The following is a 56,487-nucleotide window of genomic DNA, read 5'->3' on the forward strand; positions in this document are numbered from 1 at the left end:
GACCCGCAGGAACGCGGTGCCGGGTGCCGGGTCCTCGGTGGCGAGGCTGGTCGGTTCGGCGTGTGGCGGCAGGTGGCGCTCCCAGAAGAGCCGGTCGCGCTCGACCGCGGGCGAGGCCAGGTACGCCGCCTCGCCGTCCAGCAGCACCCGTAGCGGGGGCAGCGGTGTACCCGGCGTTCCGCCCCCGTCGGCGGCCGGGTCACCGTAGACCTCGCTGAGCCTGCGGTAGACCGCGAGCCGGCTGTATCCGTCGGCGAGCAGGTGGTGCATGGCCAGGTGGAGCAGGTGGCGGTCGGCGGCGACGCGCACCAGCGTCAACCGGAACAGCAGGCCGCCGGTGAGCCGGAAGGGCCGGTGCAGGTCCTCGTCGAAGAGCCGCAGGGCCTCGGCGACCGGATCGGCGGTGCCGCTGAGGTCCAGCTGCCGCAGCGGCAGTTCCCCGAGCGGCCGCACGTGCTGGACGGGGACGCCGTCCGTCTCGGAGAACCGCGCCCTGGTGCACTCGGCCTCGTGCAGCACCGTCTCCAGCGCCCGGCGCAGCAGGGCCGCGTCGAGGGGGCCGCAGATGTCGAGGTAGTCGGCCATGTTGTAGGCCAGTCGCCCCTGCGAGAGCCGCTCGTCGAACCAGATGCCCAACTGGGCGCCCGTCAACGGCAGGGCGGTGTCGGCGGGTTGGGTCATGGTGTCTCCTGGACGCGTCACGGTGGAAGGGCGGGGCCGCTGCTACGGGGGCGCCTCGGCGAGGATGGGGGCGAAGGACGGCGGGCGGCTCAGCCGACCCGGGCGGGCACGTCGTCGTCCAGGGTCCGCGGGCCGTACAGGTCTTCGACCCACTGCTCCTGGTACACGGTGTCCAGATAGCGCTCGCCGAGGTCGGGGGCGATGGCGACGGCCCGGCCGCCGGGCGGCAGCGGATGCCGCGCGAGCCAGGTGAGGGCGCCGCTGACGACGGTGCCGGTGGACCCGCCGAAGAGGAAGCCGCGGCGGGCCAGCCGGCGGCAGCTGCGGATGGTGTCGGGCTCGGCGACCATGACGACGTCGTCGACCAGCGATTCGTCGAGCAGCGGGGGCCGCACCCCGGTGCCCAGGCCGGGGATCATGCGGGTCCGGGCGGGGCCGCCGAAGGTGACCGACCCCTCCGCGTCGACCGCGACCACCCGGGCCGACGGCTTGTGGTCGCGCAGGTAGCGGGCGCAGCCCATCAGGGTGCCGGTGGTCCCGGCCCCGACGAAGAGCACCGACAGGTCGGGGAAGGCCTTGAGGATCTCCGGGCCGGTGGTGTCGTAGTGGGCCTGCCCGTTGTCCGGGTTGGCGTACTGGTTGAGCCAGAGGAAGTCCTCGTTGCCGGCGCAGAGTTCGCGGACGTGTGCGAGGCGCGCGCCGAGCAGCCCGTCCACCGGGTCCGGGGTGGTGATGACGTGCACCTCGCTGCCCAGCGCCTGCATGAGCTGACGGGCGCCGAGGGTGCAGCGCGAGTCGGTCACGCAGACGAAGCGGTAGCCCCGGGCGGCGGCCAGCAGGCTCAGTGCCACGCCGAGGTTCCCCGAGGAGCTCTCCACCAGGGTGGAGCCGGGACGCAGGCGTCCGCGGCGTTCGGCGGCGTCCACCATCGCGCGGGCGGCCTTGAGCTTGATGGAACCGGCGAAATTGAATCCCTCGCATTTCAGCATCAACGGTTCACCGACGAGGGGTTCCAGATCGACGAAGAGGTCGTCGGCATTGAATTCGTGGGGAGCGGTGATGATGTGAATGGGACACCTGCCGCCTTGATGGGTATGGGCTTCTTCAGATGCGTGCGCGATCCTGCCAAATCGCACTGACTACCGGTTGACGGGCCGCTGACCGGAATTTGCCAACTTGCCGCTCTTACAAGGCCGTTGCTAGGTTCTGGGCGGCCCGGCCCGATGTCGTGGTCCGGGTGGTGGCCGAATGGGGGGGAAGGCAGCCATGCGCATCGTGCTCGCCGAGGACCAGTTCTTGTTGCGCGAGGGTCTGATCCGGCTGCTGGAAGCGCACGGTTTCGAGGTCGTCTCGGTCGTCGGCAGCGGCCCGGAGCTGGTCCGGGCCCTGGACGTGGAACGCCCCGACCTGGTCCTGGCGGACATCCGGATGCCGCCGACCCACACCGACGAGGGGCTGCGCGCGGTGCTGGAGGCGCGCCGCCGCCACATCGGCCAGCCGTCACTGCTGCTGTCGCAGTACGTCGACCAGCTCTACGCCCGGGAGTTGCTCGCGGACGGCGAGGGCGGCGTGGGGTATCTGCTGAAGGACCGGGTCTTCGACGCCACGCAGTTCGTCTCGGCGCTGCGCCAGGTGGCCGGCGGAGGCACGGTGATGGACCCGGACGTGGTCACCGCGATGATGTCCGGCAGCGGGCGGGACGAGAAGGTCACGCGCCTCACCGACCGGGAACGCGACGTCCTGCACGGCATGGCCGAGGGCCGGTCCAATGCCGGGATCGCCGCCTTGCTCGTCATCACGGAGAAGGCGGTCACCAAACACATCGGCAACATCATGCAGAAACTGGATCTGCCGCAGTCGAAGGACGACAACCGCCGGGTGCTGGCCGTCCTGACCTATCTCAACCATTCCTGACCGCGGCGGTCAGCCGGTGGCCCGCCCGGACAGCAGCGCCGGGAAGAGGTTGAGGTGCTGGATGTTGCGGGTGCCCTCCATGAACTCGACGCCCCGGGCGTCCCGCGCCAGCTTGTCCAGCAGCGGGTGGCCGGCCCGGGCGGCGGGTGCCAGCAGTTCGCAGGCGGCCAGCGTCACCTCCTCGGCCAGTGCGCACGCCCGCGCCTTGGCGGCCGAGGCGAGGTGCCCATCGCCGGTGGCGTCCACCTCCGCGGCGGCCCGGAGCACCAGGGACCGGGTGGCCTCGATCCGGCGGCCCAGTTCCTCGATGCGGTCCCGGGCGGCGCCCCGGGCGGCGGGCCGCTGCTCGACGACGTACGCATGGGCCGCCCCGGCGATGCCGAGGGCCAGCGCCGCCACCCCGGGACGCAGCCGGTGGAAGACCTGGATGCAGGCCCACATGCCGCGGCGGACGGGCGACAGGTGCCGGCCGAGCACCCGCTCGGGCTCGACGCGGAGGTCGTCGAAGGTGACGGCGCCCAGTTGCGCGCCGCGCAGTCCGAGGGTGTCCAGCGGCTCGGCCCGCCAGCCGGCGCACCCGGTGTCCACCAGGACGGCCGTCACGCCGAGCGGCCCGCTGCCGGTGCGGGCGAAGACCACGGCGAGCTGGGCGCGGGCGGCGTTGCCCACATAGCGTTTACGGCCGGTCAGCACGAGCCGGCCGTCGGCACCGGGGCGCAGCGTGGTCTCCATCGCCGAGGCGTCGGAGCCGTGGCCGGGCTCGGTCAACGCGAAGCAGGTCCAGGTCGGTTCGCGCACCAGCCGGGTGTAGTACTCCGCGCGCTGCGCCGGGTCGGCCAGCTTGTCCACCAGCACGCCCGACATCGACGGGCCGGGCGCGGCGAGGGTCAGTCCCGCGTCTCCGCGCGCCAGTTCCTCCAGCACCACGACGTGTTCCACGGCGCCGGTGCCTTCGAAGACGTACGGGCCGATCCGCAGCGGCCGGCCGCCGTACTCGCGCGGTGTGCCGTAGGTGCGAAGGTGGCGGACCCCCGGCAGGTCCAGGTGGCGGTGGACGGCGTCCGGGTCCCGGTCGAGCTCCAGTGCGGCGGCCCGGAACTGGTCGCCCCACTCGCGGGCCCGGGCGCGCAGCGCGGCCAGCCGTGCGTCACCGTTCACCGTTCCTCCTCCGCGTGCAGGTAGACGTCGGCCAGCAGTTCCGACACCTCGGCGACGCCACCGGGGCTCTCGCGCAGGAAGCCGTGGGCGCCCAGCAGCCGCAGCCATGCCCGGTCGGTGCGGGTGACCTGGGAGTGCAGCTGCCGCAGCTGCGCCGGCGTCGCACCGGCCGGGCCGAGCGAGGCGGCGTGGGCCGTGAGTTCCAGCTCACCGGCGTACGCCTCCGCGGCCTGGGCCTTGACCAGTTGGTGCATGAGGATGGTGCCGTCCCCGCTGGCGCGTCGGCCCAGCCGGGCCAGGGTCGCGGTGCGGAGTCCGGCGGTGAGTCCGAACCGGATCCAGAGCAGGGCCGGCAGGTCGGCGGGGGCGGCCGGCGGGGCGTCCGGTGCGCGCCGGACCAGGACCACGGGCCCGCCGGGCAGCGGGTACCGGCGCAGCACCCGGCCGGCCACCGGGCCCGCGGGCTCCGGCAGGACGGCGTGGCCGGCGGCGCCGCCGTCCAGGGCGTGCGGGCCGTGCCGGGTCAGCAGGTCCCGCAGGGCGGCCGCCGGGCCCTCGTCCCGGGCCGCGGCGTACAGCTGCCGGTGGTCGGGCGGGGCGCTCACCCCGGCCGCGGCGCTCATGCGGCCACCGGGCCGACGCGGCAGACCGACAGGTCACCGAGGGACCGGTCGTACTCGGCGAGCAGCACCGGCGCGTCGTCCGGTGCCGGGCGCAGTGCCGCCAGCGCTCCGAACAACGCGGTGCACGGCCACCCCTCCGGTGTGTGCCGGAGCGAAACGTGCGGGATCCGCGGCCGCCAGCGCTCCCCCACCCCGGCGCCGACCAGGACCGTGGAGGCGCCGTCCGCGGCGAGTTCGGCCGCGAGGGCGTCGAGGGTGCGCGGCACCTCCGCGGCGGGGACGCCCGCCCGCTGGCGCACCCGGAGCGCGTCCGGGGCGCCGTCCGCCGCCGGCTCGACGACCAGCGCCACCGCGGCGTCGCCCGCCACCCGCCGGTCCGGTGGCGGTGAAGCGTCGTACGGCAGGTCCGACTGGTCGAAGGCGAACGCCAGCACCCGCCGGAGGCGGTGGCGCAGCACGCTGGAGCGGGCCAGCGCCAGCATGGTGAAGGGTGCCGAGACGCCGGTGTCGGTGACGCCGAAGAGCCGGGGCCGGCCGGGCAGGCGGGCGGCCAGCGTGGGCCCGGTGAGCGTCAGCGGGTGCAGGTCGGGCGTCGCGTAGGCCAGCAACAGCAGGTCGACGGGGTGGTCCTGGGCGCCGAGCGGGTCCAGCAGGGCGAGGGCCATCTCCTCGAAGGTGGACCCGGTGACCGTCGGCCGGCCGGCTTCCCGCAGGGCCACGCCGGCGCCGGCGGCGACCCGGGCGTGGTACCGGTCGTCGTCGGCGGCGCCGGGGCGGGCGGTCCCGGCCGGGAAGCGGCGGTGTGCCATCGCGGACACCGTCAGGGCGACCGTCACCGCTGCGCTCTCAGCTCGCCCACGAGGTGGTCGGCCAGCGAGCCGACGGTGGCGAAGTGGCCCATCTCCAGGTTCTCCGTGTCGAACTCGCAGTCCAGCAGCTCCTCCAGGGCGAGCAGCAGGTCGAGCACGCCGGTGGAGTCGAGGCCGAGTTCGTCGAAGAGCCGGGTGCCGGGCGCAAGGCCGGTCAGGTCACGCTGGAGGACGTCGCCGAGGGCTTCGGTGACGGCGGCGGTGACCCGGTCCTGCTCGGTCGTGGGCTGCTGGATGGTCGCTTCGGTCATGTCCGTGTCCTTCGGTAGGAGCCGGCCCGGGTGCCGGGCCTAGGCGGTGGGGAGCGAGTCGAGCGGGGGGCGCACGGCGGACGACGCCGGGTCGTACAGGTGCTGACGGGCCAGCAGGTCCCTGGGGGTGTCGGCGTCCCGGACCAGGTGCGCCCGCCCGCGGTGGACCAGCACCTCGGCGGGGTGGCCGTGGGAGAGGAAGAACACGGGTGAGGCGCTCGGGCCGTACGCGCCGGACCGCCGTACACCGAGGAGGTCACCGGTCCGCAGCGGCGGCAGCGGCACCTTCTTGCCGATGGTGTCGTTGGGCGTGCACAGCGGGCCGGTGATGTTCCACGGTTCGGTGGCGCCGGTGCCGGGCCGGTTGAGCAGTTCGATGGGGAAGTTCCGCTTGACGAACGACCCGATGCCCACGGCGGCCATGTGGTGGTTGGTGCCGCCGTCGGCGACCGCGAAGTTCTCCCCGGCCGAGGTCTTGGTGTAGCCGACCCGGACCACGTACGTCCCGCTCTCGGCCACCAGGTAGCGCCCGAGTTCCATGATCAGCCGGGTGTCGGGGCGGGCTGTGGCGAAGGCGTCCAGGACCGGATTGACGCCGGCCGCCAGCCGCGCCAGGTCCAGGTCGCGCTCGCCGTCGAAGTAGGCGACGCCGAGACCGCCGCCGACGTCGACCATCTCCAGGGGAAAGCCGTGGTGCGCCGCGATGCGTTCGGCGAGGTCGAGGATGCGCTCGGTGTTGAGCACGACGGCCTCCTCGCTGAGGATGCGGGTGCCCATGTACACCTGCACGCCCATCAGCCGCACGTGCGTCAGCTGCTTGCCCAGCGGTTCCGAGCCCAGCAGCTGTTCCTCGTCGATGCCGAACTGGCGGGGTTTGCCGCCCATGGTGAGCCCCGAGCCCTTCACGGTGAAGCTCGGGTTGACGCGCAGCGCGACCGGAGCGCTCAGCCCCAGCTCCCCGGCCAGCTCCTCGATCGCCGCCAGTTCCTGGAAGGACTCGCAGATGACCGCGTACACGCCTTCCCGCAGGCAGGCGGCGAGTTCCTCGCGGCTCTTGCCGGGGCCGAGGAAGATGATGTCGCCGGCAGCCACCCCGGCCGTCCGTGCGGTGAGCAGCTCGGTCAGCGAGGAGACCTCGGCCCGGGCCCCGTGCGCGTGCAGCAGGGCGCAGACGGAGACGTTCGGATTGGCCTTGAGCGAGTAGAAGATCTCCAGCCGGGGGTGGAGCAGCTCGTTCAGGGCGTCCATGCGACCGGTCAGGCGGTCGCCGTCGTAGAGGTACAGGGGGGTGCCGAACTGCTCGGCGAGGGTGGTGATCCCCAGGTTCTGCACGGTGAACTCAGCGGGCATCGGCGGGCTCCTCCGTAAGGGTGGCCAGGTGCTTCGAGACGGCCTCGTCCAGCGCGGGGAGCCGTTCGGGGGCGCCGACCAGCAGTCCGTACAGCCGCCCCTGGTAGGGCCCGGAGCCTGCGCCGGCGTTGACGGTGGCGAAGTTGTTGACGACCAGCCCCTCCTCCCCCGGCGCCCGCAGCAGCAGGCCGTCCAGCAGCCGGCGCACGGCGGCGAACGGCAGCTCCCGGCGCAGCCGGAGGGGGTAGTGGCGGGCGAGGGCCGACTGTCCCGGGGCGAGCACGCGTTCCTGGAGCCGGACCTGGTAGGTGGACATGTTGTTGCGGGCGTTGATCTCGATCACCGGGAAGACCCCGCCGTCGGTGTCCACGATCGCGTCGATGCCGGCCACGCCGAAGAACCCGTCGGACGCCAGCTGCTTGCCGAGCAGGTGGGCGGCGTGCCGGATCTCTCCGAGCTGATGTGGCGTCAGGTCGGGTGGGAAGCGGTGGCCCTTGTGCACCCCGCCCTCGGTGAGGGCCTCCTTGACGAAGTCGAGCCGCACGGTGCCGTCCCGGCCCACGGTGATCTGGTAGTTGAGGTCCCGGTCCTTGGCCACCCGCTCCTCGATCACGAAGGCGGCGCGGTCGGAGCCGGCGGCGCGGGCGCTCCGGGTGATCATGGTGTGCAGCCGGTCGAGCCGGCGCCGGCCGTCGACGACCGCGATGCCCTTGCCGGAGACGCCGAACGCCTCCTTGACCATCAACCGGGCGCCGCGCTCGCACAGTTCGGTGGCGTGCGGCAGCACGGCGTCGAGTTCGCCGAGTGTCTCGCAGGCCCAGCCGCGCGGCTGCCGCAGCCCGGCCGCGTCCGCGGCGCGCCGGCTGTAGACCTTGCTGTTGACCGCCTTGCACAGCGGTGCCGGCGGGGCGGCCAGCGGGATCCCGGCGCGGGCGGCGAGCTCCTCCTCCAGGGCGGAGACGCCGTGCGGGGCCAGCAGCGCGCCCCGGTCGGCCAGTTCCCCGAGGGTGGCGATCAGCACGTCGTCCGCCAGCGCGTCCCGGGTGACCATGTGGTCCGGCCGCTGGTCGGCCACCACGTGCACGGTGGGCAGGGCCAGGCCCAGCCCGCGCAGGTGGTCCAGGTAGTCCTCGTCGGGCCGGGACTTGAGGACGACGTGGTCGTCGGCGTCGCCCAGCAGCAGCGCGAACTCCTCCATGCGGTTGACCACGGCGCTGTTACCGGCCGACGAGAGCCGGGGCAGTCCGGTCTCGCCGCGGGCCCACTCCTCCTCGACCTCGAAGTTGCCCAGGAACACCAGGGACGCACCCGGGTCACCGGCCACCGCGGTCTTCAGCCGCCGGCTGAAGTTCTCCTCCACCGCATCTCCGTCCTCCCCGTACACCCGGGGCGCTCAGTGCTCCACGACCATCGCGGCGAAGCACGCCCCGAGCCCGACGGCCACCATCAGGTAGTGGTCACCGGGGCGGAGCCTGCCCAGCTCGCAGGCCGTGACGTAGTTGACGAACGGGTCGGCCCCGAAGCAGTGCCCGGTGCGCGGGACGTTGTCCAGGAGCACCCGTTCGGTGCGGGTGCCCAGGCGGTCCGCGAGCTTCGTCCACGCGACCCGGTTCACGTTGTGCGGCAGTACCAGGGCGATCTCGCCCATGGTCAGCCCGGCGGCGCCGACCGCCTCGTCGATGACCTCGGTGAGGACGTCGGCGTACATCGCGCGGAAGGACCGGGCCGCCTCCGGCGTCATCACCATCTTGGGATGACCGGTGGACACGGTCCGGGTGGCGAAGCCGCGGACCCGGTCCCGGGTCCCGGACGCCGCCACCAGTACGGCGGCGGTCGCCTCGCCGGTGGGGCCCACCCCGGGCACGAACTGGGTCTCCCGGGTCGGCGCCTTCTCCCCGGTCAGGATCAGCGCGAGCGCCTCGGGGTCGCCCTCCTCCTCCAGCAGCGTCCCCGCGACCTCCACCGCCAGCAGGCCGGAGGCGCAGGCGTGCTCGGTCAGCGCGAAGGTGCGGGCGTGCCGCAGCCCGGCCTCGCGCCGTATCTCCTGGAGCACGCTGTGCGGATACGGCGACGGCGCGCGCAGGGTCCTGGCGCGTATCAGGAAACGCACCCGCTCTTCCGCGCCCCGCAGCGACGGCAGTTTCTCCAGGGCGGAGAGGAGCAGCTCCTTCTCCGAGACCTCCTCGTCCCAGCAGATCCGGGAAAGTCCGAACCCCCGGATGTAGCGGCGCAGTTCCGCGTCCGTGAGTCCCAGGTCGTGCTGACGCTCCGCGAGGGAAACCGGTGACGGCCAGTGCGTGGATACCTCGGCTATTGAGGTCACAGCCCGCCGACTCCTTTCGAGCCCGACTGTCCCCGAATTGGGTGCGGGGAACGGGCCCCAAAGTAATCGCGCCGATTGACGAGGCACTGACTGGGCACTGACCGCGCCGATCAACGGTCGGTGGTATTCCCGGGTGAGCGTCCGGCATCCAGGCCGTCCCCTGACCCATTTCGAGCCATCCCGCGTCTTTTCTCTCCGCGCGACGAGGAAAGGCCGTGGTCAAGGAGAATCCATCCTTCCGCAACCTCGCCGCCGTGCGGGGCGCCGGCGCCCTCGCCCGGGCCCGTACGGGTCTGCCGCCCCGTGCCTTCCCCGGGCCCGGCCGGACCGGTCCGGCCCGGCACCCCCGGCGGCGCCCGCCCCCGGGATTTTCCGTAAGGGGAAGGCAAAAGCACCTCTCGCGCGATATCACTGACCAGTACGGCGTGTGTTAGCTTGGCGTGGCCGAAAAGCATGGACCCACGCTCAGCACGTAGTACGCGCACGGTGATGGTCAGCAGCTCAGGCCCAGGGGGGACCAGCTCATGCAGCAATACCAGCTCATGCAGCAATGCCGGACCGTTGTCCAGTGGGGAATCTCCCGGAGGCTCGCTCGTTCGCGAGCCTGACCTCATCGCCCCTCGCACGGAATTCTCCCGTCCGTTTTTCCGGGGGAAGTAGTGGTTCTTGGTCGCATGCCCACGCATGCGCCGTTCTGCACCCGCAACGACCAGGCGGGATCACGTGTTTGCGCCCGTCCGGCGACGCCGAAGTGAGTACAGGGGAAGACGCCGAATGCCGAGTACAGGGAGTAGGCGCCGAACGCTGACCACCGGGAGAAGAAGAATGGAAGACAGATGGCTTTGCACATCCTGAACGGGGACAACATGGACACGGGCGAGGTGTCGGTCGGGTTACTGGGCCCCTTACAAGTCGCCCATCGGGGGAAGTCCTACGGCGTCGGGCCGAACCGCGCCCGGGCCCTGCTCGCCGTGCTCGCCCTCTCCGCCCAAGAGGTCGTCTCCATCGACTTCCTCATCGACGAACTCCTCACCGACCGGCCCTGGAAGAACCCGAAGAACGCGCTGCAGGCCGGGGTCCACCGCCTGCGCGACGCTCTGGAACGGATCACCGGGACGCCGGGCACCCTGATGGTGCGCACCTCGGCCAACGGCTACCTGCTGGACGTCCCGCCCTCCCGGGTCGACGCCCACCGGTTCGACACCCTCGCCGCGCAGGGGGCGGCCCTGCTCCCGCACGCGCCCGACGAGGCCGTCACCGTGCTGGAGAAGGCGCTCGCCCTGTGGCGCGGAGACGCACTGCTCGACGTGCTGGGCGGCCTGCGCTGCCAGAACCAGATGAGCCGGCTGGCCAGCCAGCGGCTGAGCACCCTGGAGGACCTCTACGAGGCCAAGCTGGTCGGCGGCGGCTACCGCGTGGTGAACGGGCTGGAGCAACTCGCCCTGGAACACCCCGAACGCGAGCGCCTGACCGAGCTGCTGATGGTCGCGCTCTACCGGTCCGGGCGGCAGCAGGAGGCCCTCGCCACCTTCCAGCGGGTCCGCTCCTGGCTGCAGGACGAACTCGGCGTGGAACCGGGCCGGAAACTGCGAAGCCTGCAGCGGGCGATCCTCACCCAGGACGTGGCCATCGACGCGCGGCTGCCCCAGACGTCGGCGTCATGACGTTCCGTCAAAGTCCTTGCGCCACAAGGGATATGACCGGCGACTGACGCGGGCCTCGTCAGGGAGGCGGCCGGCGTCGCCCGACCGCCTCTCGGCCGTCGTCAAGAGGGTGCTCCAGGAACCACTCCTCGACCCGCGCCGAGCCGCCGCGCACCGCCAGCGCCCCGGCGTACCCGGGGCCCGGATCCAGATCGAACAGGGCGAACGGCCCGGCGGCGTACGGTCCCCGCCACTCCACGAGCGCCGCCGAACGGCCCGGGCCGGAGACGGTGATGTCGCGCTTGGGCACGACGATGCCCAGCCCGACCGCCTTCAGCAGGGCTTCCTTCCGCGTCCAGTACACCGCGTAGGCCACGTTCCGCCGGTGGTCGGGGATCGCCTGGAACGCGCGGTACTCGTCCTCGGCCAGCACCCGCGGGGCCAGCCGCCGCACGGACCGGCCGGGGACCCGCTCGACGTCCACCCCGGGCTCCGGGCCCTCGGTGACGGCGAGTACCACCCGGCCACCGGCATGGGCGAGCGAGAAGCGCACCCCGGCACCGGGCACGAACGGCTTGCCGTGCGGACCGCCGCAGTGCCGGCACCGCCGGTGCAACGCCACCCGCCGCGGCGGCGTCCCGGTGAGCCGGCCGATCACCGTCCTGATCAGTGCCCGTCCGGTCGTCAGGCGGGCCCGGTCCGCCGCCTGGTGCAGCCGTTCGCGGCGGGCCCGCTCGTCCGCGTCGAGCAGGGCCCGGGCAGCCGGATCGTCGACGGCCGGGGACCACCACACCCGGCACACGGGGGCTTCGGCCACGGCCCGGGTCACCCCGGCCCGTCGACGGCCTGCCGGCCGGTCAGGCCGAGGAACACGTCGTCCAGCGAGGGACGCCGCCGCGCGAAGTCGACCACCTCGATCCCGGCCTGGTGGAGCGCCGACGCGGCGGCGGCGATCCCGGCGAGCCCGTCGTCGAGCTGCCACCCGAGTACGCCGCGCTGTGCGTCCTCCGTCAGTTCGCCGGTCACCACGGTGCGCAGGGTCCGGCGTGCCGTGGCCAGGCCCGCCGCGTCGGCGAGGGTGATCTCCAGCCGCTCCTGTCCGACCTTGCGCTTGAGCGCGTCGGCGGTGCCCTCGGCCACCACCACGCCGTCCGCGATCACCGAGATGTGGTCGGCCAGTTGGTCGGCCTCCTCCAGGTACTGCGTGGTCAGCAGGACGGTGACGCCCTGCGCCACGAGTTCCCTGACCACGTCCCACAGCGCGATCCGGCTGGCCGGGTCCAGGCCGGTGCTGGGTTCGTCGAGGAAGATGACCTCGGGCGAGCCCACCAGGGTGCTGGCCAGGTCCAGGCGCCGGCGCATCCCGCCGGAGTAGGTGCCGAGCGGCCGCCCGGCCGCCGCGCTCAGGCCGAAGCGTTCCAGCAGTTCCCCGGCCCGGGCCCGGGCGTCCCGGCGGCCCATCCCGAGCAGCCGCCCGAGCAGCGTCAGGTTCTCCCAGCCGGTCAACTGCTCGTCGACCGCGGCGTACTGGCCCGACAGGCCGATCCGGCGCCGCACCTGCCGGGCCTCGCCCGCCACGTCGTACCCGGCGACCCGGACGGTCCCGGCGTCGTGCCGCACGAGGGTGCTGAGCACGCGCACGGTGGTGGTCTTCCCCGCGCCGTTGGGACCGAGGAGTCCCAGTACGCTGCCGGCCGGCACCCGCAGGTCCACGCCGCGCAGCACCTCGACGCCCTTGTAGCTCTTGCGCAGTCCCTCGACCTCGATGGCCGCCGTCACGTCCGGCACGTCGTCAGGCTCCCCGGGAACCGAGACGGGCGGGGTCCAGGTCCGTCCAGTGCTCCTCGACGTAACCGGCGGCCTCCTGCCGGGTCACCGAGGAGAGCACCGGCCGCCAGCCCGCCGGGACCTCGGCGAACGCCGGCCAGAAGCTGTGCTGGTTCTCGTCGTTGACCAGCACGTGGAAGGTTCCTTCTGCGTCGTCGAACGGGTTACTCATGGGCCGCCCCTCGTCCTCTCGCCTGCCGGCGTGGTCCTGCTCACTATGCTCAAGCGCGCTGACGCGGGACTGACGAACGGCTGAGCACGGCCGTCGGTCCGCTCACCGGGTACTCGGGCCGCGTCCGCCCGGAGAGCAGCCGGTCGGGGCGCGGCGCGGCACGGCGGCCCGTGATCCGGCCGAGGAGGCCCGCCGGACCGCTGCCCGACTGGCCGCAGTCCCCGTACGTCCCGCGCCAGGCGCACCAGGCGGGCAGGGCGACCACGCCGACGAGCAGCTCGACGGCGACGGCGGAGACCGCGGCCACCACGGCCGCCGACCGCATCCCGGCCATCGGCCCGGCAGCCGGGAGCCAGCCGGCCGCCACCAGTACGGCGGCCGCCGCGGCGAGGGGGAACCCGGCGCGGCAGCAGCCGTCCTGGGCGGCGGCGCCGGCCGGCATGCCCAGGCGCCGGTTCTCCCGGATCCGTCCGGCCGCCCGGACGTACCGGGGCAGAGCGAGCGCCGACAGCACCAGCCAGGCGGCCACCGGTGCCCACCGGCCCACCGGCGCCGGCCCGCCGAGCACCGCCCATGTCACGGAGACCACCAGGGCCTGGGAAAGGACGACCAGCGGACCGAGCACCCAGGACCGCAGGGCGAGCGCGGCGCCGGCCGCGGTGAGGACCAGCAGTACCGCTCCCCCGGCCGACCACGGCCACGGCGCACCGGAGGCCGTGTGGGTCAATGCCCCGGCGAGGAGGGCGAGTACCCCGGCGGTGAGGACGAGAGCCGCCGGCGCACGGTCCGTCACCCGGCCGAGCAGCGCACGGTGCAGCCGGGAAGCCCGGGAGGACTCCGCCCGGCGGGTCGCGCGGCGCGGGGCGGTGCGGCCCCACCGGTCGCCGAGCACGAGCGCGGCGGGCACCGCGACGGTCGCCGTCAGCGTCGCCACCACGGCCACCACCGCCGTCCCGAGCGCGACCCCGGGCAGTGCCGGGGCCCCGGTCACCGCGAGCCCGGCCGCGGTCAGCAGCAGCAGGCCGGCGCTGTGCACCACGGCCCGCCCGGAGGTGGCGGCCACGATGGTGAGCGCCGCGGCGGGACGGTATCCGCGGAGGCTCTCCTCCCGGTAGCGGCGTACGTGGGCGGGGAGCAGGTCCAGGCCCAGCACCAGGCCCACCATGGCCACCACCGCGGCGGCCGGGGCTCCGCCCGGTGTCACCAGAGCGCCGAGCGCCGCCAGCCCCCCGCCCCAGCCGAGCGTGGCCAGGTGCCGCAGGCGCGCCCCGCCGGCCGTGGCGAGGGCACCGGTGACCAGGGCCAGGAGCGCCACCGGGGGCCCGAACCGGCCGGCCACGCCGAGCGGCCGGACCAGGGCGCCGAAGAAGACCACGAGACCGACGACGACCAGCCAGCCGCGGACCGCCCGTTCCGGATCGCCGACGGCCCACCGCGCCGTACGGACGACCCCCCACCGAGGTAACGCCATGTGCGTGCCACCCTTCTCCCTCGGGCCGGCGGGGAGCACCCCCCGCGGTACGCAGGGGCTGCTCCCCGTGGCTCGATGTGTCACCTCGTCGCCGCTCGGTCGTCGGTCGGGTCGGCGAGGTCGCAGGGGATCTCGAAGGCCACCGTGGTGGGGCCGCCGTCGGGGCTGGTGATCGCGAGGGGCCCGTCGAAGACCGCCAGCCGGCGTTCGACCCCCTTCAGACCGTTGCCCTTCTTCAGGTCGGCCCCTCCCCCGCCGTTGTCGTGCACCGCGACGCGCAGCGCACCGTCGGCGTGCCGGATGTCGACATGTGCCTCACGGGCCCCCGCGTGCTTGGTGACGTTGGCGAGGAGTTCGGCGATGGAGAAGTACGCGGCGGACTCGACCGGCTCCGGCAGCCGCCCCGGCAGGGAACCGGCGACCTGGATCTTCAGCGGGATGCCGAGGGCGAGGGTGCGGACCGCGTCGACCAGACCGCGGTCGGCGAGCACCGGCGGGTGGACGCCGTTGACCAGGTCCCTGATCTCGTTGAGCGTCTTGGTGGAGTCCTGCTTGGCCGCCAGGAGCAGGGCGCGCGCCGCCTGCGGGTTCTCCTCCAGCAGGGACTCGGCCGCCGAGAGCGTCATGCCGAGGGCGACCAGCCGCACCTGCGCTCCGTCGTGCAGGTCCCGCTCGATGCGGCGGATCTCCCCGGCCTGCATGCGCATCGCGTCCGACCGTGAGTGCGTCAGGTGGTCGACGCGTGCCGATAACACGGTCCGGGAGGTCCCCAGTACGGCACGCACCCAGCGGCCGTGCAGCGGCAGCATCAGCCGGGGCAGGTACCGCAGCGAGACCACGATCTCCACGACGCCCAGGCCGGCCGCCCCGATCGCCGCGGGCAGGCTGCTCACCGGCAGGAAGAGGAACCAGGTGTTGTCCCAACTCTCCACCACCGGCTGCCAGATGAACGGCAGGATCAGCCCGAACAGCCCGTGCACCAGGGCCACCGCGGGCAGCAGCGCCAGCGCCGGTCCGATGCAGGGGTTGACCAGCAGCCAGAGCAGATCACGCCAGGTCGCCGGATCGCCGATCATCCGGTGCACCCGGCGCAGGCCCGGCAGCCGGGCCTGACCGGGCGGTTCGGGCGCGTACGGCTCGGGCACCCGCACCCCCGTCCACCCCAGCGCGAGCCTGCGCTGGAGCCGCGCGTCGGCGCGCACGGTGTCCAGCGCCCCGGGCAGCAGCGGGACCCCGACGCCGACGCAGGCCAGGCAGACCACGAGGGTCACCCAGACCAGGAGCAGGGCCTCGGCCAGCGCAAGCCCGCTCAGCACCACGCCTCGCCATAACAGGGCGGCGGACCCGCCCCACCCGGGCCTGAGGTCCACCTCGGCACCATGCTCGTTCATCGTCGCCTCGTTTCTGTCAGCGGTAGGTGGATCAAGCATCCCCTGAGGCACACCGCGGACGCAGGGGAGCTAACTCCCCTCTTTCGGGCCCTGTTTCGCTGCCGGACCTCCGTGCGACGCCGGACGGCCCGGTACGGCCCGGGACGGCTACGGCGCCTGTCCGTCGTTCCGGTCGGCGGATCCGTCGTAGCCGCTGGTCCCCGCGTCGAGGAGCGGCATGCGGCGCTGACCGGCGGCCCGGGAGAGCCAGCGCAGACAGTGGTAGCCGGTCAGCACGATGAGCGTCCCGAGGGCGATGCCGCTGAGTTCGAAGTGCTCGGTGAACTTCAGCGAGACGCCTCCGATGGCGATGATGATGCCGGCCGCCGCGGGGATGAGGTTCAGCGGCACGGTGAAGTCCACCCCGTTCCGGATCCAGATCTGGGCACCCAGCAGGCCGATCATGCCGTAGAGGATGACCGTGATGCCGCCCAGCACACCGCCGGGGATCGCGGCCACCACCGCACCGAACTTCGGGCACAGGCCGAACAGCACCGCGAAGGCCGCCGCGGCGGAGTAGGCGGCGGTGGAGTAGACCCGGGTGGCCGCCATCACCCCGATGTTCTCGGCGTACGTCGTGGTGGCGGGGCCGCCGACCGCGGTGGACAGGACGGTGGCCGTGCCGTCGGCGACGATGGCCATTCCCATCTTGTCCTCCAGGGGGTCGCCGGTCATTTCCCCGACCGCCTTGACGTGACCGGCGTTCTCCGCGACCAGCGCCACCAGGACGGGCAGCGCCACGAGAATTGCGGAGGCCGAGAAGTTCGGGGCGTGGAAAGTCGGGAGGCCGATCCAGTGGGCCTTCTCCACACCGGAGAAGTCGAGGCGCCAGTGGTCGGTCACCTTCCCCGCGCCATTGGCGGAATGAATCATTCCCGCGGTGCGGTCGAGAATCCAGGACAGGGCGTATCCGAAAACCAGGCCCAGGAAAATGGCAATACGCGACCAGAACCCGCGCAGGACGACGAGCGCGAGACCAGTGAACAACATGGTCGCCAGGGCCGTCCATTGATCCTGCGGCCAATAGACGGACGCCGTCACCGGGGCGAGGTTGAAACCGATGAGCATCACGACCGCGCCGGTCACCACGGGCGGGAGAACCGCGTGGATCACCCGGGCGCCGAGGATGTGGATGACGAGCCCGCAGCCCGCCAGAGCGGCACCCACGACGAGCATCGCACCCGTCAGCGTGCCGGCATTTCCGCCCTGGCCGGCGATGACGGCGGACACCCCGACGAAGGAGAGCGACGATCCCAGGTAGCTCGGAATGCGTCCGCGGGTCATCACCAGGAAAAGCACCGTGGCCACGCCCGAGGCCATCAGGGCGAGGCTGGGGTCAAGTCCCATGAGCACGGGTGCGACGAAACACGCGCCGATCATCGAGACGACGTGCTGGGCGCCGAGCGCGACGGTGCGGCCCCACGTCAGGCGCTCGCCGGGCCGGACCACCTCCCCCGGATTCAGGTGCCGCCCGTCCCCATGAAGCTTCCACCCGAAGCCGGCCATGATCACTCTCCACTTCCGCGACGCCCTGCACGTCACAGAGCCGAGGTGATTCATAGTCGAACGACTGCGTCAGGACAAACCGCGCCGACGACCCGGCCGCCGCGGCCGTGCGCCGGCACGCCGCCGGAGGGGGACCTCGTCGTACGACCAGGACCGGGGGGAAGGACACCCCCCGGGAGCTGCGCTCCGCCGTACCACGAGGTCCCCGGGCACCCCGGGCCTCAGTGGCCGTATTTCTTGACCGCCTGGTAGTACGTCCAGGCCAGGGCCTTGCAGGAGGCTTTGCGGGCACCCGAGTAGCCGCCGCAGACCCGCTTCAGGTCCTCGTACAGCGCCTTGTCCAGCCGGGCCTTGTTCGCCTTGAAGGTGCCCAGCTGCTTGTAGTTGCGATAGCCGAAGTCATGGCGCGCACAGCGGAGGTGGAAGGGAAAGCCGAGGGGGTTGTCCGGCGACTTGGAGCAGTAGTCGGTGTTCCAGTTGAAGCGGTACGCGGCCCATTTCGACCGGTGGTCCCGGGCGGCGGCCCACTGCGTGTAGCTGGCCGCGCCGGTCTGGGTCCAGTTCGACAGCACCCGCGGCTTGTCGGCGGGCACGGCCTGGGCGGCCGGGGCGGGAGCGGCTGCGGTCAGCAGCGCCGCTATGGCCAGGAGCGGGGCGATGAGTACGGGGGTACGTCTTCGGGACATGCGCCAACCTCCGGAATTCTGCACCACGTTCACGCGGCGCTTCCTGGAACGCGAAAGGATATGGGTTTCTCAAAGGCCGTTGCCGCTCTTGTGGCGCTCCGGAGAGCCACAAGAGGGCGCGCCGATTATTACCCCGTTCCGGTCAACGCCGCCCGGGAAACGCGGATTTCCGCAAGGCTGCTGCCACGCTGGTCGGATGACGACTATTCAGGAAGCCGGCGAACCGGGTCGGATCGGCACCGCGTCGCCCCGCCAGGAGCCGCCCGGCGACGTGGCCGGGGTGCTGGCGCGGATGCGGACGCTGGACGCGGCGCTGCCCGCCGGGGACGGGGTGGCCGTCTTCAACGGCGTGTACCTGACCGTCACCGAGGCGGTGGCGCGGCGCCTCGGTGACGGCGCATTCCGGGACCCGGCGGCCGCCGGGGAGCTGGACGTCCGGTTCGCCCGGCGCTATTTCGCCGCGGTGGACGCCGCGGCCGCCGGGCTGCGGCCGCCGGCCTGCTGGCGCCCGCTGTTCCAGCTGCGCCGCCACCCCGGCGTGCGTCCGCTGCAGTTCGCCCTGGCCGGGATCAATGCGCACATCGGCCACGACCTCGCGCTCGCCGTGCTGGACACCTGCCGGGCGCTGGGTTGCGAACCGTCGGCGCTGGAGGGCGACTTCGACCGGGTGGGCGGGGTGCTGACGAGCCTGGAGGAGCGGATCCGCGAGCAGCTGATGCCCGGCCCCGATCTGCTCGACATCGCCGATCCGCTGACCCATCTGATCGGTTCCTGGAGCCTGGACAAGGCCCGGGACGGCGCCTGGGTGGCGGCCCGGGCCCTGTGGAGCGTGCGCCGGCTGCCGGAGGTGACGGAGGAGTTCACCGAACGGCTCGACGCCGGTGTCGGCCTGGTGGGCCGGATGCTGCTGACCCCGCTGCCCGGCTGAGCCCGCCCGCCGCCCCTAGTACCCGGCCCACGAACTCCCCTGCACGGTCGGTAAGTTGAAGAGTGCACGAACAAGGGAACGGCACCGACGCGACACCTGACACCCACGCCCACACCCACACCAAGGAGTGCGCCGCATGGCCATCCGACTCGGTCTGAGCCTTCCGCAGATGCGGCAGTACGACATCGGACGGGACGTTCCCGACGTGGCCCGGGCCGCGGAGGAGACCGGCTATCAGAGCCTGTGGGTCTTCGAGCGGATCCTGTTCCCGGAGCCCGCCACCCAGGGCCTGTACGGCATCCCGGGGCTGCCCTGGCCCGATCAGTACCGCTCGGTCGCCGACCCGCTGGTGACGCTGGCGCTGGCCGCGGGCGCCACCCGGCGGGCCCGGCTGGGCACGAGCGTGCTGGTCGCCCCGCTGCACGTGCCGTTCCAGCTGGCCCGCCAGCTGGCCACGCTGGACGCGGCGAGCGGCGGCCGGGTGGTCGCGGGCCTGGGTACCGGCTGGTCGCTGGACGAGTACGCGGCCGCCGCGGTCGCCCCGTTCGCCAGGCGCGGGAAGGTCCTCGACGAGCTGATCGACGTCTGCCGCGCGGTGTGGGGCCCGGACCCGGTGGCGTACGAAGGGGAGCTGACCACCATCGCCCCCTCCGAGGTCGGGCCCAAGCCGAAGGGTCCGCTGCCGATCCTGCTGCCCGCCAACAGCCCGCGGGCGCTGCGCCGGCTGGTGGACCGGGCGGACGGCTGGATGCCGGTCGGCACGGGTGCGGAGCAGCTCGCCGCACAGTGGAAGCGGCTGCAGGAGCTGGCCGCCGAACGGGGCCGCGAAGAGCCGGTGCAGAGCGTGCTGCGGGTGAACACCGAGCACACCGGCGCTCCGTACGAGGGCCCGGGACGCCGGCCGTTCCAGGGCAGCGTGGCGCAGATCGTCGAGGATCTCGCCGCCCACGCCGCGGTGGGCGTGGAGGAGATCCTGATCGACCTGCAGGGCCACGCCCGGGACGCCGAGGAGCTCAAGGACCTCGCGGCGGAGGTGTACACGGCGGCGCGGGCGGCCGGTGTGTGACCGGCCGCCCGCGCGGGCTCGTCAGGGGGGCGGAGGCCCCGGCGGAACCGGGTCAGTCCTCCGGCAGTTCGACCGGGGCGATCTCGTCGTACACGTCGCCCGGGCCCGGGTTGGTGGGGTCCGTCGTGCCGCCGAGGTGGTGCATCACGCCCCACACCGCGTTCAGCGCGGTCTGGATCGCGCCCTCGGCCCAGCCGGCGGTCCAGGAGATGTCGTCGCCGGCGAGGAAGATGCCGCGCTTGTCCTCGGGGAGGCGGTCCTGCATGAAGTGGGTGAACAGCCGCCGCTGGTAGCGGTAGTGGCCGGGCAGGTTGGCCTTGAACGCGCCCATGAAGTAGGGCTCGTTCTCCCAGGAGACGGTGACCGGGTTGCCGATGATGTGCTTGCGGATGTCGACCTTCGGGTAGATCTCGCCGAGCGACTTCAGCATGACCTCCATCCGCTCGTTGGCGTCCAGCGGCAGCCACTTGAGGCTGTCGTCGCACCAGGTGTACGAGAGGCAGATGACGGCCGGCTGGTCGGGGCCGTTGTCCAGCAGGTAGGTCCCGCGGGTCATCCGGTCGGTCAGCGTCATGGACATCACGTCACGGCCGGTCTCCTCGTCCTTGTCCAGCCAGAACGGCCGGTCGACGGGGACGAAGAGCTTGGACGACTCCATGTAGTGGGTGCGCTCGATCGCCGTCCAGTGGTCGATCGGGAACAGCTCGTCGTCACAGGCGATCTTGGACAGCAGCATCCACGACTGGGCGGTGAAGACGACCGCCTTGTAGGAGCGGATGTCGCCGGAGGCGTCGGTGACGGTGACGCGGTTGCCGGCGGTGCGGTGCAGCCGGGTCACGGCCGGGCGCGGCGTGCCGTCGTGCAGGGTGGACAGCGAGGTGCCCGGCGCCCAGTGCACGATCTTGGCCGGTTCGCGCTCCCACAGGCGCAGCGGCAGCTGCTGGGAGCCGCCGACAATGCCGCGGTGGTGGTCGTCGGCCTCGGTGTAGACGACGCGCAGGATCTCCAGGATGGAGTTCGGGAAGTCGGTGTCCCAGCCGCCGGTGCCGAAGCCGACCTGGCCGAAGATCTCGCGGTGGCGGAAGGACTTGAAGGCGTCGGAGTCGCAGAGGAAGCCGTAGAAGGTCTGGTTGTCGAGCTTCTCGACGAGCTTCGCCCAGATCTCGCGGATGCGCGGCACGTCGCGCTCGCGCATGGCCTGGTTCATGTCGGAGAAGTCGGCGCCCTCGTCCAGGCACTTGTTCCAGGCGTCGGCGACGTCCCGGTAGACCTGGGGCAGGTCGTCGACCGTCTCGGCGTAGTGCGACTCGCCCTTGAGGTCGACGACGGTCGACGGGGTCGACTCGGCGAGCGGGTTGGGGAACGGCTTGGTCTGAAGGCCGACCATGTCGATGTAGTGCTGCAGCGCCGTCGAGGACGGCGGGAAGCGCATCGCGCCCAGCTCGCAGTTGAGGCTCTCCTCGCAGCCGTCGAAGCCGACGGTGCGCAGCCGGCCGCCGATCTGGTCCGCCTCGTACACGACGGGCTTGAGGCCCATCTTCATCAGCTCGTAGGCGGTGACGATGCCGGAGAGGCCGCCGCCGATGATCGCGACCTCGGTGCCGTGCTCGGTCGCCGGTATCTGGCCGAGGCCCGCCGGGTGGGCGAGGAAGTCGTCGTACGCGTACGGGAAGTCCGGGCCGAACATGGTGATCGGCGGCTGCGCTTCGGTGTGCGGGACGGCGGGGGGCACCGTGGACGTCATGGGGTACGGACTCCTTGCGGGGAAAGCTGAAGGCGGGGCGGGGCGGGCGGTGGGGGGAGGGTCAGACGAGGGACCCGTAGAGCTCCGGGCGGCGGTCGCTCAGGTAGGGGTTGGTCGCGCGGGAGGCGGCGAGGAACGCCGGGTCGACGTCGGCACTGACCAGCTCCTCGCCGCGGCCGGCGCGGGCCCGGGCGATGCCGTCCGGGCCGGCGAGCGTGGAGAGCCCGACGAACTCGAACTCCCCTTCCGGACCGGTGCGGTTGACGTACGCGATGTACATCTGGTTCTCGAAGGCGCGGACCGGGACCAGCGATTCCGCGACGAACTGGAACGGGTGCATCTGCGCGGTGGGCACCAGCAGCAGGTCGGTGCCGGCCAGCGCGTGCGCCCGGACGTTCTCCGGGAACTCCACGTCGTAGCAGATCATCAGGCCGATGCGGAGGCCGTCGAGCTCGGCCTGGACGACCGGCCGGTCGCCCGGCGTGAACCACTCGCGCTCGAAGCAGCCGAAGAGGTGGGTCTTGCGGTACGTGGCGAGGCGCTCACCCCGGGCGTCGATCAGCTGGACCGCGTTGTAGACCGTGTCGCCGTCCCGCTCGGGGAAGCCGTAGGCGATCGCCAGGCCGTGGTCCGCGGCGATCCGGGCCACGGCGTCCGCGGACGGGCCGTCGGCGGGCTCGGCGAGCTTGGGCACGTCCGCGCCGATGGCGTAGCCGGTGAGGAACATCTCGGGCGCGGCGAGCAGCCCGGCGCCCTGCGCGGCGGCCGCGCGGGCCGCGTCTTCGAGAACCCGCAGATTGTGGGCGACATCGCCGGGCCGGCCCGAACTCTGGAGCAGGGCGGTGTGCAGCGATGTCATGGGACCCCTCGGCGAACGGTTCGGGCGGGACGCAATGACGGTACGGGGCGGTGACGATTCCGGACAAGGCGCCACCGTTGCGTGCGGCCGGACGATTCATTGCGCGTTCAAGCGCCTCGGCGGCGATTCATTGCGCGAGAGGTCATCGGGCCTCCGGCGGGGGTCCGGCGGCGATCGTTTCCCCGACCACCCGGCGGACGACTCCGCGCAGCCAGACGTGGCCGGCGTCCGCCTCCTGGCGGGGGTGCCAGGCCATCGCCATGCTCATCGAGGGCAGTTCGAGCGGGATGGGCAGGGTGCGCAGGCCCAGGGCGCGGACCGTCGAGGCGGCGATCACCTCGTTGGCGAAGCCGACCGCGTCGGTGTCGCGGACCATCATCAGTGAGGCGGCGAAGGTGGGGACGGTGGCGATCACCTTGCGGCGCAGTCCGAGGGCGGCCAGCGCGGTGTCGATGGGGCCGGTGAGCCGGCCGCGGCGGGTGAAGTTGAGGTGCGGCGCGGCGGCGTAGCGGCGGGGGGTGAGCCGGCCCTCGGTGAGCGGGTGGCCGTCGCGGACCACCGCGACCCCGCGGTCGGTGAACAGCTCCTCGGAACGGATCTCCGGTTCGGTGCTGTCGATCACCCCGAGTTCCAGGTCGGCGGCGCCGTCCCGGAGCAGCGGCAGGTCGACGTGGCTCTCGCCGAGGAAGCGCAGCACGACCTGCGGGGCCTCCTCGGCGACCCGGGCGACCAGGCGCGGGCCGACGGCGGTGACGAAGAGGTCGTTGGCGCTGATGGTGAAGGCCCGGGCGAACTGCGCCGGATCGGCGGGGGCGGCGGGGGCGAGCACGCCGTGGGCGGCGTCCACCAGCCGGCGCACCTCGGCCCTGATCTCCAGGGCGCGCGGGGTGGGGACCATGTGGCGGCCGGCGCGGACGAGGACGGGGTCGCCGACGGTGCGGCGGATCCGGCCGAGGGCGCGGCTCATGGCCGGCCCGGAGAGCCCGAGGCGGTCGGCGGCCGCGGTCACGCTCTCTTCTTCGAGCAGTGCGTCGAGGGCCGTCAGCAGGTTGAGGTCGATGTTTGCGTTTCGCGCAATCATGGAGTGCATACCTTGCATTTGAGGTTAATCCACGGTGACTCTAGCGTCCCGCCCATGACCTCGACACTGTCTCCGTCCCCTTTCTCGGACTCCCTTCGCAGACGCTCGCCCGGGCCCGGCCGGCGGCGTGCGGTGACGGCCGCGATGTGCGTCTGCGTGCTGGTCGCGCAGTCGCTGGTGGCCGCGATGAACCTCGCGGTCCCCCGGATAGCGGCGAGCGGACTGCATCCGTCCGCCGCCCAGCTGCTGTGGATCGTCGACACCTACGTCCTGGTCTTCGCGGGGCTGCTGATCCCCGCCGGTGCGCTGGGCGACCGCTACGGCCGCAAGGGCGTGCTGCTGACCGGGCTCGGCGTGTTCGCCACGGGTGCCCTGCTCAGCGCGGTGGCGGGCACCCTGCCGGTTCTGCTGGCCGGCCGGGCCGTCTCGGGCGCGGGCGCTGCGCTGCTGGTCCCGGCGACCATGTCCGTCCTGCTGCACGCGACGCCGCCGGACCGCCGGGCCGGGGCGGTCGCCGCCTGGAGCACGGCGCTGGGCATCGGCGGCATGGTGGGCAACGCGGGCGGCGCGCTGATCCTTCAGTACCTGCCCTGGCAGGGGCTGTTCTGGGCGTACGTGCCGCTGGGGCTGGGCCTGCTGGCCTGGGTCGCCGCGGTCGCGCCGCGGGTCCCCCGGCAGACCGCCGCGCTGGACCTGCCGGGCTCGGTGCTGCTGGTCCTCGGGGCGGGCGCGCTGCTCTTCGGCATCATCGAGGGCCCGGGGCGGGGCTGGGGTTCGGCCGCGGTGACGGGGGCGTTCGCCCTGGCGCTGGTGGTGTTCGCGGTGTTCGTCCGGCACGGTCTGCGGGCCGCGCATCCGGTGCTGGACCCGCGGCTGTTCCGGCTGCCACGGCTGCGGGCCGGTGCCCTCGGGATCGCCGTGACGTTCTTCGGGATGTTCGCGCTGTTCTACGTCAACGCCCAGTTCCTGCAGTACGTGAAGGGCTACTCGCCCCTGCGGACCGGCTTCGCGATCGTGCCGCTGGCCGTCGGGATGACGGCGGTGACGCGGTACGGCATGCGCTGGGCGCACCGGGCCGGTGAGGCCAGGGCGGTGGGTGCGGGGCTGGGGCTGATCGCGGTGGGCCTGCTGCTGATGTCCACCGCCGACGCCGGCACGCCGTATCCGCTGTACCTGGTGTTCCTGCTGGTGATGTCGGTGGGTGCGGGGCTGGCGATGCCGACGCTGTCGCATGCGATCGTGGCGTCGGTGCCGGCCCACCGGTCGGGCATGGGCTCCGGACTCCAGGGCGCCGCACGGGAGTTGGGGGCGGCGCTGGGGATCGCCGTGGTGGGGACCGTGCTGTCGGTGCGGTTCGCCGCGGGCACCGGGCACGGCGCGGCGGTGACCACCGCGTTCACCGAGGCCACCGCGCTGGGGTACCGGATCGCGGCGGGCGTGGTGCTGGTGGCGGGGATCGCCGCGGTGGCCGGTCTGCGGACCCGGGCGCGCTCCGGGCACCCCGGCGCTTGACCTCAAGTCCGCTTGAGGTAGCAGGCTCGGCGGCATGACCTCCACCGAAAGCTCCACCGAAGCGATGCGGTACCAGCTCCGGTACCTGACCGACCGGGCCGAGATCGGCGACCTGATGGACCGCTATGTGCGCTCCCTCGACGAGGGGCGGTTCGACGAGGAGTGGGCCCGGGCCTTCCACACCGAGGACGTCACCGCCGAGATGCCGATCGGCACGGTCCACGGCCGCGGCGCCCTGCTGGCCCGGGTACGGGCCGGGATGGCCCTGTTCGACCGGACCGTGCACCTGGGCACGCACCCCGTCATCGAGATCGACGGGGACCGGGCCACCGTGCGCGGCGCCCAGCTGAGCACCCACGTCCTCGCCGACGGCTCAAAGGAGGTGTTCGTCTCCGCAGGTCACACCGACAGCGCTCTGGTGCGGACCGCGGACGGCTGGCGGATCGCCGCCTCGTCGCTGCGGATCGTCTGGACCCGCGGCACCCCGCCACGGCTGCCGGCGGACCTGGGTGTCCAGGCGCCGGGGGCCTAACGGGGCGCGCCCGAGCCGTACCGGCGGAGCAGCGGGGAGAGCACCAGCACGGACTTGGTCCGTTCCACGAACGGCTCGCCCGCGATCCGCTCCAGCACCCGCTCGAAGTGCCGCATGTCGGACGCGAAGACCTGGACCAGGGCGTCCGCCTCACCGGTGACGGTGGAGGCGGACGCCACTTCCGGGTAGCGCGACAGGCCGCGGTGGATCGCCTCGGGCGAGGTGTTCCGGCGGCAGTAGATCTCGATGAACCCTTCGGTCTCCCAGCCGAGCGCGGCCGGGTCCACCCGTACGGTGAAGCCGGTGATCGCGCCGTCGGCCCGCAGCCGGTCCACCCGGCGCTTGACGGCCGGGGCGGACAGCCCGACCTCCTGGCCGATGTCGGCATAGCTGCGGCGGGCGTCCTCGGCGAGGGCGTGGACGATGCGTTCGTCGAGATCGTTCAGTCGCACTGCGGGTGGATCACTTCTCTGACGTGGCCAATCGGGAGCGGCGCAAGCCGTAACCGAAGTAGACCACAAGGCCCACGACCATCCAGACACCGAAGACCACCCAGGTCACCGCCTCCAGGCTGTACATCATCCAGAGGCACAGGAGGAAGCCGATCGCCGGGAACAGCGGGGACAGCGGCGTACGGAAGGTGCGCTTCATTTCCGGGCGGGTCCGGCGCAGCACGATCACCGCCACGTTGACCAGCGCGAAGGCGAACAGCGTGCCGATGCTGGTGGCGTCGGCCAGCTGGCCCAGCGGCACCGCGGCGGCCAGGACGCCGCAGAACAGCGAGACGATCACGGTGTTGACCCGCGGCACCCCGCTCTTGGCGTGCACCTTGGCGAACGACTTCGGCACCAGACCGTCGCGGGCCATCGCGAAGAGGATGCGGGTCTGGCCGTAGAGCACGGTCAGCACGACGCTGGCGATGGCGATGACCGCGCCGAACGCGAGCAGCACGGCCCACCAGCTCTGCCCGGTGACCGCCTTCATGATCCCGGCCAGCGCGGCCTCGGAGCCCTTGAACTTCTGCCAGGGCATGGCGCCCACGGCGATCGCCGCGACCAGGCAGTACAGCGCGGTGACGATCACCAGCGACAGCATGATCGCGCGGGGCAGGTCGCGCTGCGGGTTCTTGGCCTCCTCGCCGGCCGTGGAGGCGGCGTCGAAGCCGATGTACGAGAAGAACAGGGTGGCGCCCGCGGCGCTCACACCGGTCATGCCCATCGGCATGAAGTCGGCGTAGTTGCCGGACTTGATGCCCTGGAAGGCGACGCCGCAGAACAGCAGCAGCGCGACGATCTTGACCAGCACCATGATGGTGTTGGCCCGGGCGCTCTCCTTGGCCCCGCCCAGCAGGAACGCCATGGCCAGCAGCACCACCAGCAGCGCCGGCAGGTTGAAGTAGCCGCCGTCGCCGGGCGGCTGGGACAGCGCGTCGGGGAGGGTGAAGCCGAACGTGCCGGCGAGCAGCTCGTTGAGGTACTGCCCCCAGCCCACCGCGACGGCCGCGACCGAGACGCCGTACTCCAGGATCAGGCACCAGCCGCAGACCCAGGCGACCAGCTCACCGAGGGTGGCGTAGGCGTAGGAGTACGAGGAGCCGGAGACCGGGATGGTGCCGGCCAGCTCCGCGTACGACAGCGCCGAGAACAGCGCGGTGATGCCGGCGATCACGAACGAGATCACGACCGCGGGGCCGGCGGCCGGGACCGCGTTGCCGAGCACCACGAAGATGCCGGTGCCGAGGGTGGCACCGATGCTGATCATCGTCAGCTGCCAGACGCCCATCGAGCGGCGGAGCTCACCGCCCTGCCCCTGCCCGCCCTCGGCGACCAGCCGCTCGACCGGCTTGCGCCGCATCAGCCGGGTGCCGAGGCCGCCGGGGCCGCCGGGAGAGGGCGGCCGGGTGTCGCTGGCCCCTGCGGGCGGGGCTGCGCCGTGCTCCAACACTGGGGAGGCTCCTTCATCGCTGCCTGTCAGGTGACGGCGACCGACGGCGGTCAGGAAACGGGCATGCGAAAGCACCCCGTGCGGGAGACCGCCGAGCAGGCGGTCTCCGCCACTCCACGTACTGACGCAGACCTTACGGGGCGCCGCTGAGCTGCCGTAATGCAGGTTCCTTGCGCAACCACGGCTGATCGTTGCGCACCGGCGACCCGTACGGTGGATCGTTGCGCCGTTGCGCCAGGAAACCCCGTAAGACCCCGGAAACGCAAACCGGCCCCGCACCGGGTCGGTGCGGGGCCGGTCAGGCGCTTCCCAGGGCCGTGGGCGGCCGTTATGGGTCAGCTCCAGCTGTCGTGCAGCGGCTTGCCCTCTGCGTAGCCGGCGGCGCTCTGCACGCCGACCACGGCCTTCTCGGCGAACTCCTCCAGCGTGGCCGCGCCCGCGTACGTGCAGGAGCTGCGGACGCCCGCGATGATCGAGTCGATCAGGTCCTCGACGCCCGGCCGGGCCTGGTCGATGAACATCCGGGAGTGCGAGATGCCCTCCTCGAAGAGCGCCTTGCGGGCCCGGTCGTAGGACGACTCCTCGCTCGTCCGGCGCTGCACCGCACGGGCCGAGGCCATGCCGAAGCTCTCCTTGTACGGACGGCCGTCGGCGGTGTGCTGGAGGTCGCCGGGCGACTCCAGCGTGCCGGCGAACCAGGAGCCGATCATGACGTTGGACGCGCCGGCGGCCAGCGCCATGGCGACGTCGCGGGGGTGCCGCACGCCGCCGTCGGCCCAGACGTGCTTGCCGTACTTCTTCGCCTCGGCGGCGCACTCCAGCACCGCGGAGAACTGCGGCCGGCCGACACCGGTCATCATCCGGGTGGTGCACATCGCGCCGGGGCCGACCCCGACCTTGATGATGTCCGCGCCGGCTTCGATCAGATCGCGCACGCCCTCGGCGGCGACGATGTTGCCCGCCACGATCGGGACCTGCGGGTCCAGCGCCCGGACGGCCTTGATTGCGCTGATCATGCTCTCCTGGTGGCCGTGCGCGGTGTCCACGACGAGCGTGTCCACACCGGCCTCCAGCAGCGCCTTGGCCTTGCCGGCCACGTCGCCGTTGATACCGACCGCGGCCGCGATCCGCAGCTTGCCGTCGGCGTCGGTGGCGGGGGTGTACAGCGTGGCTCGCAGCGCGCCCTTGCGGGTCAGCACGCCGACCAGCATGCCGTCGGCGTCCACCGCGGGCGCGAGCTTGCGGTTGGCGGCGTCGAGGCGGTTGAAGGCCTCCCGCGGGTCGATGTCCGCGTCGAAGACCAGCAGGTCCTTGGTCATGACCTCGGCGACCTGGGTGAAGCGGTCCACCCCGGCCAGGTCGTGCTCGGTGACGATGCCGACCGGGCGGCCGCCCTCGACGACGACGCCCGCGCCGTGCGCCCGCTTGGGCAGCAGCGCCAGGGCGTCCGCGACGGTCGCCACCGGGGACAGCACGATCGGCGTGTCCAGTACCAGATGACGGCGCTTGACCCAGGTCACGACGTCGGTGACGACGTCGATCGGAATGTCCTGCGGGATGACGACCAGGCCACCACGGCGGGCGACTGTCTCGGCCATGCGGCGGCCGGCGATCGCCGTCATGTTGGCGACCACGAGGGGGATCGTGGTTCCCGTCCCGTCGGGCGTGGCCAGGTCGACGCCCTGGCGGGAGCCCACGGCGGAGCGGCCGGGCACCATGAACACATCGTCGTAGGTCAGGTCGTAGGGCACCGAAGAACTCTCTTCGAGCGCGCCGTTCTTCGGATTCAGGAATCGCATATAGCCCAGGATACGGGCCCTGACCAGGGCTCATACGAATGTCCTAGCCCCCGCCGGGCCATGTGTGCGATCCGCCAAGGGGCCCGCGGAGGGGCCGCCCGGCCGGCCTCAGGGCGCTTCGCGGCGGCCCCGGCCCCTGGCCAGGATCACCGCCAGCCCGGTGCCGGTGTCGCGCCAGTAGCCCACCGCGTCCGCGAGAACGGACTCCACCACCGCCCAGTCCTCGGGCACGGCGGCCGCGTAGCCGTGCCAGCCCGTGAGGGCCAGCAGCCGGCCGCGGTCGGCCGGGCACCAGGACAGGTCGGTCAGGCAGTCGGCGAGCGCGTCCCAGTTGCGGCCGAACCAGTCGGGCAGCCGCAGCGCGGCCGCGCACCGGTCCATGAAGGCCGCCTTGTCCGCGACGCCCGCCAGGTCCAGCGCGGCACCGGTCCAGCCGGCCTCCCGCGCGGCGGCCAGCGCCTCGGCCACCGGCCGGTCGGCGGGCCAGGGCAGCACCCCGGGCGGCGTCCGCCCGTCGAGCACCGCCGCGAGCGGCCGCGGCACGGCCTCCGGCTCCGTCATCGCAGCACCGCCTCGAAGGTCCGGGGAAAGGCCCGCGGATACGGGACCGGCCCGCCGGCGGCGGTGGAGTGTGGCGCGGCGGCCGAACTCCCCTTGCCGGCCCGGCCGGTGGTCCATCCGATGAGCACCGGCGGCAGCCCGGCGGGCAGCGCGCCGCGGACGGCGGCGGCACGGCGCGGAACGGGGCGGATCACCATGGGCCCGATGCTGTCACAGGCCCGCCCTGGCCGCCCGCCGATGACCGCCGGGCGGTACGGCCGGCCGGCGGCGGGGCTCACGTCCCGTCGGGATCCGCCCGGTCCAGCGCGGGGCGCGGCCCGGGGCCGGTCTCCAGCAGCAGGTGGTCGGCCGCCGCGGTGTCCGTGACCAGGCTCGTCACGAGCCCGGAGCGCAGCACCGCGCCGATCGCCGCGGCCTTGCGCCGGCCGCCCGCGATGGCCACGACCTCCGGGATGCGGCGCAGCCGGTCCGCCTCGACGGTGATGCACCGCTCGCCCAGGTCCCGGCCGATCCGCCGGCCCTCGGCGTCGAAGAGGTGCGCGGACATCTCGGCGGCCGCGCCCAGCGAGGCGTAGTGCTCGCGCTCCTCCTCGGACAGCATGTCGTAGACCGTGGAGACGCCCGGCTCCCAGGAGCCGATGGAGACGCAGGCGACGGTGACCTTGTCGAAGTAGTCGAAGGCGCGGGCGATGCCGGTCTGCCGGCGCAGCGCCTCGGCGGTCGCCGAGTCGGGCAGGAGCATCGGCGCGTAGATCGGGTGCGCCTCGCCCCCGGCGACGTCGGCCGCGCGGCGCACCGCCTCGACCGAGCCGCGGTCGGCGGTGCCCGCGTCGTAGACGCCGGTCAGCTGGACGACCGTGCACGGCGGCAGCCGGTGCAGCGCGGCCGCCATGTGGATGGTCGAACGGCCCCAGGCGAGCCCGAGCACATCGCCTTCGTTGACCAGCTCGCCGAGCAGGTCGGCGGCGACCTCACCGAGGTTCTCGGGGTCGGCGGCGTCGTCGGGCGGGGTCTGGCCGCCGAAGGCGGGGGGAGCGTCCGCGGGGGACTCGACGACCACGGCGTGCCGCAGGCCGTAGCGGGCCCGCAGCGCGTCGGAGCGCTCGGCGTCCAGCTCGGAGGGGACCCGGATCTCGATCCGTACGAGATCACGCTCCAGGGCGGTCTCCAGCACCCGGGCGACCTTGAACCGGCTGACGCCGAACTCCTCCGCGATCTGGATCTTCGACTTGCCCTCGAGATAGAAACGGCGGGCCATGGCCGCGGCCTGCACCAGCTCGGCAGGGCCCATTCCGGACTGTGGGCGGCTGGCTACCACGAAATTCTCCCCTTTTGCGCATCTGATCGAGTCTTTGCTCATCCTTTCAGAAACCCGGCGGCAACGGGGACCTTGACCGCCGCGACCGTTGTGAACGCTTGGTGGCGCCACGGACAATTGGCGGCTCGGTCACGCCACGGGACCCTTCCCGTGGCCGGCAACGGACGTGCCGCCCGCCCCCGTTGGCCGGAATTCAGTGTGCGCAGGCCCAGCCGGCCCCCGCGGTCGCCGCCTCGGCCTTCTCACGCAGATCCCGCACCGCCTTGGCGGGGTCGTCCGCGCCGTAGACCGCGGAACCGGCCACGAAGACGTCGGCCCCGGCCTCCGCGCACCGTTCGATGGTGGCGTCGGAGACACCGCCGTCCACCTGGAGCCACAGTTCGAGGCCGTGCCGGGAGATCAGCTCACGGGTGCGGCGGATCTTGGGCAGCATGATGTCCAGGAACGCCTGGCCGCCGAAGCCGGGCTCCACGGTCATGATCAGCAGCATGTCGAGCTCGGGGAGCAGGTCCTCGTACGGCTCGATGGGGGTGGCCGGCTTGAGCGCCATCGACGCCCGTGCACCCTTGGCCCGGATCTCCCGCGCCAGCCGCACCGGCGCGGCGGCCGCCTCGACGTGGAAGGTCACCGACCCGGCCCCGGCCTCGATGTACTGCGGCGCCCAGCGGTCCGGGTCCTCGATCATCAGGTGCAGATCGAGCGGGGTGTCCGTCGCTTGGCTCAGCGACTCGACGACCGGGACACCGAGCGTGAGGTTCGGCACGAAGTGGTTGTCCATCACGTCGACGTGCAGCCAGTCGGCGCCCTCGACGGCCTTCGCCTCCTCGGCGAGCCGGGCGAAGTCTGCGGACAGGATGCTGGGGTTGATCAAGGCCATGCCCCCAGTATGGCGCCCCGCTCCGGAGCGGACGGAGGCGGGACGGGCCGGGGCCGGTCGGCCGCGGCCCGTCCGCCGTCAGCCGGTGCGGCGCAGCAGTGCCAGATACATCGCGTCGGTGCCGTGCAGATGGGGCCAGAGCTGGACGTCCGGGCCGTCGCCGAGGGCGGGGACGCCGGGCATCAGCGGGCGGGCGTCGACCCATTCGACCGCCACCGCCGGGCCGCCGCGGCCCTTGATGACGTCCTCCACCACGGCCCGGGTCTCGGCCGGGTGCGGCGAGCAGGTCGCATAGCCGACCACACCGCCCACCCGCACCGCGGCGAGCGCCTGGCGCAGCAGCTCGCGCTGGAGCGGGGCGAAGCCGTCGAGGTCCTCGGGGCGGCGGCGCCAGCGGGCCTCCGGGCGGCGGCGGAGCGCGCCCAGGCCGGTGCACGGGACGTCCATCAGGACCCGGTCGAAGCTGCCGGGGCGCCAGGCCGGGCGGGTGCCGTCGGCGGTGATCACCGCGTACGGGCCGGGGTTGCCGTCCAGGGCCCGGGCGACCAGGCGGGCGCGGTGCGGCTGCTTCTCCGACGCGAGCAGGGCGGCACCGCGCTCGGCGGCCAGCGCGGCCAGCAGCGCGGCCTTGCCTCCGGGGCCGGCGCAGCCGTCCAGCCAGGCCCGGTCGGGGCCCTCGACGGGCGCGTTCGCCAGTGCCAGGGCGACCAGCTGGCTGCCTTCGTCCTGCACGCCGGCGCGGCCCTCGCGCACCGCGTCCAGCGCGCCGGGCTCACCGCCCTCGGCGAGCCGGACCGCGTACGGCGACCAGCGGCCCGGCAGCGCGCCCCGCTCGCCGGCCGCGGCCAGCAGCTCCTCGGCGGTGGCCCGGCCGGGCCGGGCCACCAGCGTCACCTCGGGGCGCTCGTTGTCCGCCTCCAGCAGGTCCTCGATGCCGGCCCGGCCGCCGCCGAGGGCGTCCCACAGCGCCGAGACGATCCAGCGCGGATGCGCGTGCACCAGGCCGAGGTGGTCCTCGGGGTCCTCGTCGTAGTCCGGGGCGATCCGCGCCAGCCAGCCGTCCAGGTCGTTGGCCGCGACCTTGCGCAGCACGGCGTTGACGAACTTGGCGCGCCCGTCACCCAGCACCACCCGCGCCAGCTCGACGCTCGCGCTGACCGCGGCGTGGGTGGGGATGCGGGTGCCGAGCAGCTGGTGGGCGCCGAGCGTGAGCACGTCCAGGACCGGCGGGTCGACCTCGCGCAACGGCCGGTCCACGCACTGGGCGATGATCGCGTCGTACGTCCCCTGCCGGCGCAGCGAGCCGTAGACCAGCTCGGTCGCCAGCGCCGCGTCCCGGGCGTCGAACTCCCCGCCCTCACGCGCCTTGCGCAGCAGCGGCGGCAGGACGAGGTTCGCGTAGGCGTCCCGTTCGTCGACGGCCCGCAGCGCCTCGAAGGCGAGGATCCTGACCGGGTCCTTCTTCGGACGGCGATGCGGCTTGCCGGGACGGTGGCGGGGCTGGGGCTGGCTCACAGAAAAGGTGCTCCGGATGTACGACATGCGGTCTGGGGGTCCCCGGATGAGGGATCCGTCCCAGCCTACGCGGCCCGGGCCGCCGCAGTACGCCTGCCTGCGCGGGCCCGGGACCGCGGCGGTACGCCTTCGCTGCGCGGGACGCCTTCCTACGCGGCCTGCCGCTCGTGGCCGACGAGCCGGACGCAGACGGCCAGGCCCTCGATCGCCTGCTCCAGCTCCGCGAGGCCGGGGTAGCTGGGCGCGATCCGGATGACCGCGTCGCGCGGGTCGTCGCCGTACGGGTGGGTGGCGCCGGCCGGGGTGAGGACGATGCCCGCCTCGGCGGCCCGGCGGACGACCTCCTTGGCGCAGCCGTCCGGCACCTCCAGGGTCACGAAGTACCCGCCCTTGGGCGTGGTCCAGGTCGCCAGCCCGGTCCCGCCGAGCTCCTTCGCAAGGATCCGGCCCACCGCCTCGAACTTGGGCCGGAGCAGGGCGCGCTGGCGCTCCATGTGGGCGCGCACCCCGTCGGCGTCGCGCAGGAACATCACATGCCGCAGCTGGTTGACCTTGTCGGGGCCGATCGACCGCTTGGCGTTGTGGCCGAGCAGCCACGTCACGTTCGCGGGCGAGGAGCCGAAGAAGGCGACACCGGCGCCGGCCGCGGTGATCTTCGAGGTGGAGCCGAAGACGAACGCCCGGTCCGGGTTGCCGGCGTCGGCGCAGGCGGCGAGCAGGTCGGCGATCTCGACCGGTTCGTCGGTGAGGTGGTGGACGGCGTACGCGTTGTCCCAGAAGATCCGGAAGTCGGGTGCGGCGGTGGGCATGGCGGCGAGCCGTGCCACGGTCGCGTCGCTGTAGCTGACGCCGGTCGGGTTGCTGTACTTCGGTACGCACCATATGCCCTTGACCGCGGGGTCCTCGGCGGCCAGCCGCTCCACGGTGTCCATGTCCGGGCCCTCGTCGGTCATCGGCACCGGGATCATCTCGATCCCGAAGCGCTCACAGAGCGCGAAGTGCCGGTCGTATCCGGGCACCGGGCACAGGAAGGCGATCCGCTCCTGGTCCGACCAGCGCGACGCGGCGCCCGGCAGCACGCCCAGCAGGGCGTGCACCAGGCAGTCGTGCATCAGCTCCAGGCTGGAGTTGCCGGCCGCGAGCAGCTGCCCGGCCGGGACCTGGAGCAGCCCGGCGAAGATCTCCCGGAGCTCGGGCAGGCCCTGCAGCCCGCCGTAGTTGCGGACGTCCGTGCCGTCGGCGGAGGTGTACCGTCCGCCGGGCAGGCTCAGCAGGTCGGTGGAGAGGTCGAGCTGTTCCGGTGCCGGCTTGCCGCGGGTGAGGTTGAGCGAGAGCCCCCGTCCGGCGAGTTCCTGGTAGTCCTGGCGGGCCCGCTCGACGAGACCGGCCGGCGCGTCGGGGCTCAGCTCGGTGGTCATGGTGCTTCCTTTCCCAGGGGCCGCGCCGCGGGGGCGGCGCGTCGTTCAGGTGGCGCCGCCGAGGATACAAACCGCCCCGCACGACCGGCCGGGGAATTCCACCCACTGGGATCCGCGGGGCCGCGGGGGCCCCGGTGACGTCAGCCGCCGAGTCGTTCGCCCGCCTCGATGCGTACGCCGCGCGCCCAGTCCGCGGCCTGCATCGGCTTCTTGCCCTGCGGCTGGACCCAGATCAGTTCGACCGGGTGGCTGCCGGTGCCGACGTACACCGCCTTCTTGGTGACGGCGAGTTCGCCGGGTGCCAGGGAGAGTTCGGCATGACCCGCGGCGGAGGTGGCGGACATCAGCTTCAGGCGCTCGCCGCGGAAGACCGTCCAGGCGCCGGGCGCGGGCGCACAGCCGCGGATCACCCGGTCGACCCGCAGGGCCGGCGCCGCCCAGTCCACCTTGGCGTCCTCGACCTCGATCTTCGGCGCGAGGGAGACGCCCTCGGCGGGCTGCGGCACCGGCGTCAGGGTGCCGTCCTCGATGCCGTCCATGGTCGCGACGAGCAGGCCGGAGCCGGCGAACGCGAGCCGGGTGAGCAGATCGCCGCTGGTGTCGGTCGGCCGGACCTCCTCGGTCAACACCCCGTAGACCGGGCCGGAGTCGAGCCCCTCCTCGATCTGGAAGGTGGAGGCGCCGGTGACCTCGTCGCCGGCCAGCACCGCGTGCTGCACCGGCGCCGCGCCGCGCCAGGCCGGCAGCAGCGAGAAGTGCAGATTCACCCACCCCTTGGCGGGAATGTCGAGCGCCACCTTGGGCAGCAGGGCGCCGTAGGCGACCACCGGGCAGCAGTCCGGGGCGATCTCCCGCAGCCGGTCCAGGAAGTCCGCGTCCCGCGGCCGGGCGGGCTTGAGCACCTCGATGCCGGCCTCCTCCGCACGCTCCGCCACCGGGCTGGCGACCAGCCTCCGGCCGCGCCCCGCGGGCGCGTCGGGCCTGGTCACGACGGCCACGACCTCGTGCCGGTCGGAGGCGATCAGGGCATCGAGGGAGGGGACGGCGACCTCGGGGGTCCCGGCGAAGACAAGCCTCATGGGTGGCGGACTACCTCTCACACGCAGCGGAACGACGCACCAGTCTAGGGGCCTTGCTCCGCGCCGGGAGCGCCGTTTCCGGGGGCGTACGACATTTCCCGCGCCTCGCACGGAAGCTCGTACGCCCCCATACCGTGACCAGAGCCACTCCTGTCGCGTTGGTCAAACAGCATTGACCCGAACCGGGCCGCCGAGGCGGCCCGATCGTTTTCCCTTTCCTCATTCCACGCCGGTTCGAGAGGCTTGCTCATGGCCGACCACGCAACCCACGACGCCCAGGCGCGCGCCAGCCTGCATCTCCTGGTGCGGGACATCGAGCGGGTCCGCCGGCAGGTGGACGCACTGCGCACGCTGACCGCTCAGCTGGGCAACGTCTACCGGCCACGGCGCACGGGTCCGTCCGCGGGCTTCGTCGTCTACGGACGCGCGCCCGCGCCGACCGTGCGCCTTGCCCAGGAGCTGCGGGACAGCGTCGAGACGCTCGTCACGGCCGCGGTCGACTTCGACCGTTCGCTGGGTTTCTCGTGGGACGCGGTGGGCTCGGCGCTCGGCGTCACCAAGCAGGCGGTGCACCGCCGTTACGGCGCCCGCCGGGCCGCCGCCCAGCCCGCCGCGGACGGCGCGGCCGAGCCCGCGGTGCGTACGCCGGAGTCCGCCGCGACCCGCGCGGTGAGCGTGACCACCGGGCTGTCCGGCGCACCGTCGGTGCCCGCCGCCCGCTCCATGCCCGGCCAGTCCGCCGCGGTCGCCCGCGAAGAGCCGAGCCGGCCGGGCGCCTTCCCCGGCCCGCGCAACGGCTGAATCCCTCCCCCACGCCGGTCACCCGGCACCCTCGCCAGCGCCCCGGGACCGCCCGCCGACCTCGGTCCCGGGGCGGCGTCATGCCCGCCTCCGTACCGCGGGCCCCGGCACCCCGCAGCGCGGCCACGGGCCCCCACCTGCGCCGCCGCGCCCCGCGATCAGCCCAGGTCGAGCGGATCGATCCGGACCCGCACCGCCGCCCCCTCCCGCTTGACCAGCCTGGCCGCCCGCGCCGCCTTGAGCGCCGCGGCGAGCGCCGCGCCCCGGCCCGGCCGGACCCGGACCAGCGCCCGCTCCCACTGCTCACCGGGCTGCGGATCACCCGGCCTGCGCGGCCGCCCGGGGTCCGGCACCGGAAGCGGAACGGGCCCCAACACCTCGGCCTCCGGCGGGAGTTCGGCCGCCCGCAGCAGCTCGGCGACGTCCTCGGGCCGGCCGGTCACCGAAGCCATCCGGGACACCGGCGGGAAGCCCAGCTCGGCCCGCTCGGCCAGCTCACGCACCGCGTGCCCGGCCGGGTCCCAGCGCACCAGCGCCTGCACCGGCCGCAGCGTCGGCTCCGCGATGACCGCGACCGTGCCGCCCTCCGCCTGGCCGCGCACCAGCGCCGCGGCGCCCAGCCAGCGCCGCAGCGCCTCCTCCCCCGCCCGCAGGTCCGCCCGCCCGAGCAGCGCCCAGCCGTCGAGCAGCAACGCGGCCGCATAGCCGGCGCCTTCGGCGACCGGCTCGGCACCGGGGGTCGACACGACGAGGGCGGGGCGGTCCGGGACCGAGTCCAGGATGTGGTCCCGGCCGGAGGTGCGCACCGGCACCTCCGGGAAGGCCCGGCCCAGCTCCTCGGCCGTACGGTGCGCACCGAAGACCCGCGCCCGAAGCCGGGTGCCGCCGCACTCGGTGCAGTGCCAGTCCGGTGCCTCCTTGCCGCACCAACTGCAGCACAGCGCGGTGTCGTTGCTGCGCGCCTCCAGCGGGCCGGCGCAGTGCCGGCAGCGGGCCGGCTCCCGGCACCGCTCACAGGCCAGCCGGGGGACGTAGCCCCGGCGGGGCACCTGCACCAGCACCGGGCCGCGGGCCAGCCCGGCGCGGGCCGTCTGCCAGGCGAGCGTCGGCAGCCGGGCCACCCGCGCCGCCTCGTCGCGCGCGGCCTGCAGGTCGTCGACGGTGCGGACCAACGGGGCGGCCGCGCGCAGCTGTTCGCGGGTGGCCTCCAGCGGCCGGGCCCAGCCGTTCTCGACGAGCTGGGTGGCCTCGACCGTGCGGCCCAGGTCGCCGACCAGGCAGGCGGCCTTCTCGTGCACCGCGCGGAGCAGGAGGACGTCCCGGGCGTGCGGATGCGGGGCGTTGGTGTCGCTGTGGCTGGAGTTGCCGTCGTCCCAGATGGCGACGAGGCCGAGGTCGGCCACCGGGGCGTACATCGCGGCGCGGGTGCCGATGACGGCCCGGACCGCGCCGCGGCGTATGGCCAGCCAGCGGCGGTACCGCTCCTCGGGGCCGGAATCGGCCACCAGGAGCGTGTGCAGCCCCGGCCCCACCAGCTCGGTCAGCGCCGCGTCCACCCGCGCCGCCGACCGTCCGTCGGGCATCACGACCAGGGCGCCGCGGCCGGACGTCAGGGTCGCCGCGACCGCCGCGGCCAGTTCCCCGGGCCACCGCGGTCCCGGGAGCGCGGTCCACACGGCGCGCGGCGCACCGCCGCGGGCGAGGGCGTCCAGGAACGCCGGGCCGTCCGGATAGCGCGCCCAGCTGCCCGGGGCGGGTGGCCCGGGCGGGGGCGGTGGTTCGGGGAAGTGCTCCGCCTCCGGCTTGGCGTGCCGCGGCGGAACGGCCAGCTGGAGGACGTCGGCGAGCGAACCGGCGTACCGGTCGGCGACCGCCCGGCACAGCGCCAGCAGCTCCGGGCTGAGCACCGGCTCGGGCGAGACGACCTGGGCGAGCGCGGCCAGCGGACCGCGGTAGTCGGACTCCGCGACCCGCTCGACCAGATAGCCGTCGAGCAGCCCGCCGCCCTCGCGCCGGCCCTCGCGCACCCGGCCGGCCCCCGCGCCGAACCGCACCCGGACCCGGACGCCGGGCCGGGCCTCGGCGTCCATGGCGGCGGGCACGGCGTAGTCCCACAGCTTGTCGAGATGGACCGGGCCCTTGTCTACCAGGACCCGGGCCACGGGGAGGGCATCGGCGAGCTGCGCGCCCCGCCACGTCCGTGGCTTGGCGCGCTCCGCCCTGGTCTCCCGGACGGTCTCCCTGATGAGGGCCAGCTGCTCGCCCCGCTCCCCCGGATCCGGCCCGTTCTCACTGCTCACAGCACCAGTCTTAGCAGACCGCACCGACAACGGCCCCGGGCCGGAGCGCGGCCGCGGGCGGATGCGACTTTTCGAGATGGATGACGTCGGATCGAGGTGATTGCCACCCACCGCACGCACCGAAGGCCGCAGGTGACGAGGGCGCTTGTTGTCCAGGGTGTCCAGCCGCAACCGCAGGCGAGTGGGCTACCGGTTGTTCTGGCAAGTGAGGCACATGGGAACGGGGGCAGGTTGTGCCGGCCGCCGCGTTCACCGCGACCGGGGTGCACGGGCGTGGGCACCCCACTCATCCCGTAGAAAAACTTCGGGGACGGTGTCGATCTGACGGCGTCCCGTTCGTCGTCATGGTGTACGGCGACCCGCCGGACGAAGAGGCAACAGGACCTGACAGGAGTCGGACCATGAAGTACATGCTGCTGATCAACGCTGGTGCGGTCGATGAGAACGGCGCAGCCGCCGAGTGCGGCGTCGAGGACTGGATGACGTACGACAAGGAAGTGAAGGACGCGGGGATCTGGGTGTCCGGGGAGTCGCTGGCCGATCTGGTCACCGCCACGGCGGTGCGGGTCGGCCAAGACGGCAGGCGGACCGTCACCGACGGGCCGTTCGCCGAGAGCCGCGAGGTCCTCGGCGGCTTCTACGTGATCGACGTACCGGACCTGGACGTCGCGCTCGACTGGGCGGCCCGCTGCCCCGGCGCGCGCGGCAGCGGCTCGGTTGTCGTCCGCCCGATCGCCGAGTTCGGGGTCTGACAGTGCCTGATATGGAGGACGGGGGAGTCACCGGGCGCGGCATACCCGTCGCGTCCGCCCGCCGGTCGCCCGCCCACGCGTCCGCCTGTGCGTCCGTGGAGTCGGTGTTCCGGGAGGAGCGCGGGCGGCTGCTCGCCTCCCTCGTCCGCCACTTCGGCGATCTCGACCTGGCCGAGGACGTCGCCTCCGAGGCCGTCGAGGCGGCGCTGGCGCACTGGCCGGCCGAGGGCGTTCCGGCCCGGCCAGGGGCCTGGCTGCTGACCACGGCGCGGCGCAAGGCCGTCGACCGGCTGCGGCGGGACCAGGCGTACGCCGCCCGCCTCGCCGTCCTGCAGGTGGAGGCTGACCGGGCTTCCCCCGCCCCGCCGCCCGCGGACGCCGACGGCGATCTGCCCGACGAGCGGTTGCAGCTGTTTTTCACCTGCGCCCACCCCGCGCTCGCGGCCGAGGACCGCACGGCGCTGACCCTGCGCTGCCTGGCCGGGCTCACCACACCCGAGGTGGCGCGGGCCCTTCTCGTCCCGGCCGCGACGATGGCCCAACGGATCGTGCGGGCGAAGAAGAAGATCCGCCAGGCGCGTATCCCGTTCCGTGTGCCCGGCGCCGATGAGCTGCCGGAGCGCCTGCCGGGAGTCCTCCAGGTCCTCTACTCGATCTTCACCGAGGGCTACGCGGCCAGCTCGGGCCCGCGGTTGCAGCGGATCGACCTCGCGGAAGAGGCCATCCGGCTGGCGCGCATCCTGCACCGGTTGATGCCCGCCGCACGGGAGGCCCACGGCCTGCTCGGCCTCATGCTGCTGATCCACGCGCGACACGAGGCCCGGACCGGTCCGGACGGCGAACTCGTGCTGCTGGAGGACCAGGACCGCAGCCGCTGGGACCACACGATGATCAAGGAGGGGTGCAGGCTGGCGGTCTCCGCTCTCACTGGCGGACCGCCCGGCCCGTACGGCGTGCAGGCCGCCATCGCCGCCCTCCACGACGAGGCCGCCGACCTCGCCACCACCGACTGGCCGCAGGTCGTGGCACTCTACGACGTACTGCTCGCACTCGCCCCGTCCCCCGTCGTCGAGCTGAACCGGGCCGTGGCGGTGGCGATGCGAGATGGCCCGCAGGCGGGCCTCGCACTGCTCGACAAACTGGCCGGCGAGCCGCGGCTGCGCGGTCACCACCCCTACCCGGCCGCCCGGGGAGACCTGCTGCACCGGCTCGGCCGGCTGCCCGAGGCAGCGGCCGCCTACCAGGAAGCGCTCGATCTGGCCGGCACCGAACCCGAACGGGCCCACCTGCGACGCAGGCTGCACACGATCGAGCCGCCCGGCCCGGGCGACAGAGCAGACAAGACCAGCCCATGACCGGGCTGCACACGCGATGAGCTGGCCTTCGCCATAACCCCACGCCGAACACCTGGCGGTCACCGGCGCCGTACGTGCCTGAAGAACCCTCGGACACCTTCAAGGCACGTACGGCAATATCTGGTGTCTGGCGAAAACCTGTCTGCACATACCCAGGCCCCCCTCGTCTCGGTGTCATCCATCGCGAAAAGTCACAGCGGAGCCCCGGGAATGCCGCCGGCCCCGTACCGCGGGGCGGTACGGGGCCGGGGCCGTTGTCGGTGCGGTGCTTACAGGCCGGCGGCCTTCTTCAGCGCCTCGACGCGGTCGGTCCGCTCCCAGGTGAAGTCCTCCAGCTCACGGCCGAAGTGGCCGTAGGCGGCGGTCTGGGAGTAGATCGGGCGGAGCAGGTCGAGGTCGCGGATGATCGCGGCCGGGCGGAGGTCGAAGACCTCGGTGATGGCCTGCTCGATCTTGTCCGTGTCGACGGTGGCGGTGCCGAAGGTCTCGACGAAGAGACCGACCGGCTCGGCCTTGCCGATGGCGTAGGCGACCTGGACCTCGCAGCGGGCGGCGAGGCCGGCGGCGACCACGTTCTTGGCGACCCAGCGCATGGCGTAGGCGGCCGAGCGGTCGACCTTGGACGGGTCCTTGCCGGAGAAGGCGCCGCCACCGTGGCGGGCCATACCGCCGTAGGTGTCGATGATGATCTTGCGGCCGGTCAGGCCGGCGTCGCCCATCGGGCCGCCGATCTCGAAGCGGCCGGTGGGGTTGACCAGCAGGCGGTAGCCGTCGGTGTCCAGCTTGATGCCGTCCTCGACGAGCTGGTTGAGGACGTGCTCGACGACGAACTCGCGGATGTCGGGAGCGAGCAGCGAGTCGAGGTCGATGTCGCTGGCGTGCTGCGAGGAGACCACGACGGTGTCGAGGCGGACGGCCTTGTGGCCGTCGTACTCGATGGTGACCTGGGTCTTGCCGTCGGGGCGGAGGTAGGGGATGGTGCCGTTCTTCCGGACCTCGGACAGCCGGCGCGAGAGGCGGTGCGCGAGGTAGATCGGGAGCGGCATCAGCTCCGGCGTCTCGTCGCAGGCGTAGCCGAACATCAGGCCCTGGTCGCCCGCGCCCTGCCGGTCCAGCTCGTCGTCGTCGCCCTCGACGCGGTTCTCGTAGGCGGTGTCGACGCCCTGCGCGATGTCCGGGGACTGCGCGCCGATGGAGACCGAGACGCCGCAGGACGCGCCGTCGAAGCCCTTCTTGGACGAGTCGTAACCGATCTCGAGGATCTTGTTGCGGACGAGGTTGGGGATGTCGGCGTACGCCTTGGTCGTCACCTCGCCGGCCACGTGGACCAAGCCGGTGGTGATCAGCGTCTCGACGGCGACCCGGGAGGTGGGGTCCTCCTTCAGGAGCGCGTCGAGGATCGTGTCGCTGATCTGGTCAGCGATCTTGTCGGGGTGGCCCTCGGTGACGGACTCCGAGGTGAACAGGCGGCGGGACACATCGCTCCCTGGGGTTGCAGCGGCTGCTGGCTGATCATGGGCGGAAGGGCCGAGAGCTGCGCTCGGCCCGATCCACTCGCCAGTTTATCGGTCGTATGCGGCGTTCGGGCACGCGGTCTCGATTTCTGGACCCCCCGTGACCTGGGACACCACACCTCACGGTAGGACGATCACCGTGCGGGGGCGACATGGTCAAGGGAACACGCCCGATTTTGTGGGGCCGGTGGGGTGAAAGAGGAGAGGGTGTGCGGATTCAGCGGCGATTCTCGGCCAGCCGGGGGGCGACGAGGTCCCACACCGTGTCCGCGAGGGCTTCCTTCGGGCCGTACGGGACCGGGGTCTCGGTGCCGTCGGCCGCAAGGATCACCGCCTCGTTCTCGGCCGAGCCGAACGCCTTGTGCTCGCCGACCTCGTTGACGACCAGCAGGTCACAGCCCTTGCGGGCGAGCTTGGCGCGCCCGTTGACGAGCACGTCGTCGGTCTCCGCGGCGAATCCCACCACCACCTGGCCGGGCCGGGCACGGTCGGCGGACAGCTCGGCGAGGATGTCCGGATTACGGACCAGCACGATCGGCTCCGGCTCCTGGCCCTCCACCTTCTTGATCTTGGCGGTGGTGTAGACGGCGGGCCGGAAGTCGGCGACCGCGGCCGCCATGACCACGGCGTCGGCGTCCGCGGCGGCCTTCAGCACGGCCTCCCGGAGCTGGCGGGCGGTGCCGACCGGGACCACGTCCACGCCCACGGGGTCGGGCAGCTCGGTGTTGCCGGCGACGAGGGTGACCCGGGCACCGCGCGCGGCCGCCGTGGCCGCGAGCGCGTAGCCCTGCTTCCCGGAGGAGCGGTTGCCCAGGTAGCGGACGGGGTCCAGGGGCTCGCGGGTGCCGCCGGCACTGACCACGACATGGCGTCCGGCGAGGTCCGTCACGGCGGCCCCCTCGGCCCCACGGGCCAGCACCCGGCGGCACAGGGCGAAGATCTCCACCGGGTCGGGGAACCGGCCCTTGCCGGTGTCGACGCCGGTCAGCCGGCCGACCGCGGGCTCCACGACGATCGCTCCGCGGCGGCGCAGCGTGGCCACGTTCTCCTGGGTGGCCGGGTTCTCCCACATCTCGGTGTGCATCGCCGGGGCGAAGATCACCGGACAGCGGGCGGTCAGCAGGGTGTTGGTCAAGAGGTCGTCGGCGAGGCCGTGGGCGGCCTTGGCCAGCATGTCGGCGGTGGCCGGGGCGACCACGACGAGGTCCGCGGCCTGGCCGATCCGGACGTGCGGGACCTCGTGGACGGATTCCCAGACCTCGGTGGCGGCCGGGTGGCCGGACAGCGCCGACCAGGTGGCCTCGCCGACGAAGTGCAGCGCCGAGGCGGTCGGCACCACCCGGACGTCGTGCCCGGACTCGGTCAGCCGGCGCAGCAGCTCGCACGCCTTGTACGCGGCGATCCCGCCGCTGACCCCCAGGACGACCCTGGGCCGCTCCCGCTCCCGCTTGTCCATCGCTTCGCCGCTCCCCGAGCTTTCGGTCCGCACCACGTCCGTAGCGCCTCTGTAGTCCCTATGACACACCAAAGGCCCGGCGGTCGTGCCGCCGGGCCCTGGATGAACTGCTGCTACCGCCTACTGGGCCGGGCCCTCGATGGACTCGGAGGTCAGCAGACCCGCGTTGATCTCGCGCAGCGCGATCGACAGGGGCTTCTCGTGGACGTGGGTGTCCACGAGCGGGCCGACGTACTCCAGCAGGCCCTCGCCGAGCTGGGAGTAGTACGCGTTGATCTGGCGCGCGCGCTTGGCGGCGTAGATCACGAGGCTGTACTTCGAGTCGGTGGCCTCGAGAAGCTCATCAATGGGCGGGTTGATGATGCCCTCGGGAGCGGTAATGGAAGAGGACACTCTCTACCTTCCGAAAGGGGATGAAGCCTGGGTGTCATGCACCCGGCCGTCGTACGGGCCGGCGCAAAGTCTGTGCGTCCGGAGCCGGAGCGGCTCCACGGGGTCAGCCGCTGGTGCTCTAGTCCCCGGATCGATGCAGCATCAAGGCTAGCAGCTCACGGCTCACGTCCTCGACGGAGGTGTTGACGCACGTCACGTCGAACTCCTTCTCCGCGGCCAGCTCGACCCGGGCCACCTCCAGGCGGCGCTCGATGACCTCGGGCGCCTCCGTGCCCCGGCCGGTGAGCCGGCGGACCAGCTCCTCCCAGCTCGGCGGGGCGAGGAAGACCAGCTGGGCCTCGGGCATGGACTCCCGGACCTGGCGGGCGCCCTGCAGGTCGATCTCCAGCAGGACCGGCTCGCCGGCCGCCAGGCGGTCCAGGACCGCCTGGCGCGGGGTGCCGTAGCGGTTGCCCGCGAACTCGGCCCATTCGAGCAGCTCGCCGTTGGCGATCAGCTTGTCGAACTCCTCGTCGTCGACGAAGAAGTACTGGACGCCGTGCCGCTCTCCGGGTCGCGGGGAGCGGGTGGTGGCCGAGACCGAGAGCCAGACCTCGGGATGGACCTTGCGCATATGCGCGACGACCGTGCTCTTGCCGACCCCAGAGGGGCCGGAGAGCACGGTCAGTCGCGGTTGTCTGGCCGGGGGGCCGGCGGGGGTCGTCCCCCGGGAGACTGCAGAACTCATGCAGCGATTATTCCAGCTTCCCGGCGATGCCGGAAAATTCAGCCGGAAGCGCTGCCGCCGAATTCGCGCTCCAGTGCCGCGATCTGGTTGGAGCCAAGGCCCCGGACGCGGCGGCTCTCGGAGATCCCGAGCCGCTCCATGAGCTGCTTGGCACGGACCTTGCCCACGCCGGGCAGGGACTCCAGGAGGGCGGAGACCTTCATCTTGCCGATGACGTCGTTCTTCTGGCCCTGCTGGATGACCTCGTGGAGGGAAGCACCGGAGTGCTTGAGCCGATTCTTGACCTCGGCGCGCTCCCGGCGAGCCGCGGCGGCCTTCTCGAGCGCGGCTGCGCGCTGTTCAGGGGTAAGGGGCGGAAGAGCCACGCCTACGTCACCTCGGATGTCGAACTGTCGGATACGGACCGGTGTGGAACCTAGTCGCCCCGCACCTGCGGAGCAACGAGCAACGCGCTTGCGTGCACTGCTCTCGACGGAGACTAGCGGCCGAGCGCGCCGGAGTCAGCGAGAACAGACGAAAAGTCCTGGTCAGACTCTGCTGACCAGGACAATTCGGGACCAAACTCCTCGTCTTACGGTGCCTGATCGAGCGCGGTGCGCACTTCCTCGGTGAATCGGTCCGCCGCGGCACGCAGTCCGGCGGCGTCCGGACCGTGCTTCAGCACCCCCCGGCTGACGCTGGGGAGGACGTTTCCGGCCGCGGCGCCGAAGACGGTCGGCAGGTCGGCCGGGGTGGCGCCCTGCGCACCGATGCCGGGAGCCAGCAGCGGGCCGTTGATCGCCAGATCGAACGAGGAGAGATCGCCGAGGGTGGCGCCGACCACCGCACCGAAGGAGCCCAGCGGCTCGGCGCCGGCGTTCTCGGCGGCGAGATGGCCGAGCATGGTCGCCGCGAGGGTCCGGCCGTCCTCGCGGACCGCGCGCTGGACCTCGGCGCCCTCGGGGTTGGAGGTCAGCGCCAGCACGAACAGGCCCGCGCCGCTCTCCCGGGCCAGGTCGGCGGCCGGCTTCAGCGAGCCGTAGCCGAGGTACGGGGAGACCGTCAGGGCGTCCGAGAACAGCGGCGAGTCCGGGCGCAGATAGGTCTCGGCGTAGGCCGCCATGGTGGAGCCGATGTCGCCGCGCTTGGCGTCCATGAGCACCAGCGCGCCGCGCTCGCGGGCCTCGACGACCGCGGTCTCCAGCACGGCCAGGCCGCGCGAGCCGAACCGCTCGAAGAACGCGGACTGCGGTTTGAAGACGGCGACGTGCTCGCCGAGCGCCTCGACGACGGTGCGGGTGAACCGGGCCAGGCCCGCGACGTCGTCGTTCAGGCCCCAGTCGGCCAGCAGCGAGGAGTGCGGGTCGATGCCGACGCAGAGCGGCCCGCGCTCGTCCATGGCGCGGCGGAGGCGGGTACCGAAGGGCTGCAAGGGCTCCGGGCCGGTCACGCGGTCACCTTCTTGTGCTCGGCGCCGACGGCGTCGGCGAGGGTGGCGTACGAGCTGGTGCGCAGACGCGCGGCCAGGCCCTTGTGGATCGAGCGGCACCAGAACGGGCCCTGGTAGATGAAGGCGCTGTAGCCCTGGACGAGGGTGGCGCCGGCGAGGATGCGCTGCCAGGCGTCCTCGGCGGTCTCGATGCCGCCGACGCCGACCAGGGTGATCTGGTCGCCGACCCGGGCGTAGAGGCGGCGCAGCACCTCCAGGGAGCGCTGCTTGACGGGCGCGCCGGAGAGGCCGCCGGTCTCCTCGACCAGGGCCGGGTCGGACGTCAGGCCCAGGCCCTCGCGGGCGATGGTGGTGTTGGTGGCGATGATGCCGTCCAGGCCGAGTTCGACGGCGAGGTCGGCGACCGCGTCGACGTCCTCGTCGGCCAGATCCGGGGCGATCTTGACCAGGAGGGGGACCCGGCGGTCGGTGACCGTGCGGTCGGCGGCCTCGCGGACCGCGGTCAGCAGCGGCCGCAGGTGGTCGACCGCCTGGAGGTTGCGCAGGCCCGGGGTGTTGGGCGACGAGACGTTGACGACCAGGTAGTCGGCGTGCCGGGCCAGCCGCTCGGTGGAGGTGACGTAGTCGCCGATCGCCTCGGACTCCGGGACGATCTTGGTCTTGCCGATGTTGACGCCGAGGGTGGTCGGGAAGACCGGGTTGCGGGCCGCCAGGCGGGCCGCTACGGACGCCGAACCGTCGTTGTTGAAGCCCATGCGGTTGATCAGCGCGCGGTCCGGTACGAGCCGGAACAGGCGCTTCTTGGGGTTGCCGGGCTGCGGCTGGGCGGTGACGGTGCCGATCTCGACGTGGTCGAAGCCGAGCATGGTCATGCCGTCGATGGCGACCGCGTTCTTGTCGAAGCCGGCGGCCAGGCCGAACGGGCCGTGCATCCGGCGGCCGAACGCCTCGACGCGCAGTTCCTTGTAGCGCGGGGCGAGGGCGGCGGCGAGGAAGGTGCGCAGCACGGGCACCTGTGCGGCCCGCCGGATCCAGCCGAAGGCCAGGTGGTGGGCCCGCTCGGGATCCATGCGCGTGAAGAAGAGCCGGAAGAAGAGCTGGTACATGGTGGTGTGTGTCCTCACGAAGAGGGGGACACCGGTCGGTGTCCCCCTCAAGGGCTGCTAGTCGCGGGCCGCGGTCAGGTGTTCCGCGTGTTCCTGGAGTGACCTGACGCCCACGTCGCCGCGGTTCATCGCCTCGATGCCCTGGACGGCGGCCGCGAGGGCCTGGACCGTGGTCAGGCAGGGCACGGAGCGGGCCACCGCCGCCGTACGGATGTCGTAGCCGTCGAGGCGGCCACCGGTGCCGTACGGGGTGTTGACGATCAGGTCGACCTCGCCGGCGTGGATCAGCTGGACGATGGTCTTCTCGCCGTTGGGGCCCTCGCCCTCGGACTGCTTGCGCACGACGGTGGCGTTGATGCCGTTGCGGCGCAGCACCTCGGCCGTGCCGGAGGTGGCGAGCAGCTCGAAGCCGTGCGCGACCAGTTCCCGCGCCGGGAAGATCATCGAGCGCTTGTCGCGGTTGGCGACGGAGACGAACGCCCGGCCCTTGGTGGGCAGCGCGCCGTACGCCCCGGCCTGCGACTTGGCGTAGGCGGTGCCGAAGACCGAGTCGATGCCCATGACCTCACCGGTGGAGCGCATCTCCGGGCCGAGGACGGTGTCCACGCCGCGGCCGTGGACGTCGCGGAACCGGCTCCACGGCATCACGGCCTCCTTGACGGAGATCGGCGCGTCCAGCGGCAGGGTGCCGCCGTCGCCGGTCTTCGGCAGCAGGCCCTCGGCGCGCAGTTCGGCGACGGTGGCGCCGAGCGAGATCCTCGCCGCGGCCTTGGCCAGCGGCACCGCGGTCGCCTTCGAGGTGAAGGGGACGGTGCGGGAGGCGCGGGGGTTGGCCTCCAGGACGTAGAGGATGTCGCCGGCCATCGCGAACTGGATGTTGATCAGTCCGCGGACGCCCACGCCCTTGGCGATGGCCTCGGTGGAGGCGCGCAGCCGCTTGATGTCGTAGCCGCCGAGGGTGATCGGGGGCAGCGCACAGGCGGAGTCGCCGGAGTGGATGCCGGCCTCCTCGATGTGCTCCATGACGCCGCCGAGGTAGAGCTCGTGGCCGTCGTAGAGCGCGTCGACGTCGATCTCTATGGCGTCGTCGAGGAAGCGGTCGATGAGGACCGGGTGCTCGGAGATCAGCCCCGCGTGCCGCTCCAGGTACTCGCCGAGCGACGGCTCGTCGTAGACGATCTCCATGCCGCGGCCGCCGAGGACGTAGGACGGCCGGACCATGACCGGGTAGCCGATCTCGGCGGCGATCCGCTTGGCCTCGTCGAAGGAGAAGGCGGTGCCGTACTTGGGGGCGGGCAGCCCGGCCTCGGTGAGCACCCGGCCGAAGGCGCCGCGCTCCTCGGCGAGGTCGATGGCCTCGGGCGAGGTGCCGACGATCGGCACGCCGTTGTCCTTGAGCGCCTGCGCCAGGCCCAGCGGGGTCTGCCCGCCGAGCTGGACGATGACGCCGGCGACCGGCCCGGCCTGGGTCTCGGCGTGCACGATCTCCAGCACGTCTTCCAGCGTCAGCGGCTCGAAGTACAGGCGGTCGGAGGTGTCGTAGTCCGTCGAGACGGTCTCCGGGTTGCAGTTGACCATCACGGTCTCGTAGCCGGCGTCGGACAGCGCGAACGAGGCGTGGACGCAGGAGTAGTCGAACTCGATGCCCTGGCCGATGCGGTTGGGGCCGGAGCCGAGGATGATCACGGCCGGCTTCTCGCGCGGGGCGACCTCGCTCTCCTCGTCGTAGGACGAGTAGAAGTACGGGGTCTTCGCGGCGAACTCGGCGGCGCAGGTGTCGACGGTCTTGTAGACCGGGCGGACGCCGAGGGCGTGCCGGACCTCGCGCACGACGTCCTCGCGCAGGCCCCGGACCGCGGCGATCTGGGCGTCGGAGAAGCCGTAGCGCTTTGCTTCCGCGAGGATTTCCGGGCCGAGCTTGTCGGCGCCGGCGATCTCGTCGGCGATCTCCTTGACCAGGAAGAGCTGGTCGACGAACCAGGGGTCGATCTTCGTGGCGTCGAAGACCTCCTGGGGGGTGGCGCCGGCGCGGATCGCCTGCATGACGGTGTTGATCCGGCCGTCGGTGGGGACCTGGGACTTCTCCAGGAGGGCGGCCTTGTCACCGGGCTCGCCGGCGAAGTCGAACTGGCTGCCCTTCTTCTCCAGGGAGCGCAGCGCCTTCTGCAGCGCCTCGGGGAAGTTGCGGCCGATGGCCATGGCCTCGCCGACCGACTTCATGGTGGTGGTCAGGGTGGCGTCGGCGGCCGGGAACTTCTCGAAGGCGAAACGCGGCACCTTGACGACGACGTAGTCGAGGCTCGGCTCGAAGGAGGCCGGCGTCTTCTCGGTGATGTCGTTGGGGATCTCGTCGAGGGTGTAGCCGACGGCGAGACGGGCGGCGATCTTCGCGATCGGGAAGCCGGTGGCCTTGGAGGCGAGCGCCGAGGAACGCGACACCCGCGGGTTCATCTCGATGACGATCACGCGACCGTCCTCGGGGTTCACCGCGAACTGGATGTTGCAGCCGCCGGTGTCCACGCCGACCTCGCGGATGACCGCGATGCCGACGTCCCGCAGGGTCTGGTACTCGCGGTCGGTGAGCGTCATGGCCGGGGCGACGGTGATCGAGTCGCCGGTGTGGACGCCCATCGGGTCGAAGTTCTCGATGGAGCAGACGACCACGACGTTGTCGTTCTTGTCGCGCATCAGCTCCAGCTCGTACTCCTTCCAGCCGAGGATGGACTCCTCCAGGAGCACCTCGGTGGTCGGGGAGAGCGTGAGGCCCTGGCCGGCGATCCGGCGCAGCTCGTCCTCGTCGTGCGCGAAGCCGGAGCCGGCGCCACCCATGGTGAAGGACGGGCGGACGACGACGGGGTAGCCGCCGAGCTCCTCGACGCCCGCCAGGACGTCGTCCATGGAGTGGCAGATGACCGAGCGGGCGGACTCGCCGTGGCCGATCTTGCGGTTGACCTCCTCCACGACCTCCTTGAAGAGGTCGCGGTCCTCACCCTTGTTGATCGCCTCGACGTTGGCGCCGATGAGCTCGACCCCGTACTTCTCCAGGGTGCCGGCCTGGTGGAGGGAGATCGCGGTGTTGAGCGCGGTCTGGCCGCCCAGGGTGGGCAGCAGGGCGTCGGGGCGCTCCTTGGCGATGATCTTCTCGACGAATTCCGGGGTGATCGGCTCGACGTAGGTCGCGTCGGCGATCTCCGGGTCGGTCATGATCGTCGCCGGGTTGGAGTTCACCAGGATGACGCGCAGGCCCTCGGACTTGAGGACCCGGCAGGCCTGGGTGCCGGAGTAGTCGAACTCGGCGGCCTGTCCGATGACGATCGGGCCGGAGCCGATGACCAGGACGGACTGGATATCGGTGCGCTTAGGCACGCTGGCCCTCCATCAGGGATACGAAGCGGTCGAAGAGGTACGCGGCGTCGTGCGGACCCGCGGCGGCTTCGGGGTGGTACTGGACGCTGAAGGCCGGCTGGTCGAGGAGGTGCAGACCCTCCACCACGTTGTCATTGAGGCAGACGTGGGAGACCTCGGCGCGGCCGAAGGGGGTGTCGGAAACCTTGTCGAGCGGGGCGTCGACGGCGAATCCGTGGTTGTGCGCGGTGACCTCGACCTTGCCGGTCGTGCGGTCCTGGACCGGCTGGTTGATCCCGCGGTGGCCGTACTTGAGCTTGTAGGTGCCGAAGCCCAGGGCACGGCCGAGGATCTGGTTGCCGAAGCAGATGCCGAAGAGCGGGGTCTTGCGCTCCAGCACGCCGCGCATGACGGAGACCGGGTGGTCGGCGGTGGCCGGGTCGCCCGGGCCGTTGGAGAAGAACACACCGTCGGGGTTGACGGCGTAGACGTCCTCGACGGTCGCCGTCGCCGGCAGCACGTGCACCTCGATGCCGCGCTCGGCCATGCGGTGCGGGGTCATGCCCTTGATGCCGAGGTCGACGGCGGCGACGGTGAACTTCTTCTCGCCGATCGCCGGGACGACGTAGGCCTCCTTGGTGGCGACCTGCGTGGAGAGGTCGGCGCCCTTCATCTCGGGGGCCTGACGCACCTTGGCGAGCATGGTGCCCGCGTCGGGCAGCGCGTCGCCGGAGAAGATCCCGACCCGCATGGCGCCGCGCTCGCGCAGGTGGCGGGTGAGCGCGCGGGTGTCGACGCCGCTGATGCCGACGACGCCCTGGGTGGTGAGTTCCTCGTCCAGGGAGCGCACCGAGCGCCAGTTGGACGGGATCCGGGCGGGGTCGCGGACCACGTAACCGGCGACCCAGATCCGCTGCGACTCGGGGTCCTCGTCGTTGACCCCGGTGTTGCCGATGTGCGGGGCTGTCATGACGACGACCTGGCGGTGGTACGAGGGGTCGGTCAGCGTCTCCTGGTAGCCGGTCATGCCGGTGGAGAACACCGCTTCGCCGAAGGTCTCCCCCACGGCCCCGTAGGCACGACCGCTGAACGTGCGGCCGTCCTCCAGGACAAGTACGGCGGGAAGCGCCTTGTTCCTCTGAGAGGAGCTTCCCCTGGTGGAGGTCGTCATCGTGCGCCTTCCGTTTCGCTCTGCTCGGTGGTGTTTCGGGTGGTGCTGGTGGGGGCGGTGCTCAGTGCGGTGAGGGCCTCGACCCAGGCGGGGTGCTCCTCCGCCCGGTCGGAGCGGAAACCGGAGTCGAGCTCCTGGTCCCCGTGCTGCCAGGTGACGACGAGCAGGCCGCCCTCGGTGAGGACCTTGCCGGCGATGCCCTTGTCGAGGCGGGCGCCGCGCAGCGCGGCGGCCGGCACGAAGAAGTCCGTCGCGCCCGGCCGTACGACGTCCAGGCCCGCCTCGGTGAGGGTCAGCTCGACCCGGCTACGGGTACCCAGGCCGTGGGCCACGATCCGGTCGAGCCACTGCCCGGCCGTGGTGGAGCCGTGGTAGCGCCCGCTGAGCGTCAGCTTCGGCTCCCCCACGTCCTCGGGGGTGGACGGCAGCTCGGGCAGGTCGCCCTGGAGCGTGCCGCGCCACTTCCAGCCCTGACGCATCAGCCAGTAGACGAACGCGACCAGGACCAGCAGGCCGGCGACCCAGCCGAGCCGTGCCGCCCAGTCGGTGACCGGCGCAGACCGCTGCGCCTCGGCCAGTTGGATCAGTGGAGGAGTCACGCGAGCTTCCCGTCGACGACCGTTGCGCGGCCCCGCAGGAAGGTGTGGGTGACGCGTCCCGGCAGCTCACGGCCCTCGTAGGGGGTGTTGCGGCTGCGGGAGGCGAAGCCCGCGGGGTCCACATCTCCACGGTAAGCGGAATCGACCAGGGTGAGGTTGGCGGGCTCACCAGCCGAGATGGGCCGGCCGTGGCCCTCCAGGCGGCCGATCCGCGCGGGCCGGAAGGACATCCGCTCGGCGACGCCGGCCCAGTCCAGCAGCCCGGTGTCGACCATCGTGTGCTGGACGACGGAGAGCGCGGTCTCCAGGCCGACCATACCCATGGCCGCGGCACCCCACTCGCAGTCCTTGTCCTCGTGCGGGTGCGGGGCGTGGTCGGTGGCGACGATGTCGATCGTGCCGTCGGCCAGCGCCTCGCGCAGGGCCAGCACGTCGCGCTCGGTGCGCAGCGGCGGGTTGACCTTGTAGACCGGGTTGTAGGTGCGCACCAGCTCGTCGGTGAGGAGCAGGTGGTGCGGGGTGACCTCGGCGGTGACGTCGATGCCGCGGGACTTGGCCCAGCGGACGATCTCCACCGATCCGGCGGTCGAGAGGTGGCAGATGTGGACCCGGGAGCCGACGTGCTCGGCGAGCAGCACGTCCCGGGCGATGATCGACTCCTCGGCGACCGCGGGCCAGCCGCCCAGGCCCAGCTCGGCCGAGACGATGCCCTCGTTCATCTGGGCGCCCTCGGTCAGCCGCGGCTCCTGGGCGTGCTGGGCGACGACGCCGCCGAACGCCTTCACGTACTCCAGGGCCCGGCGCATGATCACCGCGTCGTCGACGCACTTGCCGTCGTCGGAGAAGACGGTGACCCCGGCGGCGGACTCGTGCATGGCGCCGAGCTCGGCGAGCTTCTTGCCCTCCAGGCCGACGGTGACGGCGCCGATGGGCTGTACGTCGCAGTAGCCGTGTTCCTGGCCGAGCCGGTAGACCTGCTCGACGACGCCGGCGGTGTCGGCGACCGGGAAGGTGTTGGCCATGGCGAAGACGGCGGTGTAGCCGCCGGAGGCGGCCGCGCGGGTGCCGGTGAGGACGGTCTCGGAGTCCTCGCGGCCGGGCTCGCGCAGGTGGGTGTGCAGGTCGACGAGCCCGGGGAGGAGGACCTTGCCGCCGGCCTCGATGACCTGCGCGCCGTCCGCGTCGAGCCCGCTGCCCACGGCCTCGATGAACTCGCCGTCGATCAGGACGTCCTGCGGCTCGCCACCGAGCACCTGCGCACCACGGATCAGGATCTTGCTCATGGGTCTTACTTCTCCTCGGTACGGGGGTTGGTGACGGCGGGCTCGTTGCCGCCCAGGAGCAGGTAGAGGACGGCCATCCGGATGCTGACGCCGTTGGCGACCTGCTCGACGGCCGTGCAGCGGCCGGAGTCGGCGACCTCGGCGGTGATCTCCATGCCGCGGACCATCGGCCCGGGGTGCATCACCAGGGCGTGTCCGGGCATCCGCGCCATGCGGTCGCCGTCCAGGCCGTAGCGGCGCGAGTACTCGCGCTCGGTGGGGAAGAACGCGGCGTTCATCCGCTCGCGCTGGACCCGCAGCATCATCACGGCGTCGGACTTCGGCAGCACACTGTCGAGGTCGTACGACACCTCGCAGGGCCAGGTCTCGACGCCGACCGGCACCAGGGTGGGCGGGGCGACGAGGGTGACCTCGGCGCCGAGGGTGTGCAGCAGGTCGACGTTGGACCGGGCGACCCGGCTGTGCAGCACGTCGCCGACGATGGTGATGCGCCGGCCGGCCAGGTCCTGGCCGATCCCGGCGTCCGGGCCGATCAGCCGGCGGCGCATGGTGAAGGCGTCGAGCAGGGCCTGGGTGGGGTGCTGGTGGGTGCCGTCACCGGCGTTGATCACCGGGGCGTCGATCCAGCCGGAGTTGGCGAGCCGGTAGGGGGCGCCGGAGGCACCGTGCCGGATGACGACGGCGTCGACGCCCATCGCCTCCAGGGTCTGCGCGGTGTCCTTGAGGGACTCCCCCTTGGACACGCTCGATCCCTTGGCCGCGAAGTTGATGACGTCCGCGGAGAGCCGCTTCTCGGCGGCCTCGAAGGAGATCCGGGTGCGGGTGGAGTCCTCGAAGAAGAGGTTGCAGACCGTGCGTCCGCGCAGGGTGGGGAGCTTCTTGATCGGCCGGTCGGCGACCCGGGCCATCTCCTCGGCGGTGTCGAGGATCAGCACGGCGTCGTCGCGGGTGAGGTCGGCGGCCGAGATGAGGTGGCGCTTCATCCGGTTTTCTCCGTGTGTGAGGGAGGGGTACGGGAATGTCCGTCAGGCAGGCATGCGTGCGGGCCCGGGGTCACCGGGTCCGTCAGCGGTGCGCTAGCGCTCGCCGGCCGGGGTGGTCTGCTTGAGGCCGAGCAGCACGGCGTCCCGGCCGTCCTCCTCGGTCAGCTGGACCTTGACCGCCTCCCGCAGCGACGTCGGGAGGTTCTTGCCGACGTAGTCGGCGCGGATCGGCAGTTCGCGGTGGCCGCGGTCGACGAGGACCGCCAGCTGGACCGCCCGCGGCCGGCCGATGTCGCCCAGGGCGTCCAGGGCGGCGCGGATCGTGCGCCCGGAGAACAGGACGTCGTCGACGAGCAGGACGACCCGGCCCTCGATGCCCTCGGCGGGGATCTCGGTGCGGGCGAGCGTCCGGGCGGGGCCCAGGCGCAGGTCGTCGCGGTACATCGTGATGTCGAGCGAGCCCACCGGGACCGTGCGGCCGGTGATGTCCTGGAGCTTGGCGGCCAGCCGCCGGGCGAGGAAGACGCCACGGGTGGGGATTCCCAGCAGCACCACGTCGTCCGCGCCCTTGGCGCGCTCGACGATCTCGTGGGCGATGCGGGTGAGCATGCGCGCGATGTCCGGGCCTTCGAGCACCGGCCGCGCGGGGAGCTGAGCTCCCACTTCGGAGCTGTTTGCGTCCATACGAAACGGACCTCCTTCTCCGCCTCACGGGACGGACCTTAAAGGACGTCGGAATTACGCAGTCAGGTTACCAGGACCGCTCCGCTGGCCCGTCTGCACCCCTGACGGGGGATGGTCTGGCCCATTCCGCTTGACGAACCGAGATTACGCTGCGTAACCTCACAGTGAGTTACCAGCCACGCGGCGGAGCCGCATGTCGATACAGCTGTCTGGGGAGCTATATGTCCAGCGAATACGCCAAACAGCTCGGGGCCAAGCTCCGCGCCATCCGCACCCAGCAGGGCCTCTCCCTTCACGGCGTCGAGGAGAAGTCCCAGGGTCGCTGGAAGGCCGTGGTGGTCGGTTCGTACGAGCGCGGCGACCGTGCCGTGACCGTGCAGCGCCTTGCCGAGCTCGCGGACTTCTACGGCGTTCCGGTGCAGGAACTGCTGCCGGGGACGACACCGGGCGGC

Annotated in this window: 53 protein-coding genes (2 of these 53 running past the window's edge); 10 read left to right on the top strand and 43 right to left on the bottom strand. The window is 72.6% G+C overall.

Annotated features, from left to right (window positions below):
• Together IG62_RS0109590 and sbnA are read right to left on the bottom strand one after the other, a co-directional pair.
• Positions 1-681, bottom strand: partial view of a non-ribosomal peptide synthetase gene (locus IG62_RS0109590; protein WP_030799834.1) — the 5' portion only. It extends 5,763 nt beyond the left edge of the window; only the first 681 of its 6,444 coding nucleotides appear in the window; it begins with the start codon at positions 679-681; its stop codon lies beyond the left edge, outside the window.
• An 89-nt stretch (positions 682-770) separates the two neighbouring features.
• Complete coding sequence (gene sbnA / locus IG62_RS0109595) at positions 771-1,751, bottom strand: 2,3-diaminopropionate biosynthesis protein SbnA (RefSeq protein WP_030799836.1); 981 nt, start codon at positions 1,749-1,751, stop codon at positions 771-773.
• Between the two features lie 196 nt (positions 1,752-1,947).
• Here sbnA and IG62_RS0109600 point away from each other — a divergent pair, with 196 nt between their 5' ends.
• The gene (locus IG62_RS0109600; RefSeq protein ID WP_030799838.1) at positions 1,948-2,595 is read left to right on the top strand and encodes a response regulator transcription factor; all 648 of its coding nucleotides are present in this window, start codon (positions 1,948-1,950) and stop codon (positions 2,593-2,595) included.
• Between the two features lie 9 nt (positions 2,596-2,604).
• Here the strand turns inward: IG62_RS0109600 and IG62_RS0109605 are convergent, their stop codons facing one another.
• From IG62_RS0109605 to IG62_RS0109635, 7 genes are read right to left on the bottom strand one after another with little or no spacing between them, the layout of a single operon-like run.
• Positions 2,605-3,753 (bottom strand): acyl-CoA dehydrogenase family protein, encoded by a 1,149-nt coding sequence (locus tag IG62_RS0109605; protein ID WP_030799840.1) that lies wholly within the window; start codon positions 3,751-3,753, stop codon positions 2,605-2,607.
• Entirely contained in the window at positions 3,750-4,376 is a 627-nt protein-coding gene (locus IG62_RS0109610) for a hypothetical protein (RefSeq protein ID WP_051797805.1), read from the bottom strand. The genes IG62_RS0109605 and IG62_RS0109610 overlap by 4 nt, the downstream gene beginning before the upstream one ends.
• Positions 4,373-5,212 carry a hypothetical protein gene (locus IG62_RS0109615; protein ID WP_030799844.1) on the bottom strand — a complete coding sequence of 280 codons (840 nt, stop codon included), beginning with the start codon at positions 5,210-5,212 and terminating at the stop codon, positions 4,373-4,375. The genes IG62_RS0109610 and IG62_RS0109615 overlap by 4 nt, the downstream gene beginning before the upstream one ends.
• Positions 5,209-5,496 (bottom strand): phosphopantetheine-binding protein, encoded by a 288-nt coding sequence (locus IG62_RS0109620; RefSeq protein WP_030799846.1) that lies wholly within the window; start codon positions 5,494-5,496, stop codon positions 5,209-5,211. Before IG62_RS0109620 ends, IG62_RS0109615 begins: the two co-directional genes overlap by 4 nt.
• 39 nt (positions 5,497-5,535) lie before the next feature.
• Positions 5,536-6,846 carry a type III PLP-dependent enzyme gene (locus IG62_RS0109625; RefSeq protein WP_051797807.1) on the bottom strand — a complete coding sequence of 437 codons (1,311 nt, stop codon included), beginning with the start codon at positions 6,844-6,846 and terminating at the stop codon, positions 5,536-5,538.
• Positions 6,836-8,206 (bottom strand): hypothetical protein, encoded by a 1,371-nt coding sequence (locus IG62_RS0109630; protein WP_030799850.1) that lies wholly within the window; start codon positions 8,204-8,206, stop codon positions 6,836-6,838. The genes IG62_RS0109625 and IG62_RS0109630 overlap by 11 nt, the downstream gene beginning before the upstream one ends.
• A gap of 33 nt (positions 8,207-8,239) precedes the next feature.
• The gene (locus tag IG62_RS0109635; RefSeq protein WP_030799851.1) at positions 8,240-9,169 is read right to left on the bottom strand and encodes a 3-oxoacyl-[acyl-carrier-protein] synthase III C-terminal domain-containing protein; all 930 of its coding nucleotides are present in this window, start codon (positions 9,167-9,169) and stop codon (positions 8,240-8,242) included.
• Positions 9,170-10,005: 836 nt separating this feature from the next.
• Between IG62_RS0109635 and IG62_RS0109640 the strand changes: the two genes are divergently transcribed.
• Positions 10,006-10,833: an AfsR/SARP family transcriptional regulator gene (locus IG62_RS0109640; protein WP_199812436.1), complete on the top strand. Its 828-nt coding sequence runs from the start codon at positions 10,006-10,008 to the stop codon at positions 10,831-10,833.
• A 58-nt stretch (positions 10,834-10,891) separates the two neighbouring features.
• On the opposite strand, the gene IG62_RS0109645 is transcribed toward IG62_RS0109640, so the two are convergent.
• The 7 genes from IG62_RS0109645 to IG62_RS0109675 form a co-directional block, all read right to left on the bottom strand.
• On the bottom strand, positions 10,892-11,629 hold the full coding sequence (locus IG62_RS0109645; RefSeq protein ID WP_158795010.1) for a 4'-phosphopantetheinyl transferase family protein: 738 nt from the start codon (positions 11,627-11,629) through the stop codon (positions 10,892-10,894).
• Between the two features lie 8 nt (positions 11,630-11,637).
• Positions 11,638-12,591 (bottom strand): ATP-binding cassette domain-containing protein, encoded by a 954-nt coding sequence (locus IG62_RS0109650; RefSeq protein ID WP_030799856.1) that lies wholly within the window; start codon positions 12,589-12,591, stop codon positions 11,638-11,640.
• A gap of 13 nt (positions 12,592-12,604) precedes the next feature.
• Positions 12,605-12,811: an MbtH family protein gene (locus tag IG62_RS0109655; protein WP_030799858.1), complete on the bottom strand. Its 207-nt coding sequence runs from the start codon at positions 12,809-12,811 to the stop codon at positions 12,605-12,607.
• Between the two features lie 49 nt (positions 12,812-12,860).
• The gene (locus tag IG62_RS0109660) at positions 12,861-14,282 is read right to left on the bottom strand and encodes an MMPL family transporter (protein WP_030799859.1); all 1,422 of its coding nucleotides are present in this window, start codon (positions 14,280-14,282) and stop codon (positions 12,861-12,863) included.
• Positions 14,283-14,362: 80 nt separating this feature from the next.
• On the bottom strand, positions 14,363-15,673 hold the full coding sequence (locus tag IG62_RS0109665) for a sensor histidine kinase (protein ID WP_078871902.1): 1,311 nt from the start codon (positions 15,671-15,673) through the stop codon (positions 14,363-14,365).
• A 147-nt stretch (positions 15,674-15,820) separates the two neighbouring features.
• Positions 15,821-17,218 (bottom strand): uracil-xanthine permease family protein, encoded by a 1,398-nt coding sequence (locus IG62_RS0109670; RefSeq protein ID WP_030799861.1) that lies wholly within the window; start codon positions 17,216-17,218, stop codon positions 15,821-15,823.
• A gap of 221 nt (positions 17,219-17,439) precedes the next feature.
• The gene (locus tag IG62_RS0109675) at positions 17,440-17,904 is read right to left on the bottom strand and encodes a phospholipase (RefSeq protein WP_030799863.1); all 465 of its coding nucleotides are present in this window, start codon (positions 17,902-17,904) and stop codon (positions 17,440-17,442) included.
• A 196-nt stretch (positions 17,905-18,100) separates the two neighbouring features.
• Between IG62_RS0109675 and IG62_RS0109680 the strand changes: the two genes are divergently transcribed.
• Positions 18,101-18,832: a DUF5995 family protein gene (locus IG62_RS0109680; RefSeq protein WP_420711056.1), complete on the top strand. Its 732-nt coding sequence runs from the start codon at positions 18,101-18,103 to the stop codon at positions 18,830-18,832.
• A 136-nt stretch (positions 18,833-18,968) separates the two neighbouring features.
• The gene (locus IG62_RS0109685) at positions 18,969-19,898 is read left to right on the top strand and encodes an LLM class F420-dependent oxidoreductase (protein WP_030799866.1); all 930 of its coding nucleotides are present in this window, start codon (positions 18,969-18,971) and stop codon (positions 19,896-19,898) included.
• A 52-nt stretch (positions 19,899-19,950) separates the two neighbouring features.
• On the opposite strand, the gene IG62_RS0109690 is transcribed toward IG62_RS0109685, so the two are convergent.
• The 3 genes from IG62_RS0109690 to IG62_RS0109700 form a co-directional block, all read right to left on the bottom strand.
• Complete coding sequence (locus IG62_RS0109690) at positions 19,951-21,642, bottom strand: flavin monoamine oxidase family protein (protein ID WP_030799868.1); 1,692 nt, start codon at positions 21,640-21,642, stop codon at positions 19,951-19,953.
• Positions 21,643-21,703: 61 nt separating this feature from the next.
• Entirely contained in the window at positions 21,704-22,501 is a 798-nt protein-coding gene (locus tag IG62_RS0109695) for a carbon-nitrogen hydrolase family protein (protein ID WP_030799870.1), read from the bottom strand.
• A gap of 142 nt (positions 22,502-22,643) precedes the next feature.
• On the bottom strand, positions 22,644-23,582 hold the full coding sequence (locus tag IG62_RS0109700) for a LysR family transcriptional regulator (protein WP_051797812.1): 939 nt from the start codon (positions 23,580-23,582) through the stop codon (positions 22,644-22,646).
• A 54-nt stretch (positions 23,583-23,636) separates the two neighbouring features.
• Here IG62_RS0109700 and IG62_RS0109705 point away from each other — a divergent pair, with 54 nt between their 5' ends.
• Both IG62_RS0109705 and IG62_RS0109710 read left to right on the top strand, forming a co-directional pair.
• A complete protein-coding gene (locus IG62_RS0109705) occupies positions 23,637-25,094 on the top strand; it encodes an MFS transporter (RefSeq protein WP_107052936.1) in 1,458 nt (485 codons plus the stop codon).
• A gap of 34 nt (positions 25,095-25,128) precedes the next feature.
• Positions 25,129-25,626 (top strand): nuclear transport factor 2 family protein, encoded by a 498-nt coding sequence (locus IG62_RS0109710; RefSeq protein ID WP_030799876.1) that lies wholly within the window; start codon positions 25,129-25,131, stop codon positions 25,624-25,626.
• Here the strand turns inward: IG62_RS0109710 and IG62_RS0109715 are convergent.
• The 10 genes from IG62_RS0109715 to fmt form a co-directional block, all read right to left on the bottom strand.
• Entirely contained in the window at positions 25,623-26,078 is a 456-nt protein-coding gene (locus IG62_RS0109715; protein ID WP_030412031.1) for an Lrp/AsnC family transcriptional regulator, read from the bottom strand. The two genes, IG62_RS0109710 and IG62_RS0109715, sit on opposite strands and share 4 nt — an antisense overlap.
• Positions 26,079-26,088: 10 nt before the next feature.
• Positions 26,089-27,570: an amino acid permease gene (locus IG62_RS0109720; protein ID WP_030799878.1), complete on the bottom strand. Its 1,482-nt coding sequence runs from the start codon at positions 27,568-27,570 to the stop codon at positions 26,089-26,091.
• Between the two features lie 335 nt (positions 27,571-27,905).
• Positions 27,906-29,369 carry a GuaB1 family IMP dehydrogenase-related protein gene (locus tag IG62_RS0109725; protein ID WP_030412029.1) on the bottom strand — a complete coding sequence of 488 codons (1,464 nt, stop codon included), beginning with the start codon at positions 29,367-29,369 and terminating at the stop codon, positions 27,906-27,908.
• A gap of 108 nt (positions 29,370-29,477) precedes the next feature.
• The gene (locus IG62_RS0109730) at positions 29,478-29,930 is read right to left on the bottom strand and encodes a barstar family protein (protein WP_037838063.1); all 453 of its coding nucleotides are present in this window, start codon (positions 29,928-29,930) and stop codon (positions 29,478-29,480) included.
• Positions 29,927-30,127 carry a hypothetical protein gene (locus IG62_RS0109735; protein WP_158795011.1) on the bottom strand — a complete coding sequence of 67 codons (201 nt, stop codon included), beginning with the start codon at positions 30,125-30,127 and terminating at the stop codon, positions 29,927-29,929. Before IG62_RS0109735 ends, IG62_RS0109730 begins: the two co-directional genes overlap by 4 nt.
• Positions 30,128-30,204: 77 nt before the next feature.
• Entirely contained in the window at positions 30,205-31,221 is a 1,017-nt protein-coding gene (locus IG62_RS0109740; protein WP_030799885.1) for a sugar-binding transcriptional regulator, read from the bottom strand.
• A 220-nt stretch (positions 31,222-31,441) separates the two neighbouring features.
• Positions 31,442-32,125: a ribulose-phosphate 3-epimerase gene (gene rpe, locus IG62_RS0109745; RefSeq protein WP_030799887.1), complete on the bottom strand. Its 684-nt coding sequence runs from the start codon at positions 32,123-32,125 to the stop codon at positions 31,442-31,444.
• A 78-nt stretch (positions 32,126-32,203) separates the two neighbouring features.
• On the bottom strand, positions 32,204-33,640 hold the full coding sequence (locus tag IG62_RS0109750) for an RsmB/NOP family class I SAM-dependent RNA methyltransferase (protein WP_030799889.1): 1,437 nt from the start codon (positions 33,638-33,640) through the stop codon (positions 32,204-32,206).
• A gap of 149 nt (positions 33,641-33,789) precedes the next feature.
• Positions 33,790-35,058 (bottom strand): aminotransferase class I/II-fold pyridoxal phosphate-dependent enzyme, encoded by a 1,269-nt coding sequence (locus IG62_RS0109755; protein WP_030799892.1) that lies wholly within the window; start codon positions 35,056-35,058, stop codon positions 33,790-33,792.
• Between the two features lie 140 nt (positions 35,059-35,198).
• Positions 35,199-36,137: a methionyl-tRNA formyltransferase gene (gene fmt / locus IG62_RS0109760; RefSeq protein ID WP_030799894.1), complete on the bottom strand. Its 939-nt coding sequence runs from the start codon at positions 36,135-36,137 to the stop codon at positions 35,199-35,201.
• Between the two features lie 249 nt (positions 36,138-36,386).
• Between fmt and IG62_RS0109765 the strand changes: the two genes are divergently transcribed.
• On the top strand, positions 36,387-36,938 hold the full coding sequence (locus IG62_RS0109765; RefSeq protein WP_030799896.1) for a hypothetical protein: 552 nt from the start codon (positions 36,387-36,389) through the stop codon (positions 36,936-36,938).
• A gap of 158 nt (positions 36,939-37,096) precedes the next feature.
• Here the strand turns inward: IG62_RS0109765 and IG62_RS0109770 are convergent, their stop codons facing one another.
• On the bottom strand, positions 37,097-39,238 hold the full coding sequence (locus IG62_RS0109770; RefSeq protein WP_030799898.1) for a primosomal protein N': 2,142 nt from the start codon (positions 39,236-39,238) through the stop codon (positions 37,097-37,099).
• Positions 39,239-39,639: 401 nt separating this feature from the next.
• On the opposite strand from IG62_RS0109770, the gene IG62_RS0109775 reads away from it, so the two are divergent.
• Positions 39,640-39,990: a YciI family protein gene (locus IG62_RS0109775; RefSeq protein WP_030799900.1), complete on the top strand. Its 351-nt coding sequence runs from the start codon at positions 39,640-39,642 to the stop codon at positions 39,988-39,990.
• Positions 39,991-40,001: 11 nt separating this feature from the next.
• Complete coding sequence (locus tag IG62_RS0109780) at positions 40,002-41,345, top strand: RNA polymerase sigma factor (protein WP_078871903.1); 1,344 nt, start codon at positions 40,002-40,004, stop codon at positions 41,343-41,345.
• A 269-nt stretch (positions 41,346-41,614) separates the two neighbouring features.
• Here IG62_RS0109780 and metK read toward each other — a convergent pair whose 3' ends face one another.
• From metK to pyrR, 13 genes are all read right to left on the bottom strand, one after another.
• Positions 41,615-42,823 (bottom strand): methionine adenosyltransferase, encoded by a 1,209-nt coding sequence (gene metK, locus IG62_RS0109785; RefSeq protein ID WP_030799904.1) that lies wholly within the window; start codon positions 42,821-42,823, stop codon positions 41,615-41,617.
• Positions 42,824-43,076: 253 nt separating this feature from the next.
• Positions 43,077-44,315: a bifunctional phosphopantothenoylcysteine decarboxylase/phosphopantothenate--cysteine ligase CoaBC gene (coaBC, locus tag IG62_RS0109790; protein ID WP_030799907.1), complete on the bottom strand. Its 1,239-nt coding sequence runs from the start codon at positions 44,313-44,315 to the stop codon at positions 43,077-43,079.
• Positions 44,316-44,435: 120 nt separating this feature from the next.
• A complete protein-coding gene (gene rpoZ / locus IG62_RS0109795; protein ID WP_030412017.1) occupies positions 44,436-44,708 on the bottom strand; it encodes a DNA-directed RNA polymerase subunit omega in 273 nt (90 codons plus the stop codon).
• 118 nt (positions 44,709-44,826) lie between these two features.
• Positions 44,827-45,435 (bottom strand): guanylate kinase, encoded by a 609-nt coding sequence (gene gmk, locus IG62_RS0109800; protein ID WP_051797820.1) that lies wholly within the window; start codon positions 45,433-45,435, stop codon positions 44,827-44,829.
• A gap of 38 nt (positions 45,436-45,473) precedes the next feature.
• Complete coding sequence (mihF, locus tag IG62_RS0109805) at positions 45,474-45,800, bottom strand: integration host factor, actinobacterial type (RefSeq protein ID WP_030412015.1); 327 nt, start codon at positions 45,798-45,800, stop codon at positions 45,474-45,476.
• A 206-nt stretch (positions 45,801-46,006) separates the two neighbouring features.
• Positions 46,007-46,864 (bottom strand): orotidine-5'-phosphate decarboxylase, encoded by an 858-nt coding sequence (pyrF, locus tag IG62_RS0109810; protein ID WP_037838065.1) that lies wholly within the window; start codon positions 46,862-46,864, stop codon positions 46,007-46,009.
• Positions 46,861-47,970, bottom strand: coding sequence for a quinone-dependent dihydroorotate dehydrogenase (locus IG62_RS0109815; protein WP_030799915.1), 1,110 nt, complete (start codon positions 47,968-47,970; stop codon positions 46,861-46,863). The genes pyrF and IG62_RS0109815 overlap by 4 nt, the downstream gene beginning before the upstream one ends.
• 57 nt (positions 47,971-48,027) lie before the next feature.
• The gene (gene carB, locus IG62_RS0109820) at positions 48,028-51,336 is read right to left on the bottom strand and encodes a carbamoyl-phosphate synthase large subunit (RefSeq protein ID WP_030799917.1); all 3,309 of its coding nucleotides are present in this window, start codon (positions 51,334-51,336) and stop codon (positions 48,028-48,030) included.
• Positions 51,329-52,486: a glutamine-hydrolyzing carbamoyl-phosphate synthase small subunit gene (gene carA / locus IG62_RS0109825; RefSeq protein ID WP_030799920.1), complete on the bottom strand. Its 1,158-nt coding sequence runs from the start codon at positions 52,484-52,486 to the stop codon at positions 51,329-51,331. The genes carB and carA overlap by 8 nt, the downstream gene beginning before the upstream one ends.
• A complete protein-coding gene (locus IG62_RS0109830) occupies positions 52,483-53,085 on the bottom strand; it encodes a hypothetical protein (RefSeq protein ID WP_030799923.1) in 603 nt (200 codons plus the stop codon). The genes carA and IG62_RS0109830 overlap by 4 nt, the downstream gene beginning before the upstream one ends.
• Positions 53,082-54,368: a dihydroorotase gene (locus IG62_RS0109835; protein ID WP_030799925.1), complete on the bottom strand. Its 1,287-nt coding sequence runs from the start codon at positions 54,366-54,368 to the stop codon at positions 53,082-53,084. Before IG62_RS0109835 ends, IG62_RS0109830 begins: the two co-directional genes overlap by 4 nt.
• 5 nt (positions 54,369-54,373) lie before the next feature.
• Positions 54,374-55,351 carry an aspartate carbamoyltransferase catalytic subunit gene (locus IG62_RS0109840; protein ID WP_030799928.1) on the bottom strand — a complete coding sequence of 326 codons (978 nt, stop codon included), beginning with the start codon at positions 55,349-55,351 and terminating at the stop codon, positions 54,374-54,376.
• A gap of 93 nt (positions 55,352-55,444) precedes the next feature.
• Positions 55,445-56,035: a bifunctional pyr operon transcriptional regulator/uracil phosphoribosyltransferase PyrR gene (gene pyrR / locus IG62_RS0109845; RefSeq protein ID WP_030799930.1), complete on the bottom strand. Its 591-nt coding sequence runs from the start codon at positions 56,033-56,035 to the stop codon at positions 55,445-55,447.
• Between the two features lie 221 nt (positions 56,036-56,256).
• On the opposite strand from pyrR, the gene bldD reads away from it, so the two are divergent.
• A protein-coding gene (gene bldD / locus IG62_RS0109850; RefSeq protein WP_030412006.1) for a transcriptional regulator BldD crosses the window boundary here: on the top strand, positions 56,257-56,487 show its 5' portion. It continues 270 nt past the right edge of the window; the window shows 231 of its 501 coding nt (coding positions 1-231); its start codon is at positions 56,257-56,259; the stop codon falls past the right edge of the window.

The sequence above is a fragment of the Streptomyces sp. NRRL S-337 genome, from assembly GCF_000720175.1.
In the GTDB taxonomy this organism is placed as follows: domain Bacteria; phylum Actinomycetota; class Actinomycetes; order Streptomycetales; family Streptomycetaceae; genus Streptomyces; species Streptomyces siderophoricus.

Coding starts and splice junctions, on each gene's coding strand:
- IG62_RS0109755 (WP_030799892.1), bottom strand. CDS start 35,058: ATGACCACCGAGCTGAGCCCCGACGCGCCGGCCGGTCTCGTCGAGCGG.
- IG62_RS0109600 (WP_030799838.1), top strand. CDS start 1,948: ATGCGCATCGTGCTCGCCGAGGACCAGTTCTTGTTGCGCGAGGGTCTG.
- gmk (WP_051797820.1), bottom strand. CDS start 45,435: ATGAGTTCTGCAGTCTCCCGGGGGACGACCCCCGCCGGCCCCCCGGCC.
- IG62_RS0109730 (WP_037838063.1), bottom strand. CDS start 29,930: ATGACGGAGCCGGAGGCCGTGCCGCGGCCGCTCGCGGCGGTGCTCGAC.
- IG62_RS0109840 (WP_030799928.1), bottom strand. CDS start 55,351: ATGAAGCGCCACCTCATCTCGGCCGCCGACCTCACCCGCGACGACGCC.
- IG62_RS0109665 (WP_078871902.1), bottom strand. CDS start 15,673: ATGAACGAGCATGGTGCCGAGGTGGACCTCAGGCCCGGGTGGGGCGGG.
- IG62_RS0109675 (WP_030799863.1), bottom strand. CDS start 17,904: ATGTCCCGAAGACGTACCCCCGTACTCATCGCCCCGCTCCTGGCCATA.
- IG62_RS0109620 (WP_030799846.1), bottom strand. CDS start 5,496: ATGACCGAAGCGACCATCCAGCAGCCCACGACCGAGCAGGACCGGGTC.
- coaBC (WP_030799907.1), bottom strand. CDS start 44,315: ATGGACAAGCGGGAGCGGGAGCGGCCCAGGGTCGTCCTGGGGGTCAGC.
- rpe (WP_030799887.1), bottom strand. CDS start 32,125: ATGGCCTTGATCAACCCCAGCATCCTGTCCGCAGACTTCGCCCGGCTC.
- pyrR (WP_030799930.1), bottom strand. CDS start 56,035: ATGGACGCAAACAGCTCCGAAGTGGGAGCTCAGCTCCCCGCGCGGCCG.
- IG62_RS0109655 (WP_030799858.1), bottom strand. CDS start 12,811: ATGAGTAACCCGTTCGACGACGCAGAAGGAACCTTCCACGTGCTGGTC.
- IG62_RS0109625 (WP_051797807.1), bottom strand. CDS start 6,846: ATGCCCGCTGAGTTCACCGTGCAGAACCTGGGGATCACCACCCTCGCC.
- IG62_RS0109640 (WP_199812436.1), top strand. CDS start 10,006: ATGGCTTTGCACATCCTGAACGGGGACAACATGGACACGGGCGAGGTG.
- IG62_RS0109660 (WP_030799859.1), bottom strand. CDS start 14,282: ATGGCGTTACCTCGGTGGGGGGTCGTCCGTACGGCGCGGTGGGCCGTC.
- IG62_RS0109775 (WP_030799900.1), top strand. CDS start 39,640: ATGAAGTACATGCTGCTGATCAACGCTGGTGCGGTCGATGAGAACGGC.
- IG62_RS0109710 (WP_030799876.1), top strand. CDS start 25,129: ATGACCTCCACCGAAAGCTCCACCGAAGCGATGCGGTACCAGCTCCGG.
- IG62_RS0109765 (WP_030799896.1), top strand. CDS start 36,387: ATGGCCGACCACGCAACCCACGACGCCCAGGCGCGCGCCAGCCTGCAT.
- IG62_RS0109725 (WP_030412029.1), bottom strand. CDS start 29,369: ATGCGATTCCTGAATCCGAAGAACGGCGCGCTCGAAGAGAGTTCTTCG.
- fmt (WP_030799894.1), bottom strand. CDS start 36,137: ATGAGGCTTGTCTTCGCCGGGACCCCCGAGGTCGCCGTCCCCTCCCTC.
- IG62_RS0109740 (WP_030799885.1), bottom strand. CDS start 31,221: ATGGGCCCTGCCGAGCTGGTGCAGGCCGCGGCCATGGCCCGCCGTTTC.
- IG62_RS0109835 (WP_030799925.1), bottom strand. CDS start 54,368: ATGAGCAAGATCCTGATCCGTGGTGCGCAGGTGCTCGGTGGCGAGCCG.
- IG62_RS0109670 (WP_030799861.1), bottom strand. CDS start 17,218: ATGGCCGGCTTCGGGTGGAAGCTTCATGGGGACGGGCGGCACCTGAAT.
- IG62_RS0109705 (WP_107052936.1), top strand. CDS start 23,637: ATGACCTCGACACTGTCTCCGTCCCCTTTCTCGGACTCCCTTCGCAGA.
- IG62_RS0109695 (WP_030799870.1), bottom strand. CDS start 22,501: ATGACATCGCTGCACACCGCCCTGCTCCAGAGTTCGGGCCGGCCCGGC.
- IG62_RS0109735 (WP_158795011.1), bottom strand. CDS start 30,127: ATGGTGATCCGCCCCGTTCCGCGCCGTGCCGCCGCCGTCCGCGGCGCG.
- IG62_RS0109680 (WP_420711056.1), top strand. CDS start 18,101: ATGACGACTATTCAGGAAGCCGGCGAACCGGGTCGGATCGGCACCGCG.
- IG62_RS0109685 (WP_030799866.1), top strand. CDS start 18,969: ATGGCCATCCGACTCGGTCTGAGCCTTCCGCAGATGCGGCAGTACGAC.
- IG62_RS0109700 (WP_051797812.1), bottom strand. CDS start 23,582: ATGATTGCGCGAAACGCAAACATCGACCTCAACCTGCTGACGGCCCTC.
- IG62_RS0109815 (WP_030799915.1), bottom strand. CDS start 47,970: ATGTACCAGCTCTTCTTCCGGCTCTTCTTCACGCGCATGGATCCCGAG.
- carA (WP_030799920.1), bottom strand. CDS start 52,486: ATGACGACCTCCACCAGGGGAAGCTCCTCTCAGAGGAACAAGGCGCTT.
- IG62_RS0109690 (WP_030799868.1), bottom strand. CDS start 21,642: ATGACGTCCACGGTGCCCCCCGCCGTCCCGCACACCGAAGCGCAGCCG.
- IG62_RS0109610 (WP_051797805.1), bottom strand. CDS start 4,376: ATGAGCGCCGCGGCCGGGGTGAGCGCCCCGCCCGACCACCGGCAGCTG.
- IG62_RS0109780 (WP_078871903.1), top strand. CDS start 40,002: ATGGAGGACGGGGGAGTCACCGGGCGCGGCATACCCGTCGCGTCCGCC.